Source organism: Streptomyces sp. NPDC090445 (assembly GCF_044769385.1).
Lineage (GTDB): Bacteria > Actinomycetota > Actinomycetes > Streptomycetales > Streptomycetaceae > Streptomyces.
Map to the genome: position 1 here is coordinate 1 of NZ_JBIVXV010000004.1, position 57,096 is coordinate 57,096.

Consider the following 57,096-nt stretch of genomic DNA (forward strand, 5'->3'; position numbering starts at 1 on the left):
TCGGTCTTCTGATCGTGCGAGGACACGCGAGCGTACAGACCCAGACCACCGATGACCTCGGGCGTGGTGTTCGCGTCGATGTTCACCAGGATCGTCGCGGCCCGACCCGCTGAGCCGGTACCGGCAACATCCCCTCACGGAACCAGCGATACGCGGTCTGCGGATGCACGCCCTGCATCTTCGCCCATTCCGTCAGATTCACGCTCTGACAACGACACTCACTCATACATGGTTACGCTCACTTACCCGACTTCAAGGGCCAACAGGTGGAGACCCCAGAGGGGCTCCGGGCCTGCGGGCGTGGCGCAGCCCGGCGACAGGTCCCGCGGCGGCCGGGATCACGACGTGTGCGGGAGCCAGCCGCTCTGCACCGCGCGGGCACCGAACTCGAAGCGGCTGACCGCTCCCAGGCGTTCCATGAGGCCGTTGGCCACGCGGCGGGCCGTGCGCGGGGAGACCGCGAGGCGCTTGGCGATCGCCTCGTCCGTCAGGCCCTGGGCCAGCAGCCGGATCACCGTGCTCTCCTGCGCGGTGAGCGTGCTGCCGTCGCGCTCCGGCGCGGCCCCGAGCGGCTGCGCGGACGCCCAGACGTTCTCGAACAGCGCGCACAGTGCCGTCAGGGTGCCGTGGCCCGTGAGGATCACCGCGCCGGCCGCGCTGTCGTCGCTGCTGACCGGGATGACCGCCGTGGTCCGGTCGAAGACCATCAGGCGGGTCGGCAGGTCCGGCGCGGTCCGCACCTCACCGCCCAGCTCGGTCAGCCACGTCGCGTAGGCCACCGTGCCCTGGCTGTTGCGCACGCTGTCCTGGAAGAGGGACCGCATCCGCACGCCCCGGCTCAGCAGCGCCAGGTCGTTCGGCTTCGAGGCCTCCAGGGTCTGCGGCTGGTGGCCCCCGCCCGGGGCGAAGGTCATCAGCTCCGTCCGGAGCCCGTGGGCCAGGCCCGTGATCCTGGTCCGGATCTCGTCGAGGCCCACCAGTTGCTCGACCCCCGGGCTGGCGGCGGCCGGGGTCAGGTCCGCGAACTCGGCGATGAGCTGCGCGGCGGCCGCACGGGAGGCCTCGATGCGCAGCTGCTGGGCCGCCAGTTCGGCCTGCTGGCGGGCCATGAGGATTTCCATGCCGACCTCGGGCGAGACCGGGCGCAGCTCCCCGGACTGCTCGTAGGACGGGCGGATCAGGGCCAGTTCGCTGAGCGTGTCGAGGCTGCGTCTGACGTCGGTTTCGGGCGCGCCCAGGCGCGCGGCGAGGTCTTTCGCCCCGTCGCGCGGGTTGGCGAGCATGGTGCGGTAGACGGCCTCTGCGGTCGAGTCGAGGCCAAGGGCGGCCAGCACAGCGGTTCCCCCCGGTGTGAGCCTTGTTGATCAAGGTTTAGGCATCATCCCACGTCGCGGCAGGTGGGGACCAGCGTGTGGACGCTTCCGGCCAAGGCCCGAAGTGTCCTGAATGGTTCATCTCGCTGCGGGGCTTTCAGGCGCCAGAGTTGACCCCATGTATCTCGTCCACGTCGGCCTCAAGGGCCCCTTTCGTGCTGCCCAATTGCCCATGCTCACGGCGGGGTCGATGCTCGCCCTCGCCGCATCCGATGAGCACTGCCCTGTGGACCACGTCTCGGCACACGCGCACGCGATGCCCGACCCGGTGGTGGGCGTCTACGTCCTCGCGGAAAGCCTGGAGGCGGCCGAGCGGGCCGCGGAGGCCCTGTGCCGGCGTGCGGTCGAGGAGCTGGAGTCCCTGCGCGGCTGGACGGTCACCCGGGTCGGCGCCCCGCTCGTCGCGCCGTACTACGAGCAGCTCCTGCGGTCCCCTTCCGGCCTCGCTGGACGGATTGGGACAGGGCCGATTCCGTCCAGCTGAAAGCCCTTCCACCCCACTTGAGCTGCGACGAAGCTAGTAATCGCCAGCAGGGAGCAACACCGGAACCCGGCAGGCAACACCGGACGAAGCGTCACCGCGGGACGCGAGACCGGACACCGATCCAGCCGTCACACCTCAAGCAAAGGACCACTCCCATGCTGCGCAACCGTCTCGCCAAGGCCGCCGCGGTCACCTCCCTCGCCTTCGCCGCCCTCACCCCCGCCCTCGTGGGTCAGGCCACCGCCGACGAGACCCGCGTCACCGCCACCACCGCATGGGAGACCGCCCCGGCCGGCAAGTTCACCACCGCCTGGGAGTAGGAGCCGGCCCCGGGCCGCCAAGGCCCCGCCGTCGCCGCACCGCCCCGAACTTCCCGCACCGCCCCGAACTTCCCGCACCGCCCCGAACTTCCCGCACCGCCCCGAACTTCCCGCGCCACCCCGAACTTCCCGCACCGCCCCGGGCCCACCGTCCGCCGGCCTGACAGCTGCTCCTGCAGGGCAGCCGTCCCCCGCCGCCACGGCGCGCCCGACCTCTTCCGGCCTGCGTCAGGCCCACCTGCGGTAGTCCGCAGCACTCATCAGACTTCCCGAAACGCCCACAGGAGCTTCGCCATGTCCCGCTTCAAGGCCACCGCCATCCGCATCGCCTCTTCCTCGGCCCTGGCCGCGACCGCATTCACGATGGTCACCGCCGCCCCGGCGTCCGCCGCGACCCTCGGTGACAGCATCGCGGCGACGGCCCGCGCCGAGAACGGCAACGGGGCCTGCGCCCACGGCGGTTACGTCGGCGGCCCCAACCAGAACAGCAGCTGCAGCAACGGCCAGCGGACGCACGCCTGGTGCGCCGACTTCGCCGGCTGGGTCTGGGCCCGCAACGGGGTGAAGAACCTGGGCACCCTGAACGACATGGCGCTCTCCTTCTACACCTACGGAGAGAAGAACGGCACCCTCTCCAACACCCCGCACGTCGGAGACGCGGTGGTCTACAACTACGGCGGCGGCTACAGCGACGACCACGTGGCCATCGTGACCGGCATCTCCGGCGACAACGTGACCATCACGGGCGGAAACCAGGGCGGCTTCCCCGGCCACGTCAGCACCAACACCACCTCCAACTGGCGGGTGGGCCAGTCGCCGTGGGGTCAGCGGATCAGCGGCTACATCTCGCCCGCCGGCTCCAACGCCCCCTCCTACCCGAGCCCCTCCTCCCTGCCCGCCGGGACGCTCGTGAAGTCTCCGAACGGCCCTGAGGTGAAGGTGATGATCAGTGGTGCGGGCATCCCGGTCGCGGCCTCCGACGTCACGCCGGACAAGTACGACCTCAGCAAGATCGTGCTCGTGGACGACTCGGCCTTCCGTTCCCTGGCCAGCGCGCCCCCGGCCGGCACCGTGGTCCACGACCAGGCCGGCGGCAACGAGCGCTACGTGGTCGTCGACGGCGCCGCCCTGCAGATCGGCGCGGCGGACTGGACGGCCGCCGGCTACAACGGCCGGCCGGACATGGGCGTCCCGACCGCCTGGCTGCAGAACGCCAAGCAGCGCACGCTGACGACCGGCATCGTGGTCATGGACCAGACCGGCAAGGACTCGGGCCGCTACGCCATCGTGGAGGGCGCGGCCCTCCACATCTCGGCCGAGGAGTGGACCGCCAACGGCTACAACGAGCAGACCCTCATGGGTGTCCCCGGCGAATGGCTGAAGGGCGCCATCGCCAAGTCCCCGGCCAACGGCACCGTGGTGATGAACCAGTCGGGTGCCGACATCAACCGCTACGTGATGGTGAACGGTGCCGCGCTGCACATCTCGGCCTCCGAGTGGACGGCGAACGGCTACGACCAGCGCTCGCTGATGGGTGTTCCCGGGACCTGGCTCGCCTCGGCCGTCTCGAAGCAGATCGCGAACGGCACGGTCGTCAAGGACGCCTCCGGCAAGGACGCCACGGTGTTCGTGATGGCGGGCGGCAAGGCGGTGCCCCTGACGTACGCCGACTTCACCGGCCTGAGCTACGACAAGCGCCCCCTGAACGGTGTCCCGGCCGAGTGGCTGACCGGCGCCAAGGCGAAGGCCGCCCCGGCCGACCACACGATGCTGCTGTCCCCGGCCAACAACACCGTCTGGGAGGTCGTGGCCGGCAAGAAGCGGGCGATGACGGCCGACGAGTTCGGCGAGGGCAAGCGCAGCTTCCACGACGTGGTCTCCGTCCCGACCGTCTTCGCGGACTCGCTGCCGACCGCCTCCACGGACGCGCTGCCGACGGTCTGATCCCCGGTCAGAAACATCCCGGCCAGAAGCATCCAGGCCAGGAGCATCCCGGCCGGTAGCACCACTGCTCCACCACCCGAAGCGCCACCCCTTGAGCCGCCCGGCCCCCACCGGCCGGGCGGCTCGGGCCCGCCTCGCCCCGTGCCCCGCGCACCCCACCGCCTTCCAGACCACGCCCCGAGGACGCCGTCATGAGTTCCGCAGCCCGCAAGAAGTCCGCCCTCGCGATCACCGCCACCGCTCTGATCGCCCTCGCCGCCCCGCTCGCCGCAGGCACCCCCGCCTCCGCCGCGTCCGTTTCGACCTGGGACAAGGTCGCCCAGTGCGAGGCCAGCGGGAACTGGCAGATCAACACGGGCAACGGCTACTACGGCGGCCTGCAGATATCGATGTCCACCTGGCGCGCCTTCGGCGGTACCCAGTACGCCGCCTACCCGCACCACGCCACCAAGCAGCAGCAGATCCTGACGGGCGAGAAGATCCTGGCCGGCCAGGGCCCGGGCGCCTGGCCGTCCTGCGGCCGCGCCTCGGGTCTCGGCTCCGACCACGCGGACCCGTACCCGGCCGCCCCCACCTACCCGAGCCCCTCCTCGCTGCCCGCCGGGACGCTCGTGAAGTCGCCGAACGGCCCCGAGGTCAAGGTGATGATCAGTGGTGCGGGCATCCCGGTCGCGGCCTCCGACGTCGCCCCCGACCACTACGACCTCAGCAAGATCGTTCTGATCGACAGCGCGGCCTTCAACGGCCTTCCGAGCGCGCCCCCGGCCGGCACCGTCGTCCACGACCAGGCCGGCGGCAACGCCCGCTACGTGGTCATCGACGGCGCGGCGATCCGGATCGGCGGGGAGGACTGGACCGCCGGCGGCTACAACGCCCGCCCGGACATGGGCGTTCCGACGGCCTGGCTGCAGGGCGCCGCCCAGCGCACCCTGTCGAACGGCCGCGTGGTGATGAACCAGTCGGGTGCCGACAACAACCGCTACGTGATGGTGAACGGTGCCGCGCTGCACATCTCGGCCTCCGAGTGGACGGCGAACGGCTACGACCAGCGCTCGCTGATGGGTGTTCCCGGGACCTGGCTCGCCTCGGCCGTCTCGAAGCAGATCGCGAACGGCACCGTCGTCAAGGACGTCTCGGGCCAGGACCCCACGGTGTTCGTGATGGCCGGCGGCAAGGCCGTGTCCCTGACGTACGCGGACTTCACCGGCCTGAGCTACGACAAGCGCCCCCTGGAGGGCGTCCCGAGTGAGTGGCTGACCGGCGCCAAGGCGAAGGCCGCCCCGGCCGACCACACGATGCTGCTGTCCCCGGCCAACAACACCGTCTGGGAGGTCGTGGCCGGCAAGAAGCGGGCGATGACGGCCGACGAGTTCGGCGAGGGCAAGCGCAGCTTCCACGACGTGGTCTCCGTCCCGACCGCCTTCGCGGACTCGCTGCCGACCGTCTGATCCGGCCCCGCCCGCCCGGAGCGACACGAAGGGCCGGCCTCCACTCTCCGAGGGAGTGGAGGCCGGCCCTTCGCGGCGTGCGGGTCAGCCCTTGCCGACCGCCGACAGGATCTCCTGGCGGCGTGGCCGTGGCTCAGCCGACGACCGTCCAGGTGTCGTTGCCGGCCAGCAGGGTGCCCAGGTCGCCCTTGCCCTTGTTCTCGACGGCCGTGTCCAGCTGCTCGGCCATGCGCGTGTCGTAGACCGGCCGCTCCACGCTGCGGAACACCCCGATGGGCGTCCGGTCCAGCGTGTCGGGGTCGGCCAGCCGGGACAGCGCGAACGCGGTGGTCGGGCCGGCGGCGTGCGCGTCGTGGACCAGGATCCGCGCCTCGTTCTCCGCGGTCACGTCGACGACCTCCAGGTCGCCGGTGGCCGGATCGCGTACGACGCCCTTGTGCCCGTCGGCGCCGAAGCGGATCGGCTGCCCGTGCTCCAGGCGGATCACCGCCTCCTCGGCCCGGTCCTTGTCCTTCAGGGCGTCGAAGGCGCCGTCGTTGAAGATGTTGCAGTTCTGGTAGATCTCCACGAGCGCCGTGCCCGGGTGGTCCGCGGCCGCCCGCAGCACCTCGGTCAGGTGCTTGCGGTCGGAGTCGATGGTGCGGGCCACGAAGGACGCCTCGGCGCCCAGGGCCAGGGACACCGGGTTGAAGGGTGCGTCCAGCGAGCCCATCGGCGTCGACTTGGTGATCTTGCCGAGCTCGGAGGTGGGGGAGTACTGCCCCTTGGTCAGCCCGTAGATCCGGTTGTTGAACAGCAGGATCTTCAGGTTGACGTTCCGCCGCAGGGCGTGGATCAGGTGGTTCCCGCCGATGGACAGGGCGTCGCCGTCACCGGTGATGACCCACACCGACAGGTCGCGGCGCGAGGTGGCCAGCCCGGTCGCGATGGCCGGGGCCCGGCCGTGGATGGAGTGCATCCCGTACGTGTTCATGTAGTACGGGAACCGGGACGAGCAGCCGATCCCGGAGACGAAGACGATGTTCTCCCGGGCCAGGCCCAGCTCCGGCATGAAGCCCTGCACCGCGGCCAGCACCGCGTAGTCGCCGCAGCCCGGGCACCAGCGGACCTCTTGGTCCGACTTGAAGTCCTTCATGGACTGCCCGGTCGCGGCCTTCGGCACCAGGGAGAGCAGGGTCGGCGCGTCGGTCACCCCGGTCGTTGACTCAGTCATTGACGGCCTCCTTCAGAACCTTCGCGAGCTGCTCGGCCTTGAACGGCATTCCGTTGACCTGGTGGTACGACTCCGCATCGACCAGGTACTTCGCGCGGAGCAGGGTCGCGAGCTGCCCGAGGTTCATCTCCGGCACCACCACCTTGTCGTAGCTCCTCAGGACCTCGCCGAGGTTGCCCGGGAAGGGGTTCAGATGGCGCAGGTGGGCCTGCGCGATGGGCAGCCCGGCCGCCCGCAGCCGCCGGACGGCGGCCGTGATCGGGCCGTACGTGGAGCCCCAGCCGATGACCAGGGTCCGGGCGCGGTCCGGGTCGTCGACCTCCACGTCGGGGACGTCGATGCCGTCGACCTTGGCCTGCCGGGTGCGGACCATCAGGTCGTGGTTGGCCGGGTCGTAGCTGATGTTGCCCGTGCCGTCCTGCTTCTCGATGCCGCCGATCCGGTGCTCCAGGCCCGGTGTGCCCGGGACCGCCCACGGGCGGGCCAGGGTCTGCGGGTCGCGCTTGTACGGCCAGAAGACCTCGGTGCCGTCCGCCAGCTCGTGGTTGGGTCCGGCCGCGAACCGCACCCGCAGGTCCGGCAGCTCCGACACCTCCGGGATCCGCCACGGCTCGGAGCCGTTGGCGAGGTACCCGTCGGAGAGCAGGAACACCGGCGTCCGGTACGTCAGCGCGATCCGGGCCGCGTCCAGGGCGGCGTCGAAGCAGTCCGCCGGGGTGCGCGGGGCGACGACCGGCACCGGGGCCTCGCCGTTGCGCCCGTACATGGCCTGGAGCAGGTCTGCCTGCTCCGTCTTGGTGGGCAGGCCCGTGGAGGGGCCGCCGCGCTGGATGTCCACGATCAGCAGCGGCAGCTCCAGGGAGACTGCGAGGCCGATGGTCTCGGACTTCAGCGCCACACCGGGCCCGGAGGTGGTGGTCACGCCGAGGCTGCCGCCGAAGGCCGCGCCCAGCGCCGCGCCGATGCCGGCGATCTCGTCCTCGGCCTGGAAGGTCCGTACGCCGAAGTTCTTGTGCCGGCTCAGCTCGTGCAGGATGTCCGAGGCCGGGGTGATCGGGTACGAGCCCAGGTAGAGCGGCAGGTCGGCCTGCCGGCTCGCGGCGATCAGGCCGTAGGCCAGGGCCAGGTTCCCGGAGATGTTGCGGTAGGTGCCGGTCGGGAAGGCGCGGGTGGCCGGGGCCACCTCGTAGGACACCGCGAAGTCCTCGGTCGTCTCGCCGAAGTTCCAGCCCGCGCGGAACGCGGCGACGTTCGCCTCGGCGATCACGGGCTTCTTCGCGAACTTCCGGCGCAGGAACGACTCGGTGCCCTCGGTCGGCCGGTGGTACATCCAGCTGAGCAGGCCCAGCGCGAACATGTTCTTGCTGCGCTCGGCCTCCTTGCGGGACAGCCCGAAGTCCTTCAGCGCCTCGATCGTCAGGGTCGTCAGCGGCACGGGGTGGATGTTGTAGGCGCCCAGCGAGCCGTCCTCCAGCGGGGAGGTCTCGTATCCGACCTTCGCCATCGGGCGTTTCGTGAATTCATCGGTATTGATGATGATCTCCGCGCCGCGCGGCACATCCCCGATGTTCGCTTTCAGCGCCGCCGGATTCATCGCGACCAGGACGTTCGGGGCGTCGCCCGGCGTCAGGATGTCGTGATCGGCGAAATGCAGCTGGAACGAGGACACGCCCGGCAGGGTTCCGGCAGGGGCGCGGATTTCGGCGGGGAAGTTCGGCAGAGTGGAGAGGTCGTTCCCGAAGGACGCCGTCTCCGAGGTGAACCGGTCGCCGGTGAGCTGCATACCGTCACCCGAGTCACCCGCGAACCGGATGATCACCCGATCGAGGCGGCGCACTTCCTTGCCGCCGCCGCCCGGGCCCGGGGGCGTCCGCTGCTCGCCGAGAAGGGCCGTCTCGGCCCCCTCGGCCCCGTCGGCCTGCTCCGCTGGGCTACTGACCTGGCTGGTCACTGAACTGGACCTCCTTCGAGGCTCGGCGTTCTCCGTTCCCACGGCCAACCCTACGTCGGTACGCCTGCCCTTATGGGGAACGTTCATACTCCGGGCCGTCTTCCGGGAGGCGGTCGGCCGACGGAATTCCTCGGGATTTCGGCGGATTCACCGGGATTCCCGGATTCCGTTTCCCGGTGCCGTGCGGGAAAGCACGGGAGCCCGATGGTGTGAGCCCCGTGCGGCCGGAAGTGGTACCCCGGTAGCTGACAGGGTGTCAGTCGATCAGGGGTCGGGACAAGGCCGGACCGGGGGCCGGACCGGGGGCCGGGGCCGGGTGCGGCCGGGAGCCGGAGGCGGACCCCCGGACCCCGGACCCGGCCCCGGCCGGCGGCCCCGGACCGGCGGCCGTCAGGACCGGAGGTAGGTCAGTACCGCGAGGACGCGGCGGTGGTCGCCCTCGCTCGGCGACAGCCCGAGCTTCATGAAGATGTTGCCGACGTGCTTCTCCACCGCCCCGTCGCTGACCACCAGCTGCTTGGCGACCGCCGAATTGGTCCGGCCCTCGGCCATCAGGCCCAGCACCTCCCGCTCGCGCGGGGTCAGCCCGGCCAGCACGTCCTGCTTGCGGCTGCGGCCCAGCAGCTGGGCGACCACCTCGGGGTCGAGGGCCGTGCCGCCGCCGGCCACGCGGACCACCGCGTCCACGAACTCGCGCACGTCCGCCACCCGGTCCTTGAGCAGGTACCCCACCCCGGTACTGGATCCGGCCAGCAGTTCGGTGGCGTACTGCTCCTCCACGTACTGCGACAGCACCAGCACCCCGATGCCCGGGTACGCGCGCCGCAGCCGTACGGCGGCCCGGACCCCCTCGTCGGTGTGCGTCGGCGGCATCCGCACGTCCGCGACCACCACATCCGGCAGGGCGTCCTCCGCCGCGAGCTCCGCCACCGTCTTGACCAGGGCCTCCGCGTCCCCGACGCCCGCGACGACGTCATGCCCCCGGTCGGTCAGCAGCCGGGTCAGACCCTCCCGCAGCAGCACCGAGTCCTCGGCTATGACCACCCGCACCCTGTCTTCCACGATTCAGCAGCTCCCGTGTCCACACGTTCCGGCGATGTACTCCGACCGGGCCAAGCATTCCAGCCCGGGCGGGCGGACGCGGTGTGTGCGGATCGGCGAGTGGAAGCGGAGGAGGGCCTTCCTGGGAGTGGGGTCAGGCCCCGGGAGCGGGGTCGGCGGGTGCGGGTCAGCGGGTGCGCCAGGGCAGCTCGGCGGTGACGGTGGTGCCGCCCCCGGCGGGGGAGTCCACGACCAGCACCCCGTCGACGGCGTCCAGCCGCTCGGACAGCCCGGCCAGCCCGGTGTCCCCGGTCCCGGTCCCGCCCCCGGCGCTCGCCCCGCCGCGCCCGTCGTCCGTGACCTGGATCAGCAGCCGGTCCCCCGACTTCCACACGTCGACGCCGGCGGTGCGGGCGCGGGAGTGCTTGCCGATGTTCTGGAGGAGTTCGGAGACGGTGAAGTAGGCGATGCCCTCGATGGCGGCCGCAGGCCGTTCCGGGAGGTCGACGGCGACCCTGACGGGGACGGGGCAGCGGGCGGCGACCGCGGAGAGGGCGGCGTCCAGGCCGCGGTCCGTGAGAACCGCCGGGTGGATCCCCCGCGCCAGGTCCCGCAGCTCCCTCAGGGCCAGCTTCACCTCGCCGTGCGCCTCGTCGACCATGCGGGCGGCGGCCTGCGGGTCCTCCTGCAGCTTCTCCTTCGCCAGGCCCAGGTCCATCGCCAGCGCCGCGAGCCGCGCCTGCGCCCCGTCGTGCAGGTCGCGCTCGATGCGCCGCAGGTCGGCGGCCGCGGTGTCCACGACCACCCCCCGGTCCGACTCCAGCTCGGTCACCCGGTGGTCCAGCCGCGAGGGGCCGAGCAGCCCGGCCACGAGCAGCCGGTCGACGGCGGTCAGCGCACGGAACACCCACGGCACGGCCAGCGTCAGGACCAGCCCGGCCAGGAAGGACAGGGTGATCTCGGCCGACGAGTCCAGGTGCAGGGTGTAGTCGCCGTTCTGGAACAGCTGCAGCCCCGGCTGGTCCGTGTACGCAGGGAAGACCCAGAACCACAGCGGGTACAGCAGGAGCGACCAGGCGCACGACCACAGCACCAGCGCCAGGCAGAACGCGAACACCGCCCACGGGAACCAGACCACCGCGTACAGCGCGTGCCGCCAGGCGCTCCCGCTGCCCAGCAGCGCGCCCATGGCGCCGAGCGCCCCGCCCTTGCGCGCCCGGACCGGCCCCGGAGCGGCGACGGAGGCCCCCAGCAGGCCGCGGACCCGGGCCCGCTCGACCCGGCCGAACCCGCGGCACATCAGGAGCACCCCGGCGAGCACCGGCACCCCGAGGAAGGTGACGAGCAGCCCGGCGCCCAGGGACAGGCCCGTGATCGCGAGCGAGAAGTACACCGTGCTCAGCGGCAGCGAGAGCAGCAGGTACCCGAACTCCCGCCAGGTCCGCCCCGAGACCGGGGCCCACAGGACCCGGCCGAGGCCCGTCCCGCGGAACCCCGCGGCACGCGCGGCCCCTGCCGCCCCTGCCGTTCCCGTTGTCCCCCGGGCTGCCGCCCCGTCCGTCGCACCGCCGCCGACCATCTCCCGCCCGCCCTTCCCTCGTCCGGTCACCCCTCAACCCTGGTGCCCGCGGCCCCGCCGGACCATGCGGCACGTAGGCCTGTCCGCAGGGGGGTTAACCCCACCCGCCGCAGGTTCAGCCGCGGGCGCGCCACGGCAGCTCCGCCGTGACCACCGTCCCCTGCCCCGGCGGCGAGTCCACGACGAACACCCCGTCCACGGCGCCCAGCCGCTCCGCGAGCCCGGCCATCCCCGTCCCCCCGGAAGGCACCGCCCCGCCGCGGCCGTCGTCGGACACCCGGATCAGCAGCCGGCTGCCGGACTTCCACACGTCGACGCCGGCGGTGCGGGCGCGGGAGTGCTTGCTGATGTTCTGGAGGAGTTCGGAGACGGTGAAGTAGGCGATGCCCTCGATGGCGGCGGCGGGCCGTTCCGGGAGGTCGACGGCGACCCTGACGGGGACGGTGCAGCGGGCGGCGACGGAGGACAGCGCGGCGTCCAGGCCGCGGTCGGTCAGCACCGCCGGGTGGATCCCGCGCGCCAGGTCCCGCAGCTCCTGCAGCGCCAGCTTCACCTCGCCGTGCGCCTCGTCCACCATCACCGCGGCCGCGTCCGGGTCCTCCTGCAGCTTCTCCTTCGCCAGGCCCAGCCCCATCGCCAGGGCCACCAGCCGGGCCTGCGCCCCGTCGTGCAGGTCGCGCTCGATGCGCCGCAGGTCGGCAGCCGCGGTGTCCACGACCACGCCCCGGTCCGACTCCAGCTGCGCGATCCGCCGCTCCAGCTCGTCCGAGGGCGACAGCAGGCCCCGTACCAGCGCCCGGTCCACGTTCGTCAGCGCCCGCGCCACGTACGGCAGCGCCGGCCACAGCACGAACAGCCCGACCAGCGTTACCGTGAAGGTGAGCACTCCCCACGGCAGCCGTACCAGCTCGTAGAGTGCGCTCCGCCAGGCCACCGGGTCCTTGACCGCGCTGAACAGCCAGGGGAAGAACCCGCCGGCCCGCCCCGGACCCGGCAGCGGCGTCGGCTCCTCCACCCGCACGCCGAGCAGCAGCCGGGCCCGCGCCCGCTCCAGCCGTCCCAGCTGCCGAGACCCGGCCAGACCGAGGACGAGCAGCGGAAGACCGACCACGGTCACGGACAAACCACCCGCAATCGACAGCGCGGCCACGGTGTAGACGAACCCGAGCAGGGCGGCCGGGAGGTTGACCAGCAGATGGGCAACCTCCTTCCAGGCAGCGGCTCCCAGGGGCGCGCGCACGGGAGGAGGGCAGTCGTCATCGGGGGCCCGGGTGTTCATGGTCATGCGGCACAGCCTGCCAATCCCGCCGGGCCGGTGCCATGGGGAGGCCGGGCCACGGTAAACGGGGGATAACCCCACCCCGTGTGAACCAGGCCCTAGACTCCCGTCCGTACCAGATCGTCGACAGTGGCCAAGGAGCGAGGAACGGACGTGCCCGACCCAACGGTATCGACCGTAACCGTGCTCGCGGCGGACTATTTCCGGAGTTATTCGGTCGTCGGCCTGCTGGCCGTGCTCGGTGTGCTCTTCGTGGCCGTCGCCTTCGGCGCGGGCCGCCTGCTGCGCCCGGTCGTCCCGACCCCCGAGAAGCTGCTGACGTACGAGTGCGGTGTCGACCCGGTGGGCGAGGGCTGGGCGCACACCCAGGTCCGCTACTACGTCTATGCGTTCCTCTACGTGATCTTCGCCGTTGACTCGATCTTCCTCTTCCCGTGGGCGACGGTCTTCGCCGCCGCCGGCTACGGCGCCGTCACGCTCGTGGAGATGTTCATCTTCCTGGGCTTCCTGGCTGTCGGCCTGCTCTACGCGTACAAGAAGGGCGTCCTGGAATGGACGTGACACCCGAGCCCCAGCTGCTCCCCGAGCCCCGCCGCCTGGGAGTGCTGTCCCGGCTGGCCCCCGAGCCGATGAAGGTCGTCCTGAACTGGGGCCGCCGCTACAGCCTGTGGGTCTTCAACTTCGGCCTCGCCTGCTGCGCGATCGAGTTCATCGCCGCCTCCATGGCCCGGCACGACTTCATCCGGCTCGGCGTCATCCCCTTCGCGCCCGGCCCCCGCCAGGCCGACCTGATGATCGTCTCCGGCACCGTCACCGACAAGATGGCCCCGGCCGTGAAGCGGCTGTACGAGCAGATGCCGGAGCCCAAGTACGTCATCTCCTTCGGTGCCTGCTCCAACTGCGGGGGCCCGTACTGGGACTCGTACTCCGTGACCAAGGGCGTCGACCAGATCATCCCCGTCGACGTCTACGTGCCCGGCTGCCCGCCCCGGCCGGAGGCGCTGCTCCAGGGCATCCTCAAGCTCCAGGAGAAGATCGCCCGCGAGTCGCTCGCCGAGCGCTACGCGCAGGGGCCGTCGGTCGCCCAGCTCACCAGCGGCCTGGTCACGCCCCCGCCCGCCCCGGGAGCCGGCGCATGAACCTCTACGACTCGCTCCCCGACGCCGCCGCGACCGTCTTCGGACCGGAGGCCGTGGCCGAGGTCGCGTACGACGTCCTCACGGTCGACGTGCCCGTCGGAAGCTGGATCCCCGCCCTGGAGATCGCCCGGGACAAGCTGGGCTGCACCTACTTCGACTGGCTGAGCGCCGTCGACGAGCCCGGCACCGGCTTCCGCGTGTGCGCGCACGTGGTCTCGCTGGAGAACCGCCGCGTACGGCGGCTGCTGCTGCGCACCACCGTCCCGCACACCGCGCCCTCCCTGCCGTCCGCCGTCGCGGTCTACGCCGGGGCGGCCTGGCACGAGCGCGAGACGTTCGAGATGTTCGGGGTCGTCTTCACCGACCACCCCCACCTGGTGCCGCTGCTGCTGCCCGAGAACTTCGAGGGACACCCGCTGCGCAAGGACTTCGTCCTCGCCGCGCGCGTCGCCAAGGCCTGGCCCGGCGCCAAGGAGCCCGGCGAGGGCGCCGACGCCGAAGGCGGCCCCAAGCGGCGGCAGATGCTGCCGCCGGGCGTCCCCGACCCCAACGACTGGGGCCCGCTCAAGGGCCAGCTCCCGCCCGCCCCCGCCCGCCCGGCGCGCACACCGCGCGCCGCGGGCGCGGGCGCGGCCGCCCGGACCCCGCGCGAGGGCGCCCCGGTCCGGCGGACCCGCTCGGTGGCACAGGGCTCGGCGAGCCAGGCCCCAGAAGGCGCCGGAACCGCCGCTCCGGACGCGGCCGCCGAGGCTCCGGCCGCCCGGCCCGTGCGGCGTACGCGGTCGGCTGCGGACGGCTCGGCGAGCCAGGCGGCGCCTGCCGCCGGTGCCGCGGATGCTGCCGCGGCCGAGGCTCCGGCTGCCCGGCCGGTGCGGCGTACGCGGTCGGCTGCGGACGGCTCGGCGAGCCAGGCGGCGCCTGCCGCCGGCGCCGCGGAGGCTGCGGGTGCGGCTGCCGAAGGGGCCGGGGCTCCGGTGCGGCCCGCGCGCCGGATGCGGTCCGCCGCCGACGGGTCCGCCAGTCAGCCTGCCGGGGCTACCGGGACTACCGGGGCCACCGAGGCCACCGAGGCCACCGGGGCCACCGGGGTCACCGGGGTCACCGGGGTCACCGAGGTCACCGGGGCCACCGGGGCCACCGGGGCCGCGGGCGGTGAGCGGAAACCGGCCGCCCGGCGGAGCTCGGACGCCCCGTGGCACGACCCGAAGCCCGCCTTCGGCGAGGACGAGCCGCCGGCCCGCCGCGACCGCACGGCAGCCGGACCCGGCCCGGACGCCACTCCCGAGACCACTCCCGAGACCACTCCCGAGACCACCCCCGACACCGGAGACACCGGAGGCGACGCGTGAACGACGTAATCGACGTCGCCCTGCGGCTGCTCGTCGTCTTCGCCGTCTTCCTCGTGTTCCCGCTCGTCGTCGGGCAGACCGAGCACAAGGTGATGGCGCACATGCAGGGCCGCCTCGGCCCCATGTACGCCGGCGGCTTCCACGGCTGGGCCCAGCTCATCGCCGACGGCGTGAAGTTCGCGCAGAAGGAGGACGTGGTCCCGGCCCGGGCCGACCGCCGCATCTTCCAGCTCGCCCCCGCCGTCGCCCTGCTCCCGTACCTCCTCGTCCTCATCGCCATCCCCATCGGCCCCGGCGAGGGCGCGGTCGGGCAGGTCATCGACGCCGGCCTGTTCTTCGTCCTCGCCGTCATGGGCGTCGGCGTCCTCGGCAGCCTGATGGCCGGCTGGGCCTCCGCCAACAAGTTCTCCCTGCTCGGCGGCCTGCGCACCGCCGCCCAGCTGCTCGCGTACGAGCTGCCCATGCTGCTCGCCGCCGCCTCCGTCGCGATGGCCGCCGGGACCGTGTCCCTGCCCGGCATCGTCGACGCCTTCGAGTGGTGGTGGCTGCCCTGGCAGATCACCGGCGCGCTCGTCTTCTTCACCGCAGGCCTCGCCGAACTCCAGCGGCCGCCCTTCGACATGCCCGTCGCCGACTCCGAGATCATCTTCGGCGCGTACACCGAGTACACGGGCCTCCGCTTCGCCCTGTTCCTGCTCGCCGAGTACGCCGGCATCGTCGTCCTGTGCGCCCTGACCACCGTCCTCTTCCTCGGCGGCTGGCACGGGCCCTTCGGCGGCGGCTGGGGCTGGACCCTGCTCAAGACCGCCGTCCTCGCCTTCGTCGTGATCTGGCTGCGCGTCAGCTACCCGCGGCTGCGCGAGGACCAGCTCCAGAAGCTCGCCTGGACCACACTCATCCCGCTCGCGCTCGCCCAGATCGCGCTCACCGGCATCGTGAAGGTGGCGATCAGCTGATGCCCATCCCCGGATCCGGCCTCGCCAAGGGCCTCGCCGTGACGCTGCGCACGATGACGAAGCGCTCGCACACCGCCCAGTACCCCGACGTGCAGCCCGAACTGCCGCCCCGCACCCGCGGGGTCATCGCCCTGTTCGAGGAGAACTGCACCGTCTGCATGCTGTGCGCCCGCGAGTGCCCCGACTGGTGCATCTACATCGACTCCCACAAGGAGACGGTCCCCGCCGCCGCCCCCGGCGGCCGCGAGCGCAGCCGCAACGTCCTCGACCGCTTCGCGATCGACTTCTCCCTCTGCATGTACTGCGGCATCTGCATTGAGGTGTGCCCCTTCGACGCCCTGTTCTGGTCGCCGGAGTTCGAGTACGCGGAGACCGACATCCTCGAACTGACCCACGAGCGCGACAAGCTGCGCCAGTGGATGTGGACCGTCCCGGCCCCGCCCGCCCTGGACCCGGCGGCCGAGGAGCCCAAGGAGCTCGCCGCCGCCCGCAAGGCCGCGGAGAAGGCCGAAGCCGCGGCCGCCGCGGCAGCCGCGGCCGAGGCCGCAGGCCCCGCCGCTCCTTCCGGCCCCGCCGCGCCCGAGACCGGTGCACCGACCCCTGGGGAGGCAGACGCGTGACCCCCGCAGCCACCACCCTGGCCGCCGCCGCGACGGACGCGGCCGACCGCGGGTTCCTGTCCCCGACCGGCGTCGAGATCGCCTTCCTCCTCGTCGGCCTCGCCACCCTCGGCGCGGCCGTCATCACGGTCACCACCCGCCAGCTCGTCCACGCCGCCCTGTGGCTGGTCGTCGCGCTCGGCGGGATCGCCGTGGAGTACCTGCTGCTCACCGCCGAGTTCATCGCCTGGGTCCAGGTCCTGATCTACCTCGGCTCCGTCGTCGTCCTGCTGCTGTTCGGGCTGATGCTCACCAAGGCGCCCATCGGCCGCTCCCCGGACGCCGACTCCGGCAACCGGTGGGTCGCGCTCGGCGTGGCCGGCGTCGCGGCCGCCGCCCTCGTCTGGGTCGTCGTCGACGCCTTCCGCACCACCTGGATCGACCTCGACGGACCCGTCCAGGGCTCCACCAAGGTCTCCGGCGAAATCCTCTTCCAGCACTGGGTGCTGCCCTTCGAGGCGCTCTCCGTCCTCCTCCTCGCCGCCCTCATCGGCGCCATCGTGCTGTCCCGCAAGGACGCCCCTGCGGCCCCCGCCGGCACCGCCACCCCGGCCCCTGCCGCCACCAGCGACAAGGGGACGAGCTGATGCACCTCGCCTACCCGGCCGTGCTCGCGGCGCTGCTGTTCTGCACCGGCCTGTACGGCGTCCTCGCACGCCGCAACGCCATCCTGGTCCTGATGTCCGTCGAGCTGATGCTCAACGCCGTCAACCTCAACCTGGTGGCCTTCGACGTCTGGCTCCGCGACACCCTGCACGCCGGCCAGGCCCTCACCCTCTTCACCATCGCCATCGCCGCCGCCGAGATCGGCATCGGCCTCGCGATCGTGCTGATGGTCTACCGCAACCGCGGCACCTCGGACGTCGACAGGCTGCGCGACACCGCCGAGGGCCACGAGCCCGTCCCCGCCGACACCCCGCACTCCCGGAGCGAGGCCACCGCGTGAGCACCACGACCCTCGCCGTCCTCGTCCCCCTCCTGCCCTTCCTGGGCGCCGTCGCGGGACTCCTCCTCGGCCGCACCGCCCCCGGCTTCGTCCGGCCGCTCGCCGTCCTCCCGGCCCTGGCCTCGACCGTCCTGGCCGTGCTCGTCGCCGTCCGGCAGGGCGGCGGACAGCCGATCGAGACCGCGACGCAGCTCACCCCGACCGGCTCCGTGCCGATCGACCTGTCGCTGTACCTGGACGGCTTCGCCGTGCTGACCGCCGTCCTGGTCGGCGTCGTCTCCACCTGTGTCCAGCTGTACTCGACGGCGTACCTGCGCGAGGACCCGCGCTACCCCTCGTACGCCGCCCTCGTCTCCCTGTTCACCGCCGCCATGCTGGTCGTCGTCTACACCGGCGACCTGATGGTGCTGCTGGTCGGCTGGGAGATCATGGGCATCTGCTCGTACTTCCTCGTCGGGCACTACTGGGAGACCGAAGCGGCCCGCTCCGCCTCCCTCAAGGCCTTCCTCGTCACCAAGCTCGGCGACGTCCCCTTCCTCATCGGCCTGTTCGCCCTCGCCACCGACGCCGGCTCCTTCCAGATCACCGAGGTCCTGGACGCCGTCGCCGCCGGCAGGCTCGACCACCCGACGCTGACCGCGCTGCTCCTGCTCGCCGGCGTCGCGGGCAAGTCCGCGCAGTTCCCGCTGCACACCTGGCTCCCCGACGCCATGGCCGGCCCCACCCCGGTCTCCGCGCTGATCCACGCCGCGACGATGGTCGCCGCCGGCGTGTACTTCGTCGCCCGGCTGCTGCCCGTCTTCACCGCCTCCGCGGCCGCGCTCGTCGTCATGGCCGCCATGGCCGCCGTCACGATGATCGGCTCGGGCCTCGCCGCCCTGGCCCAGGACGACATCAAACGCGTCCTCGCCTACTCCACCATCGGCCAGCTCGGCTACATGACCGGCGCCCTCGCCGTCGCAGACCGCGGCGCCGCCGTCTTCCACCTCCTGTCCCACGGCGCCTTCAAGGCGCTCCTCTTCCTCGGCGCCGGCGTGATCATCCACGCCGCCGGCACCAACTCCCTGGCCGCCATGGCCCGGATGGACGGCCTCGCCCAGCGCATCCCCGACGCCTTCTGGACCATGACGATCGGCCTGCTCGCGCTCGCCGCGATCCCGCCGTTCGCCGGCTTCTTCTCCAAGGAAGCCGTCCTCGTCGCCGCCGAGCGGGCCGCCGCCGGGCACACCGAGTCCGTACCCGGCGCCGTCGGCTGGCTCGTCCTCGTCGCCGGACTGCTCACCGCACTGCTCACCGCTGCCTACGCCACCCGGCTGTGGCTGATGGCCTTCCGCGGCAAGGGCGCCCCCGCCCCCGACCACGGCAGGGAGCCCCTCGCCATGACGGGCGTGCTGTGGCTGCTGGCGATCCCCTCGGTCGTCTTCGGCCTCGCCGCAGTCCCGCTCGCCGACTGGTTCGACGGCGGGCAGCTCACCCCGACCCCGGCCACCCTGCTGCTGAGCACCGGCGCCGCCGCAGTCGGCGCCGTGCTCACCTACGCCCTGTGGCAGCGCGCCGCCGCCCGGGCCGCCGCCGGCGCCTACCGGGAAGCCGCCGTGCCCGCGGCCGTCGCCGCCGCGGAGTCCGCCGCCGAGACCCCCGAGGTCGCCGAGGTCACCCACGACCACCCCGCCGTCCCGGCCGGCCCCGCCCCCGACCCCGGGCCCGCGCTGCTCGGACCGCTCCACCGGCACGCCGCCGTCGGCTTCCACCTCGACGCCGTGTACGACCGGCTCTTCGTCCGCCCCGTCCGCGCGGCCGCCGGCCTCGTCCGCTTCCTCGACCGCGAGGTCGTGGACACGTACGTCAGCGGCGCGGGCGCCGGCCCCCGGCTGCTCGGCAGCCTCGTCCGCCGCGCCCAGACGGGCAACGTGCAGAGCTACCTGAGCGCCCTGTTCGCCGGAGCCGTGGTGCTGGCGATCGCCACCGCCGTCCTCGCCAACGTCAACGCCGGATCGTGAGCCGTGAGTCAGCCGTGATCGATATCAGCCCGACCGTGATGCAGTTCCTCCTGGTGTTCGCCGTGGCCGCACCGCTCCTCGGCGCCGCCGCGGCCCTCCTCCCGGCCCCGCCCGGACTCAAGGGCCGCAGCCCCGAACAGGCCGTGCTCCGCCACGGCGTGACCGTGACCGGAGCGGTCCTCGCCGCCGCGCTCGCCCTCACCGCGGGCTTCGACCACGGCACCCCCGCCCGCTTCCAGGCGACCACGGACATCAGCTGGATCCCCGCCCTGCACGTCCGGATCCACCTCGGCATCGACGGCATCTCGCTCCCCCTCCTCGCGATGACCGCGCTGCTGTTCTTCCTCTGCGCGCTGTACAGCTACTTCAAGCTCCCCGCAGGCCCCTCCCCGAAGGCCTTCGTCGCGCTGCTCCTCGTCCTGGAGTCCGGCACCCTCGCGACCTTCGCCGTCCTCGACCTGCTGCTGTTCTTCCTCGCCTTCGAGATGGTCCTCATCCCGATGTACTTCCTCATCGCCCGCTGGGGCGGTGCTCAGCGGCAGGCCGCCGCCTGGAAGTTCATCCTGTACACCCTCCTCGGCTCCGTGGTCATGCTGCTCGGCCTGCTGCTGATCGGCCTGAACAGCGGCACCTTCGACATGGTGGCCCTCGCCGCCGACAACGGCCGCGGACTCTCGCACACCACCCAGCTGCTGGCCGCCCTCTCCATCGGCATCGGCCTCGCCGTGAAGACCCCGATGTGGCCGCTGCACAGCTGGCTGCCCGACGCCCACACCGCCGCCCCCACCGTCGGCTCCGTCCTGCTGGCCGGCGTCCTGCTGAAGATGGGCACGTACGGGTTCGTACGGATCCTGCTGCCCGCCACCCCCGACGGCATGGCCGCCCTCGCCCCGTACCTGGGCGCGTTCGCGGCCGTCGGCATCGTCTACGGATCCCTCGCCTGCCTGTGGCTCGCCCGCAAGGGCAACAAGGGCGACCTCAAGCGGCTCATCGCCTACTCCTCCGTCGGCCACATGGGCTTCGTCCTCCTCGGCATCGCCTCCATGACGCCCACCGGGGTCAACGGCGCCCTGTTCGCCAACATCGCGCACGGCCTGATCACCGGCCTGCTCTTCTTCCTCGTCGGCGCCCTCAAGGACCGCTACGGCACCGCCGACCTCGACACCCTCGCCGGAGCCACCGGTGCCGCCCTCTACGGCCGCGCCCCCCGCCTCGGCGGGCTGCTCGCCTTCGCCGCCGTCGCCTCCCTCGGCCTGCCCGGCCTGGCCGGGTTCTGGGGCGAGATGCTGGCCCTCTTCGGCGCCTTCGACCCGGCCGAGGGGCTGTCCCGGCCCGCCTTCCTCACCTGGATGGCCCTCGGCGCCTTCGGCACCCTGCTCACCGCCGCCTACCTGCTGATCGTCGTACGGCGCGTGTGCATGGGCGACCCCGCGCAGCAGCCGCGGACCGGGGCCGGCGCCGTGCCCGCCGTCGCGGACGTCCAGGGGTACGAGTTCGCCGCCTGGACCCCGCTCGTCGCCCTCACCGTCCTCGCCGGGCTGTGGCCCGCGGTCCTCCTCGGCCTCACCGATCCGGCCGTCCAGAAGCTCCTCGCGGGAGGCAACGCATGACGGCCCTGAACACAGCCGCGGCCATGGCCCCGGCCACGGTCCCGTCCACGGCCATGGCCCCGTCCACGGCCACCGCCGCCGATGCCGCGGTCGGCGCCGCCGACGCCTCGGCCACCGCCGCCGACGCCGTGGTCACCGCCGCCGACGGCTCCGCGGCGAGCCTGGTCCAGAGCGTCGACTGGCTCGCGATCATGCCGGTGGTCATCCCCGCCGCCGTCGCCCTGGTCGTGCTCGTCGCCGACCTCTTCCTCGCCGAGCGCCGCAAGCCGCTGCTCGGCTGGGCCTCCGTGGCCGGCCTCGCCGCCGCCACCGCCTCCCTGCTGCCGCTGCGCGCCGGCGACCGGGCCACGTTCTGCCTCACCGGCGACCCGGCAGCCTGCAGCTACACCGCCGACCACTTCACCCTGGTCATCCAGTTCCTGGTGCTGGCCGGCGCCCTCGTCACCGCCCTGCTCTCGGTCACCGCCGTCCGCGACGCGCGCATGCCGGCCGGCGAGTACTGGTTCCTGCTCCTGTCCTCCGCCGCCGGCGCGGCCCTGCTGCCCGCCTCCCGCGACCTCGCCACGCTGATCGTCGCCCTGGAGGTCGCCTCCCTGCCCGCCTTCGCCCTCGTCGGCATGCGCCGCGGCGACCGGCTCTCCTCCGAGGCCGCCCTCAAGTTCTTCCTGTCCTCGGTCACGGCCACCGCCGTCTCCCTCTTCGGCATCAGCCTCGTCTACGCCGCCACCGGCTCCCTGCACCTGGTCCAGGTCGCCGACCGGCTGGAGGACGTCCCCGGGCAGCTCGACACCCTCGCCATGGCCGGTGTCGCGCTCACCCTCGTCGGCTTCGCCTTCAAGACCGCGGCCGTGCCCTTCCACTTCTGGGTGCCGGACACCTACGTCGGCGCGCCGCTGCCCGTCGCCGGCTACCTGTCCGTGATCGGCAAAGCCGTCGGCTTCACCGGCCTCATCCTCGTCACCGTCATCGCCTTCCCGGCGTACTCCGACGTCTGGGGCCCCGCCCTCGCCGTCCTCGCCGCGCTCACCATGACCCTCGGCAACGCCGCCGCGCTGCGCCAGTCCGCCGACCGGCCCGGCGGCGCCGTACGGCTGCTCGCCTGGTCCTCCGTCGGCCAGGCCGGCTACCTGCTCGTCCCCATCGCCGCCGCCGCGTACTCCGGCCGCGACCAGATCGGCTCCACCGTCGCCTACGCCCTCATGTACGGCGCCGTGAACCTCGGCGCCTTCGCCGTCGCCGCCCTCGTCGGCCGCACGAAGCCGCTGCAGCGGATCAGGGACTACCGCGGCCTGTACGCCGAGCGGCCCGCCGCCGCCCTCGCCCTGGCCTTCTTCCTGCTCTGCCTGGCCGGCCTGCCACCCGGCATCATCGGCCTGTTCGCCAAGGTCGCCGTCTTCGGCTCCGCCGTGGACGCCGGCCTGGGCTGGCTGGCCGTGGTCATGGCCGTCAACGTCGTCATCGCCCTGTACTACTACCTGCGCTGGACCGCGGTGCTCTTCCGCGCCCCGGAGCCGCTCCCGGCCGCCGGGGCGACGGACGCGGGTGCCGCCGCCGGGGCGGGCGCCGGGCCGGCCGCCCCGGACGCCGCCGCGGGGGGCCCTGCCGGGACGCCGTGGCCCGTCGTCGTCGCGATCGCCGTCACGGCCGCCGTCTCGGTGGTGCTGTCGGGCGACCCGCAGCTGGTGCTGCGCTTCGCGGCGGGCGGCCTCTTCCCGCTGTAGCCGCGGCCCCGCTCACCCGCTCACCCGTTCACCCGGACGGAGCAGCGCCCGCCCGAGCCGTGCCGCCCCGCCCGCCGGGGCGGCCGCGGCACCGGCGCGGCGGCCCCGGCGGTCCCGGCGGCCCCGGCGGCCGGGAACCAGACGCCCTCACCTCGCGTTGACCAGGAAGGAAGGGTCCACTGGACCGTGGGCCCCCGCGAGGACCCCTGCCGCACGATTTGGAGGGCGTACCGTGCACCGCCGGCACAACGGGCTGAAGACCGCCGTACTCCTCGGCGGGCTGTCCGCACTCATCATCTTCATCGGGAGCCTCTTCGGGCGGGGCGGCCTGATCATTGCCGTCGTCGTCGCCCTCGCCACCAACGCGTACGCGTACTGGAACAGCGACAAGCTGGCTCTACGCGCGATGCGCGCCCGCCCCGTGAGCGAATTCGAGGCCCCCGCGCTCTACCGCATGGTGCGCGAGCTCTCCACGTCCGCGCGCCAGCCCATGCCCCGGCTCTACATCTCGCCCACCGACGCGCCGAACGCCTTCGCCACCGGCCGCAACCCGCGCAACGCCGCGGTCTGCTGCACCGAGGGGATCCTGCGCATCCTCGACGAGCGCGAGCTGCGCGGGGTCATCGGCCACGAACTGAGCCACGTCTACAACCGCGACATCCTGATCTCGTCCGTCGCCGGAGCACTTGCCTCCGTGATCATGTTCCTGGTGAACTTCGCCTGGCTCATACCGATCGGCCGCTCCGACGACGACGAGGGACCCGGCATCCTCGGCTTCCTGCTGGTCATGATCCTGGGCCCGCTGGCCGCGTCCGTGATCCAGCTGGCCATCAGCCGGTCCCGCGAGTACGAGGCCGACGCCTCCGGCGCCCAGCTCACCGGAGACCCGCTCGCCCTGGCCGACGCCCTGCGCAAGCTGGACGCCGGCGTCAAGCAGCGCCCCCTGCCCCCCGAGCCCAGACTGGAGACCGCGAGCCACATGATGATCGCCAATCCGTTCCGCCCCGGCGCAGGTCTTTCTAAGATGTTCTCCACCCACCCTCCGATGGCCGAGCGCATCGCCCGGCTCGAACAGATGGCAGGCCGCAGTCAGTGAAGACCATCCTCAACATCATTTGGCTCCTGCTCAGCGGCATCTGGCTGTTCCTCGGCTACTGCCTCGCAGGCGTGCTGCTGTGCATCACCATCATCGGCATCCCGTTCGGCATAGCGGCGTTCCGCATCGCGGTCTACGCCCTGTGGCCCTTCGGGTACACCACGGTCGAGCGCCACGACGCGGGCGCCGGATCCTGCATCGGCAACGTGCTGTGGCTCGTCCTGGCGGGCTGGTGGCTGGCCCTGGGCCACATCGCGACCGGCATCGCGCTGTGCATCACGATCATCGGCATCCCGTTCGGCATCGCCAACTTCAAGATGGTCCCGCTCTCCCTGCTCCCGCTGGGCCGCGAGATCGTCCCCACCGACGCCCCGTTCGCGTCCCGGTAAGCCGGTCGGCGGCACCACCCCAACCCACGGGCAGGAAGAACCAGTGTCGGCTGCGATCACGGGCACGACCCTGTCGGTCATCGTGCCGATGTACAACGAGGAAGAAGCCCTCCCCGCCCTGGTGGCCCGCCTCCGTCCGGTACTGGACGGCACGGGCGCCGCGTACGAGGTGGTGGCCGTCGACGACGGCAGCACCGACCGGACCGCCGAACTCCTGGAGAAGTTCCGCACCGACTGGCCGGAGCTGCGGATCGTCCGGCTGCGCGGCAACTCCGGCCACCAGGCCGCCCTGCGCGCCGGCCTGCACCGCTCCGTCGGCGCGTACGTCGCCAGCATCGACGCCGACCTCCAGGACCCGCCGGAGAAGATCCCGGAGATGCTGGACCTGGCCCGCTCCCGGCAGCTCGACATCGTCTACGGCGTCCGCTCCGACCGCAGCACCGACACCGGCTTCAAACGCCACACCGCCGGCGCCTACTACTGGCTGATGCGCCGCCTCGTCGGCAAACAGGTGCCCGCACAGGCCGGGGACTTCCGGCTGCTCAGCCGCGAGGCCGTGGAAGCCCTCAAGGCGCTGCCCGACCAGCAGCAGGTCTACCGCCTGCTCGTGCCCTGGCTCGGCTTCCCCAGCGGCCAGGTCACCTACCGGCGGGGCGAACGGGTCGCCGGCGAGACCAAGTACCCGCTGAGCAAGATGATCCGGCTCGCCGTCGACGGCATCACGAACTTCTCCGCGGCCCCGCTGCGGCTGGCGACCTGGCTCGGCGTGGTCAGCTTCCTCGCCTGCCTCGTGATGATCGCCGTCTCGGTCGGGGTCTTCCTGGCCGGGCAGACGGTGCCCGGCTGGACCTCGCTGTTCGTCGCCATGCTCTTCCTCGGCGGCATCCAGCTGATCTGCGTGGGCCTGCTCGGCGAGTACATCGGCCGCATCTACACCGCGGTCCAGCGCCGCCCCACGTACTTCGTCGGCTACGACTCGGCGCGCGACGACACCCCGAAGCCCCCGGGCCCGAACGGCCCCTGACGCGCGCCGCCGCCACCCTCACGACCGGTCAGCCGACGCCCTCACGGCCGGCCACCGCGGCCCGGCCGCGGCCGGCCTCCCACCCGTGCAGGGCCGTCAGACAGGCGTGGTCGAGGTGGCGCAGCCCGCTCAGGTCCAGCCGCACCGGCTGCCCGGCCGGCAGCGCGTCCAGTGCGTCGAGCAGCTTCGGCAGCCGCAGGAAGCTGGCGTTCCCCAGGACCCGTACGCACAGCTCACCGCCCTCCTCCGCGACCTGCTCGACCTGCACGTGGGAGGTCTCCCAGGCCGCCTTGGCGATGGCGATGCCCAGGCCGACCAGCACCCCCTCGAAGAGGTTCGTGGCCACGATCGCGGCCGCCGTCGCCACCAGCACCACCGCCTCGCCCCGGTGCGTCCGCCACAGCGCCGCCACCGCCCGGCCCGGCAGCAGCTTCCAGCCCGCGTGCAGCAGCACCCCGGCCAGCGCCGCCAGCGGCACCACCGCCAGCAGCTGCGGCAGCGCCACCGCGAACAGCAGCAGCCAGGCGCCGTGCATCACCCGGGCCGCCCGGGTACGCGCCCCCGCCTCCACATTGGCGGCACTGCGGACGATCACCGCGGTCATCGGCAGCGACCCCAGCAGCCCGCACACCGTGTTGCCGACACCCTGCGCGACGAGCTCCCGGTCGTAGTGGGTCCGCGGCCCGTCGTGCATCCGGTCCACGGCGGCCGCGCTGAACAGCGTCTCCGCGGACGCGATCAGCGCCAGGGCGATCACCGTCCCGCAGGCCCCCGCCGACGCCAGCACCCCGAACGCACCCCAGCCGGGCGGCGCCACGGCCTCCACGACCCCCTCCACCCGCACCTTCTCCACCGGCAGCCCCAGCCCCAGGCACACCGCGGTCGCCGCCACCACCCCGACGAGCGCGCCCGGCACCAGCCGCAGCCGCGCCGGCATCCGCCGCCAGCCCACGATCACCGCGATGGTCCCGGCCCCCAGCGCCACCGCCGTCCAGTCGGCCTGCCCGGCCAGCCCCGGCACCGCCCCCAGCTTCTCCAGCGTCCCCCCGGGCGCCCGCACCCCGCCCACCGCGTACAGCTGCCCGGCGATCAGCACGAGCCCGATCCCGGCCAGCATCCCCTGCACGACGGCGACGGAGATCGCCCGGAACCACCGCCCGAGCCGCAGCACCCCCATCCCGACCTGCAGCATCCCGGCGACCAGCACCAGCACCCCGAGCGCGGCCAGGCCGTGCGTGGTCACCGCCTCGTACACGAGCACGGTCAGGCCGGCGGCCGGCCCGCTCACCTGGAGCGCACTGCCGCGGAACCAGCCGGTGACCAGCCCGCCGACCACACCGGTGACGATCCCCCACTCGGCCGGCACCCCGGAGGCGACCGCCACCCCCACGCACAGCGGCAAGGCGACCAGCGCGACGACGACGGAAGCCCCGAAGTCCTCGCGGAACGTGCCGGCCCACGGCATACGAGCCCCCCCTGACGCGGTGTCGGACGAGTACCCCCAGCGTGCTGGGCGCACCCCCCGCAGCCCAAGCCCCCACCGGAAGCCCCCGAGGCGCACAAGCCGCACACGCGGGGCACACGTCCCCCACGCTCCCCACGCCGCGCAGCGCGCGCCGCCTGCGCCCCCGCCGCCGACGGCGAAGGTCACACGGTCTGGAGGAACGCGGACACGTCGTCGGCGAGAAGGCGCATGCCCTCGCCCGCCTCGTGCGCCGTCGTGGCCTCGAAATGCCAGTTCGCGTCGGGGGCCGCGGCGTGCAGGCTCCAGGTGAGCCGCACGTGGCCGCCCGAGACGCGCCGGGCAGAGAGGGTCAGATCGCCGTTCACCGATTGCCGGGTGTGAGCTCCCTCCCACCCCCGGAAGTCCTCGGCCAGTCCGACGGGGAAGGAGTCGAGCCCGTCCCCGTCGAAGGTGCGCACGCGCACCTCAACGTCCGCCCGCTTGCCACGGGCGCGCACGAGGAAGTCGAGCACCGGATCGTTCGCGAACTCCGGTTACGGCCGCACGGCTTCGGCGAACCTCAGCCGAACCTCCCCCTCGGTCGCGCCCCCCAGCTCCACCGCGGCACCGGCCGCCCCGCCCCCCTCGATCACCCGCCCAGCCTGATCGCCGCGCAAAGAGTGCCCCGCCACCGGGCGCCCCGCCAACGGGCCGCACCGGCAGCCCTGTTCACGGTGCCGGAAACGGGCCCGCGGGCCCACCCGTCAAGACGGATGGGCCCGCGTCGGGGTGCGGCGAGGCCGAGCCGGCCGGCCTCGTCCGCGCAGATCCTGAGCCGTGATCAGCGGTAGTTCACGAACTGGATCGCGAAGTCCAGGTCCTTGCCCTTCAGCAGCGCCTGGACGGCCTGGAGGTCGTCGCGGCTCTTGGAGCTGACGCGCAGCTCGTCACCCTGGACCTGCGCCTTGACGCCCTTCGGGCCCTCGTCGCGGATCATCTTCGCCACCTTCTTGGCGTTCTCCTGGGAGATGCCCTCCTCGATCGAGGCGAAGATCTTGTACTCCTTGCCGGACAGCTGCGGCTCGCCGGCGTCCAGCGCCTTGAGCGAGATCCCGCGCTTGACCAGCTTGGTCTCGAACACGTCCAGGACGGCCTTGACCCGGTCCTCCGAGTTCGCCTCCATCAGGATCTTCTCGCCGGACCAGGAGATGGAGGCGCCGGTGCCCTTGAAGTCGTAGCGCTGCGAGAGTTCCTTGGCGGCCTGGTTGAGGGCGTTGTCGACCTCCTGCCGCTCGACCTTCGAGACGATGTCGAAACTGGAGTCGGCCATGTGCTGTGGCTCCTTGATGTCGGCTGTGGATGCCCCGGTGGGGCCGCGGCCGGCCCTACCCGGCCCGCTCGGCAAAGCCTAGCCACCGCACCCGCCGTCAGCGCTGATCAATCCGGTGGCGAAGCACCCCCGAGCATCGGGTATTGTTTACGTCGTTGCCAGGGAGAACCGCCGCAAAGCGGTCTCGAAGGCGATATCCCATGGCGGTGTGCCCGAGTGGCCAATGGGAGCGGACTGTAAATCCGTCGGCTTAGCCTACCCAGGTTCGAATCCTGGCGCCGCCACATGGAAAGAACGGCCCCTGATCTGCGGAAACGCGATCAGGGGCCGTTCTGTGTGGCATGACGCCTGCGACCTGCGGCTGCGGCTGCGGCCGGAGCGGGCCCCCGCTGCCCCGCGAGCGTGCCCGCGCGCTGCGCGACGAGCTGCGCTCCACTCCCGGGCCGAGCCACGTCGAGACGGCCGCGTGGCGAAGATCATAAAGCTCCGGTTGCCGACCGTGAGGCGCTGTAGCAACGTGGGGAGCGAAGGACTCGGGGCTGCCTTTCGACCGGTTTCGCCGTTGGTGGGAAGGGTGAAGGCGCGGCAGGGATTCCCGCCTGTTCACGGTCGCCTCACCCCCATGTTTTGCGCTGTGTGAGCGGCGTCTGTCGCCCCAGGGTCCAGGCGGCCCCCTGAACTCGTCACACGTCAATGAGCAGGTGGTCACATGTCCACGAGCGTGTCCCGCATGTCCCGCATGTTCCGCAGGTCCAACTCCCTCGTGGCTGTGGCCGCGCTGGCAATCGGCAGCCTCATGGTCGCCGGTCCGGCCCGGTCAGCGCCCGCTGTCGAGATGGGGACCGTGAGCTACACCGGCAAAGTGAGTTGCGAGTTCCGGTACCCGACCCCCGCCAAGTCCGTCCCCGTCAAGGTGAAATTGTCCAGTGGCGGAGGCAGGACTGCGGAGGACGTTGTCGACAACGACGGCCTGCGCACCGCGGACTACGGCCCTGTCGACCTGAACGCTCCGTTGGACTCCAAGTTCCAGCTCAGGGTCACCGTCACGTGCAAGGCCCCCGGTAAGGCCGCCACCACGTTCAACAGGCAGTTCGGGCAGAACGACCTCACCGATGAGCAGCCGGTCACCCTCGACATCAAGTAGGCGACAGCGCACAACGCGGCCCCTGATCTGCGGAAACGTAGATCAGGGGCTGTTCTGCGCGGTGTTCGGTCTGCGAGGAGCTGTACGGGCAGGAGTCCGGCGGGCGGTCCGGCGGCCGGGTTGGCGCCGGGTTCCGGCCGGCCGTTACCGGTCGGCCGGCTCAGTTGCCCGCCACGTCCTTGACGGCCACCGTCACCGGGACCGGGCCCGCGACCAGTTCCAGGGTCAGGCCCGCCGTCGCCGGCGTTTCGAGGAGCTCCGCCAGCACCGCCGCCACGTCGTCGCGGGGCACCGCGCCGCCGCCCGCGTGCGCCTCCAGGCGCACCAGCCCCGTCCCGGGGTCGTCGACCAGCGACCCCGGGCGCAGGACGGTCCACTCCAGGCCGAGGCGGGTGCGGACGTGGTCGTCCGCCTCGCCCTTCGCCCGCAGGTAGGCGTCGAACACGTCGTCGCCCTCGTGCTGGGCGTTCGCGCCCATCGAAGACACGATCAGGAAGCGCCGCACCCCCGCCCGTTCGGCCGCATCGGCGAACAGCACCGCCGCGCCCCGGTCCACCGTGTCCTTGCGGGCGATGCCGCTGCCCGGGCCCGCGCCCGCCGCGAACACCGCGGCTTCCGCGCCCTGCAGGATGCCGGCCACGTGCTCGACCGTCGCCGACTCCAGGTCGCAGAGCACCGGTTCGGCGCCCGCCTCCCGGAGGTCGTCGCCCTGCGTCCGGTCGCGGACGATGCCCGCGACCTCGTACCCGCGCACTGCGAGCAACCGCTCCAGCCGCAGTGCGATCTGACCGTGTCCACCCGCGATGACGATGCGCATGAGCCGACCGTACGACGACCCGGGCCCGCCCGCCCGCGCATACCGCCGGACGCTCAGGGGCCCGGCTCCATACGGCCCTGCCGGGGCAGGTCCAGGGCCACCGCGACCGCCGAGTCGCAGTACTCCCGCACGGCGCTCGTCCGGGCGACCACCCGCCCCCGGTGGATGACGATCCGGCTGTACGCGAGGGACAGCACCCCCGCGATCCGGTCCCCGCGCACCGCGAGCAGCTCCGCCGGGAACCCGGCCTCCACCCGCACCTCCGGCAGGCCCATCGTCTCCCGGGCGGCGGCGCTCACCGCGTCGTACGCCTCCGCCGGCCGCAGCCCGCCCTGGGAGGCCAGCAGGTACGCGGCCTCCAGCGGGTCGCCCCGCCCGACCGGGTTCCCGGCGTCGCGCAGGGCCCCGCTGCCGGCCGCGACCCGGACCCCGGCGGCCCGCAGCAGCCGTACGGGCGCGGTGCGCAGGCCCCGCCGCTCCAGGGCCGCACAGTCGCCCTGGGGCAGGCAGGTCACCCGTACGCCGGCCGCGGCCAGCCGGTCGGCGGCCCGGTGGGCCACCTCCAGCGGGAGCCGGGACAGGCCGCCGCAGGGGCCGATCGTCACGCCCGGCCGCATCCCGTCGGCCAGCTCGGCGAGCCGGGCCAGCCGGCCGGGGTCGTCACCGTCCGTGTGCAGGTCCACGGGGCAGCCGTGCTCGGCGGCGAGCTCCAGCACGGCTTCCACGAAGCCGGCCGGGTCCGGGTCGAGGTCCGGGCAGCCGCCGATGACCGAGGCGCCCATCCGGACCGCGTCCCGCAGCATGGCGAGCCCGTCCGCGCCCGCGGTCCCGGTCAGCAGCCGGGGCGCGGCCACCGCGGTCAGGTCGGCGAGCCCGCGCAGCGAGCGGCGGGCCGCGAGGACGGCCTCCAGCGCCCCGAGGCCGTACTCGCCGCCGATCCGGACGTGCGAGCGCAGGGCCGTCGCGCCGTGGCCCAGCTGGAGCAGGGCGGCTTCGGTGGCCCGGCGCTGCACCTGGTCCGGCACGTACGAGAGCGGCTCCTCGGCATCGGCGGTCAGGGCGGTGTCCCCGTGGGCGTGCGGCTCGGCGGGGGCGGGCAGCAGCAGGAAGCCGGACAGGTCCACCCGGGCCGACGCCGCGGAGGGCAGGCTGCCGGCGGCGCCGACGGCCTGGATCCGGCCGCCGCCGAGGCGGACGTCGACCGTGCGGCCGTCCGTGAGGCGGGCCCCGGCGAGCAGCAGCGCCGCGGACTCGGCGGCGGCCGCGTGGGCGCCCGGGCCCGGGCCCTCGCCGCGGCCGCTGCGGGAGGACCCCGGGCCGCCCTCGCCGCGGCCGCTGCGCGGGGACGGGGGCGGCTGCTGCGGCTGGCTGTCGGACATCGCGCTCCTGCGGTGGTGCGGTGGTGCGGTGGCTCGGGCGGGGGTCTCGGGCCGGAGCGGCCGGGAGCCGGGGGCGGGGCCCCGCGTGGCGCGGCCTGCGGCGCCTGCGGCCCAAGATCACGCAGCGTGCACCGAGCGTAGGGCGCGAGGCCCCCGCCTTCACGCAGGCACGCAGGCCGCATTGGTCGTACCGCCGGGCCGTCCCGCCGCTGCCGCGCTGCCGTCCCGCCACCGCCGCGCCACCGCCGGGCCCCCGCCGCCGCGCTACCGCCGCGACGCCGTCCCGCCATCGCGGGGCCGGCTGCCGTACACCGAGCCCGGGGGCCGCGTACGGGCCCGCACACCGGGCTCCCCGCCCGCCCGTCCAGCCCTCCGGATGGGGGTCCCGGGGCGGCCCCGGCAATGGATTTGGGCGTTCGGCTGGCAACCGTGTAATGTCTTCCTCGCTCGCCCCAATAGCTCAGTCGGTAGAGCGTCTCCATGGTAAGGAGAAGGTCTGCGGTTCGATTCCGCATTGGGGCTCTGGTGAGAGAGGCCCCCCACCCTCGGGTGGGGAGCCGATCACATCAAAGCGGCGTAGCTCAGTCGGTAGAGCAAGCGGCTCATAATCGCTGTGTCACCGGTTCAAGTCCGGTCGCCGCTACCCACAGTAGCCGATTGCGGGGTCGGTCTCCCGATCGGCTACTCTTTTATGCGTTCGATCCGTCCATTAGTCCGTCAAGGAGCACTCACGTGGCTGCCACCGACGTCCGCCCGAAGATCACGCTGGCCTGCGTGGAGTGCAAGGAGCGGAACTACATCACCAAGAAGAACCGGCGTAACAACCCGGACCGTCTTGAGATGAAGAAGCACTGCCCGCGCTGCAACTCGCACACCGCGCACCGCGAGACCCGCTGACACCGGCGCAGTCTCGAATCCAGGCAACGCCATGAGGTCGTCCCCTTAAATGGGGGCGGCCTCGTGTCGTTTCCGCGACATCGAGTCCCTGTCCGTGTCCGTCACTTTCCACAGGAGGTAGGGAGCCATGGCGCTCGACCAGTCCTTCGTCGGGCGGAGCTACCCGCCCACCGATCCGTACGAGGTCGGCCGCGAGAAGATCCGCGAGTTCGCGGTCGCGGTCGGGGACGAGAACCCCGTCTACACCGATGCCGAAGCCGCCAAGGCCGCCGGCTACCAGGACGTGATCGCCCCGCCGACCTTCGTCTTCGCCATCACCTTCGCGGCCGCGGGCCAGGTCGTCGCCGACCCGCAGCTCGGACTGGACTACAGCCGCGTCGTCCACGGCGATCAGAAGTTCGCCTACCACCGCCCCGTGCGGGCCGGTGACCGGCTCTCGGTGACCTCCACCATCGAGGCCGTGAAGACCATGGCGGGCAACGACATCATCGACATCCGCGGCGAGGTCCACGACGAGGCCGGCGAGCACGTGGTGACCGCGTGGACGAAGCTCGTCTCCCGCGCCCCCGAGGAGGCCTGAGATGACCGCGAAGATCAAGTACGACGAGGTCGAGGTCGGCACCGAACTCCCGGCGGCGTCCTTCCCCGTGACCCGCGCCACGCTCGTCCGGTACGCGGGCGCCTCCGGCGACTTCAACCCGATCCACTGGAACGAGAAGTTCGCCAGGGAGGTCGGCCTCCCGGACGTGATCGCCCACGGCATGTTCACCATGGCCGAGGCCATCCGCGTCGTCACCGACTGGACCGGCGATCCGGGCGCGGTCGTCGAGTACGGTGTCCGCTTCACCAAGCCGGTCGTGGTCCCGAACGACGACACCGGCGCCCTGATCGAGGTCAGCGGCAAGGTCGCCGCCAAGCTCGACGACAACAAGGTCCGGGTGGACCTGACCGCGATGAGCGCCGGCCAGAAGGTGCTGGGCATGTCGCGGGCCGTGGTCCGGCTGGCCTGACGCAGCCGACAGGCCCGACGCGGCCGGCCGGCCTCACGCAGCCGACAGGCCCGACAGGCCCGACGCGGCCGGCCGGCCTCACGCAGCCGACAGGCCCGACAGGCCCGACAGGCCCGACCTGTCCGGCCGGTCGGCCGGCGCAGACCGGGGAGGGGCGTCCGCAGCACCGTCGCGGGCGCCCCTTTCCCACCCCTTGCCAAGTTAGTGATCGGACACTAACTTTGTTTTCATGGTGAGGATGAGCGCAGAGGAGCGGCGCGAGAGCGTCATCCGCGCGGCGATGCACGAATTCGCCCGCGGCGGATACCACGGCACCTCCACCGAGGCGATAGCCAAGCGCGTCGGTGTCTCGCAGCCGTACCTCTTCCGGCTCTTCCCCAACAAGCAGGCGATCTTCGTCGCCGCGGCCACCCGCTGCCTGGAGGACACCCGCCAGGTCTTCGACCGGGCCACCGAAGGGCTCCACGGAGCCGAGGCGCTGGCCGCCATGGCCGGGGCCTACACCCGGCTGATCGCCGAGGACCCCGACAAGCTCCAGCTCCAGATGCAGATGTACGTCGCCGTGGCCGCCGCCGAGCGGGCCGGGGACCGGGAGTTCGGCGAACTGGTCCGGGCCGGCTGGCTCCGGCTCTGGGACACCGTCCACCTGCCGCTCGGCGGGGACGTCGACGAGACCACCGGCTTCATGGCGTACGGGATGCTGATCAACGCCCTGGCCGCCATGGGGTTCCCGCCGGAGCACCGGGTCTGGGCGGGGCTGGACCCCAAAAACAAGAAGGCCAAAGCCGAGGCCGAAGCCGAGACCAAAGCCGAGACCAAAGCCGAAGCCGAGGCCGAAGTCGAAACCGGGGCCGGGGAGAGCGCCTGAGGGCCTGCCCGCCCGGGCCGGCCCGCCCGCCTCGTCCCGTGCCTCCGTCTGGCTTCGGAAGTTAGTCATCAATCACTAGCTTGATCGCCCGCTCCACTCCTGTCCGTGCACGACCCGTACGAAGGAGCCCGCCATGCCCGACATGCCCTGGACCACCCCCACCGCCCCCGCCCCCGCCCCCGCCCCCGACGCCGAGGTCTACGTCATGGCCTCCCGCTTCGAGACGAAGACCCTGCTCGGGGCCCTCCGCTTCGCCCTCAAGTCGCCCGCGATCGTCTTCCAGATCCGCAAGGCCCCGGGCGCCCACGGCGCCGCCCTGCGGGGCCGGGTCGGCTCCCGGACCTTCCTCACCCTCTCCGCCTGGGAGAGCCGCGACGCCCTCTACCGGTTCGCCCGCAGCGAGCCGCACCGCTCCAATTCCCGTGCCGCCGCCGCGTTCATGAAGGAATCGGCCTTCACCTTCTGGACCGCCCCGGCCTCCGACCTCCCCATCACCTGGGAGGAAGCCGAGCGCCGGCTCGCCGCCGAGCAGGCCCGGTACTGACCGCCGGGACGTACGGTCCGTGGCCCCGCAGGGAACCCGCGGCCGCGGACCGTACTCTTGTCCACGTGCAGGAACTCCACGATGCCCCCCTCGCCCCGCTGACCACGTTCCGCCTCGGCGGGCCCGCCACCCGGCTGGTCACCGCGACCACCGACGCCGAGGTGGTCGAGGCCGTCCGCGCCGCGGACGGGAGCGGCACTCCGCTGCTCGTCATCGGCGGCGGCAGCAACCTGGTCATCGGCGACCGCGGCTTCGACGGCACCGCCCTGCGCATCGCCACCACCGGCTTCCACCTCGACGGCACCACCCTGGAGCTCGCCGCCGGCGAGAACTGGTCCGACGCCGTCGCCCGCACCGTCGAGGCGGGTCTCGCCGGCATCGAATGCCTCGCCGGAATCCCCGGCTCCGCCGGCGCGACCCCGATCCAGAACGTCGGCGCGTACGGCCAGGAGGTCTGCGACACCATCACGGAGGTCGTCGCCTACGACCGCACCCTCCGCGAAACCGTCACCCTGACCGCCGCCGAGTGCGCCTTCTCGTACCGCGACAGCCTCTTCAAGCACCAGCCCGAGCGGTACGTCGTCCTGCGCGTCCGCTTCGCCCTGGAGGACGCCGGCGGCCTCTCCGCGCCGATCAAGTACCCGGAGACCGCCCGCGCCCTCGGCGTCGAGGCCGGCGACCGCGTCCCGGCCGCCCGCGCCCGCGAGACCGTCCTGCGCCTGCGCGCCGGCAAGGGCATGGTCCTCGACCCCGCCGACCACGACACCTGGTCCGCCGGCTCCTTCTTCCACAACCCGATCCTGACCGCCGAGGCGTACGCCGCCTTCCTCGCCCGCGTCCAGGACCGCCTCGGCCCCGACACCGCCCCGCCCGCCTACCCGGCCGGCGAGGGCCGTACGAAGACCAGCGCCGCCTGGCTCATCGACAAGGCCGGCTTCACCAAGGGCTACGGCACCGGCCCCGCCCGGATCTCCACCAAGCACACCCTCGCCCTCACCAACCGCGGCGAGGCCACCACCGAGGACCTGCTCGTCCTGGCCCGCGAGGTCGTCGCCGGAGTCCACGCGGCCTTCGGCGTCACCCTGGTCAACGAGCCGGTGACGGTCGGCGTCAGCCTCTGAGGAGCCCCGGCCGGCATGCTCTGTCCACTGCACGGGGCCGGTACGGACCCCACCCGCCTGGTGGGGCGCACGATCAGCCGCATCGTCGCGTCCTGGCACGTCTGCGAGGGCGAACGCTCCGAGGCGCCCCTCGACGTGTGGCTCATCGACAGCGAGGGCGACTCCACCAGGATCAGCACCGGGTCCGACGGCTGCCTGATCGTCGAGTCCGCCGCCCCGCACGAGCCGTACGACATGGGGGAGTGGGGCCGGATCGAGGTCGGCGAGGACCTCGGCGACCACCCCTTCCTGCGCCACCTCGGCGACACCGTGGCACGGGTGTCCGAGTTCGCGGTGCCCGAGACCGGCCGCACCCAGCTGGAGATCGGCTTCGGCGACGGCGACGGCGAGCAGGTCCGGGCCGACTGCTGGCAGGGCGACCTGCGGCTCACCCGCAGACCGGCCGGCTGACCGACGGCTAACCGGCCAGCCAGTGGTCGATCCCCGTCAGCAGCTTGTCCTGTACGTCGGGCGGCGCCGCCGACCCCCGCACCGACTGGCGGGCCAGCTCCGCGAGCTCCGCGTCCGTGAACCCGTGGTGCCGGCGGGCGATCCCGTACTGCGCCGCCAGCCGCGAACCGAACAGCAGCGGGTCGTCCGCGCCCAGCGCCATCGGCACCCCCGCCTCGAACAGCGTCCGCAGCGGCACGTCCTCCGGCCGCTCGTACACCCCGAGCGCCACGTTCGACGCGGGACACACCTCGCAGGTGACCCCCGCCTCGGCGAGCCGCCGCAGCAGCCGCGGGTCCTCGGCCGCCCGCACCCCGTGCCCGATCCGCGCCGCGTGCAGATCGTCCAGGCAGTCCCGGACCGAGGACGGGCCGGTGAGCTCCCCGCCGTGCGGGGCCGCCAGCAGGCCCCCCTCCCGGGCGATGGCGAAGGCCCGGTCGAAGTCCCGGGCCATACCGCGGCGCTCGTCGTTCGACAGGCCGAAGCCGACGATGCCCCGGTCGGCGTAGCGGACGGCCAGGCGGGCGAGCGTGCGCGCATCGAGCGGGTGCTTCATGCGGTTGGCCGCGATCAGCACGCGGATGCCGAGCCCGGTGTGGCGGGACGCCGACTCGACCGCGTCCAGGATGACCTCGACCGCCGGGATCAGACCGCCCAGGTGCGGGGCGTACGAGGTGGGGTCGACCTGGATCTCCAGCCAGCCGCAGCCGTCGCGGACGTCCTCCTCCGCGGCCTCGCGGACCAGGCGCTGGATGTCCTCGGGCTGCCGCAGGCACGAGCGGGCGGTGTCGTACAGCCGCTGGAAGCGGAACCAGCCGCGCTCGTCGGTGGCGCGGAGCTTCGGCGGCTCCCCGCCGGTCAGCGCCTCGGGCAGGCGCACACCGTACTTGTCGGCGAGCTCCAGCAGGGTCGACGGCCGCATGGACCCGGTGAAGTGCAGGTGCAGATGGGCTTTCGGCAGAAGCGTCAGATCGCGTACGTGCTCCATCCGGTGATCCTGCCGTACCGCTGCGCTCAGCGGGAGGGTTTTCCCGATCGGCGTCTCGCCCGAACGCGTATCGGTGGCGGCGGGTATGCCGCTGCGCGGAGCGATGCCCCACCCCGCCCCTTCCCGAAACCGGGGCCTGTGGCCCCGGCCCCCGCCTGGGGCTCCGCCCCAGACCCCGCGCCTCAAACGCCGGCGGGGCTGGATTTTCCAGCGGGGTCCGGGGCGGAGCCCCCGGTTTCGGGAAGGGGCGGGGTGGGGAACGGGCCCCGCGCAGCGGCAGCCCCCCGCCCCGCCCGCGGAAAACGGCGGAGCGGCGCCGCCCCCCAGTAGGGACGGCGCCGCTCCGGAGCGGTGGTCAGGCCTTCGCCTCGGCCAGCAGCTTCTGGATCCGGGACACGCCCTCGACCAGGTCCTCGTCGCCCAGGGCGTACGAGAGGCGCAGGTAGCCGGGGGTGCCGAAGGCCTCGCCCGGGACGACCGCGACCTCGGCCTCGTCCAGGATCAGCGAGGCGAGCTCCGCGGAGGTCTGCGGGCGCTTGCCGCGGATCTCCTTGCCGAGCAGCTCCTTGACCGACGGGTACGCGTAGAAGGCGCCCTCGGGGGTCGGGCAGAAGACGCCGTCGATCTCGTTGAGCATCTTCACCATGGTCTGGCGGCGGCGGTCGAAGGCCTTGCGCATCTCGGCCACGGCGTCCAGGTTGCCGGAGACGGCGGCGATCGCGGCGACCTGGGCCACGTTCGAGACGTTCGAGGTGGCGTGCGACTGCAGGTTGGTCGCGGCCTTGACGACGTCCTGCGGGCCGATGACCCAGCCCACGCGCCAGCCGGTCATGGCGTACGTCTTGGCGACGCCGTTGACGACGATGCACTTGTCGCGCAGGGCCGGAACCAGCACCGGCAGCGAGGTGAACTTCGCCTCGCCGTAGACCAGGTGCTCGTAGATCTCGTCGGTCAGCACCCACAGGCCGTGCTCGGCGGCCCACTCGCCGATCGCCTTCGCGTCCTCCTCGCTGTAGACCGCGCCGGTCGGGTTCGAGGGGGACACGAACAGGACGACCTTGGTGCGCTCGGTGCGCGCGGCCTCCAGCTGCTCGACGGAGACCCGGTAGCCGGTGGTCTCGTCGGCGACGACCTCGACCGGGACACCGCCGGCCAGCCGGATCGACTCCGGGTAGGTGGTCCAGTACGGAGCCGGGACGATGACCTCGTCACCCGGGTCCAGGATCGCGGCGAAGGCGTTGTAGATCGCCTGCTTGCCGCCGTTGGTCACCAGCACCTGCGACGCGTCGACCTCGTAACCGGAGTCGCGCAGCGTCTTCTCGGCGATGGCCTTCTTCAGCTCGGGCAGGCCGCCCGCCGGCGTGTACCGGTGGAACTTCGGGTCGCGGCAGGCCTCGACCGCGGCCTCGACGATGTAGCCGGGGGTGGGGAAATCGGGCTCACCCGCGCCGAAGCCGATGACGGGGCGCCCGGCGGCCTTGAGGGCCTTGGCCTTGGCATCGACGGCGAGGGTGGCGGACTCGGAGATGGCGCCGATACGGGCGGACACCCGGCGCTCGGAGGAAGGCGTAGCAGACGTCATACCGCCAATCGTCCCAGAAGCCCCGGAGGCCCTGCACACCGTTCCGAACATCGGACGGACCACCCGGATCTGCGCTCTGTTCGACGTCAGGGCGTGAAACACGTACACTCACCTGTCGTTGGACCTCGCCGGCCACAGCAGAGCGTGAGCACTCCGTGCACTCGCCCGTATGCGGTAGGTTGGGGAACGCAAAGGGTCGTAGCTCAATTGGTAGAGCACTGGTCTCCAAAACCAGCGGTTGGGGGTTCGAGTCCCTCCGGCCCTGCTCCACACTCCTCCTCGGATGTGTGCGCAGGTACGTACTTAGATGCAACGCCGTGCGGCGCAACCGGGCGCGGCCACGGCCCCGACCCGGATTCAGGTGAGAGACGTGACGGACGCCCTGGGCTCCATCGACATGCCTGACGCCGAGGACGGCACCGCCGAGAAGAAGACCCGCAAGGGCGGCAAGCGCGGCAAGAAGGGCCCTCTGGGCCGCCTCGCGCTGTTCTACCGCCAGATCGTCGCGGAGCTCCGCAAGGTCGTCTGGCCCAGCCGCAACCAGCTCACCACGTACACCACCGTGGTGATTGTCTTCGTCGTCATCATGATCGGTCTGGTGACCGTGATTGACTATGGGTTCCAGGAAGCCATCAAGTTCGTCTTCGGCTGATCCTCGCGGAGGGCGGCGCCTTGATGGGTGCCGCCCGTTTTCGCATGTTCCACCACCTTTTGTATCCAGGAAGAAGCAGCCACCGTGTCTGACCCGAACCTGAACGCGAGCCACGACTCCGTCGAGTCCGTCGAGGACGAGCTCGACATCGTCGAGGCGGCAGACGCTGTGGACCCCGACGAGGCGGAGCTCGCCGACGCCGAGGCCGGTGCCGCTGCCGAGGAGGCCGCGCTGCACGTCGAGGACGACGTCGACGAGGACGTCGCCGACGCCGATGAGGACGAGGCCGCCGAGGCCGCGGCCGAGACCGAGACCGAGCCCGCGGAGGAGGCCGAGGAGGCCGCCGAGGCGGAGGACGTCGACCCGATCCAGGCCCTGCGCGACGAGCTGCGCACGCTGCCCGGCGAGTGGTACGTGATCCACACCTACGCGGGCTACGAGAAGCGCGTGAAGGCCAACCTGGAGCAGCGCGCCGTCTCGCTGAACGTCGAGGAGTTCATCTACCAGGCCGAGGTGCCCGAGGAAGAGATCGTCCAGATCAAGAACGGCGAGCGCAAGAACGTCCGGCAGAACAAGCTGCCCGGCTACGTGCTCGTCCGCATGGACCTGACGAACGAGTCCTGGGGCGTCGTCCGCAACACCCCGGGCGTCACCGGCTTCGTCGGCAACGCCTACGACCCGTACCCGCTGACCCTGGACGAGATCGTCAAGATGCTCGCCCCGGAGGCGCAGGAGAAGGCCGCCAAGCAGGCCGCCGAGGAGGCCGGCCTCCCGGCGCCCGCGGTCAAGCGCACCATCGAGGTCCTGGACTTCGAGGTCGGCGACTCGGTCACCGTCACCGACGGCCCGTTCGCGACGCTGCAGGCGACCATCAACGAGATCAACCCGGACTCGAAGAAGGTCAAGGGCCTCGTCGAGATCTTCGGCCGCGAGACCCCGGTCGAGCTCAGCTTCGACCAGATCCAGAAGAACTGATCTTCTGATCCACAGCTTCCGGTCAGGTCAGACCGCCCCGCAACGGGCGGTCTGACCTGCTCGGTTTTAAGCCCCGCACCGATACCCGCTATCGTGGTGCGGTATGCCTCCATCCGGATGACCGGATCGGCGGCGGAAAACTCTCACTAGGACCCGGAGAGAGCAATGCCTCCCAAGAAGAAGAAGGTCACGGGGCTTATCAAGCTCCAGATCAACGCCGGTGCGGCCAACCCGGCCCCGCCGGTCGGCCCCGCGCTGGGTCAGCACGGCGTCAACATCATGGAGTTCTGCAAGGCCTACAACGCCGCGACCGAGTCGCAGCGCGGCATGGTCGTGCCGGTGGAGATCACGGTCTACGAGGACCGCTCCTTCACCTTCGTGACCAAGACCCCGCCGGCCGCCAAGCTGATCCTCAAGGCTGCGGGCGTGGACAAGGGCTCCGGCACCCCGCACAAGGACAAGGTCGCCAAGCTGACGGCCGCCCAGGTCCGCGAGATCGCCGAGCTGAAGATGCCCGACCTGAACGCCAACGACGTCGACGCCGCCATGAAGATCATCTCTGGTACCGCGCGTTCGATGGGCGTCACCGTCGAGGGCTGATTTCAGCCATCCCCTGCACCACCCGTGGTAGGGCCAAGCGCTGGTCCGCACCACAACTCCATGCCTGAAGCGAAAAAACAGGAGCAGAAGTGAAGCGCAGCAAGACTCTCCGCGCTGCGGACGCCAAGGTCGACCGGGAGAAGCTGTACGCCCCGCTCGAGGCCGTCCGTCTCGCCAAGGAGACCTCCTCGGTCAAGTTCGACGCCACCGTCGAGGTCGCCTTCCGCCTGGGTGTTGACCCGCGCAAGGCCGACCAGATGGTCCGTGGCACCGTGAACCTCCCGCACGGCACCGGTAAGACCGCCCGGGTCCTGGTCTTCGCGACCGGTGACCGTGCTGCGGCCGCGGAGGCCGCCGGCGCCGACATCGTCGGCAACGACGAGCTGATCGACGAGATCGCCAAGGGCAACCGCCTGAACGAGTTCGACGCGGTTGTCGCCACCCCGGACCTCATGGGCAAGGTCGGCCGCCTCGGCCGCGTGCTCGGTCCGCGTGGTCTGATGCCGAACCCGAAGACCGGCACCGTGACGATGGACGTGGCCAAGGCCGTCACCGAGATCAAGGGCGGCAAGATCGAGTTCCGCGTCGACAAGCACTCGAACCTGCACTTCATCATCGGCAAGGTCTCCTTCTCCGATGAGCAGCTGGTCGAGAACTACGGCGCGGCGCTGGAGGAGATCCTCCGTCTGAAGCCGTCCGCCGCCAAGGGCCGCTACCTGAAGAAGGCCGCCGTGAGCACCACCATGGGCCCCGGCATCCAGCTCGACCCGAACCGCACCCGGAACCTCCTCGTCGAGGAAGACCCGGCTGCTGTCTGATCGGGCGGGCCGTACGGCCCACCTGACCGGCTGAGCGCCTGAACGGGCCCCCGCACTCCCTCGGGAGGGCGGGGGCCCGTTCGCATGCCCGCGCCCGGACGGGGCCGGTGTGCACGGAAATGCGCACGATTTCCGCGGTCACCGCACGTACAGTCGACGGTGATCGACACCGTGCGCTTCAGGGGTGGGGAAGCCCGAGGACGAAGCGCACGCCGCGCGCACACCGCAGAACGCCGCCGCCTCCGCGCAGCCGGCGGCGGGGCCCGGGACGGGAGGCCGCCACGGCCTGCCGGTGCCGCGCACACGACGGAACCACGGCCGCACGGCCGCACCGGCACCACACAGGGGGAACGACATGACCACGACTGCCTCGACGCGAGCGGGCGCAGCCCTCGCCGGCGCCGTACTGCTCCTCGGCGGTCTCACGGCCTGCGACTCCGGCACGAAGGACGCGGCGCAGGACGCGGCGAAGGGCGCCAAGCCCGCCGCAGCGGCCCCCCAGTCGCCCCAGGAGGCCGTCAAGGCCGCCTACGCCAAGACGCTCCAGGCGAAGAACGCGGCGTTCCGGACGACGGCCGTGGGGGAGGACGGCAAGACCACCGTGATCGCCGGCACCGGGGCCTGGTACCCGACCGCCCGCGACATGAAGCAGGCGAGCGGCAAGCGGCAGATCATGCTGCCCGGCGTCATCTACACGGAGCTGGACAAGCCGCTGGAGGGCAAGCACTGGATGAAGATGACCCTGGGCAAGGACGGCAAGCCCACGGCCCGCTTCGAGGACACCCCGGTCGAGTACCTCGCGCTGATGATCGACCAGCCCGGGGTGCAGCACGTCGGCACCGAGCAGGCGGCGGGCGTGCAGGCCGAGCACTACCGCGGGACCTTCACCCCCGACCAGCTGATGGCCGGCGACGAGAAGAGCCGGCTCGTGCCGGACGCCGAGCGCGCGAGCCTGCGCGAGGCGCTGCAGCGCACCAAGCTCACCTCGTACGGCCTCGACGTGTGGGTCGACAAGGACGGCCACCCCGTCAAGGCCGAGGCCCGGCGCACCTACGACAAGGGCGCCGACCACGTCACCTCGGAGTTCTCCGCGTACGGCGCGGCGGCCGCCGTGCAGGCCCCGCCGGAGGACGACACGGCCGACTTCGACGCGGTGATGAAGGGGATCGGCGGGTAGCCGGCCGGTACGGAGGCTCCCGGGGGACGCCCGATTTGCTCGACGAGGGCGCGGTGTCGTAATCTTCCGTGGAAGCCAAAGACCGCTGGTCGTTGCCGCGCCCGCAAGGGGGCGGTGGCCGAAGGATCCGCTGAAAGCGGGCGACCCGCGCAGGTGAATGTGGAAAGGCTCCCGGGATCTTGATCCTGGTCGAGCGTTGCCCCGTGCGCCTGCGCCCGGGGCGCTTTGTTTTGTCCAGCCCCTTCTGCGCGGTCCTCATCACCCGGAAGGAGGCCGACGCTCTATGGCAAGGCCCGACAAGGCTGCCGCGGTAGCCGAGCTGGAGGACATGTTCCGCAGCTCGAACGCCGCTGTGCTGACCGAGTACACGGGGCTCACCGTTGCGCAGCTCAAGACGCTGCGTCGTTCGCTCGGTGAGAACGCCCAGTACGCCGTGGTGAAGAACACGCTGACCAAGATTGCGGCCAACTCGGTCGGGATCACCGCGCTGGACGAGCACCTTGCTGGTTCGACCGCGGTCGCCTTCGTCACCGGGGACCCGGTGGAGTCGGCGAAGGCTCTGCGTGACTTCGCCAAGGACAACCCGAAGCTCGTCATCAAGGGCGGTGTCCTTGACGGCAAGGCGCTGTCCGCCGACGAGATCAAGAAGCTTGCGGACCTCGAGTCCCGCGAGGTTCTGCTCGCCAAGCTGGCCGGTGCCATGAAGGGCAAGCAGTCCCAGGCTGCCGCGCTCTTCCAGGCGCTGCCGTCGAAGCTCGTCCGCACCGTGGACGCGCTGCGCGCCAAGCAGGCCGAGCAGGGCGGTGCCGAGTAATTCGGCTCGCGCATTGATCCGCGCCGCCTAGTGCGCGGGTCGTAGCGGGCCGTTACGCCCGCCTTTCGATACATCTCGGCACCAGCCGAATTAGTGGAAGGATCGCCCATCATGGCGAAGCTGTCTCAGGACGACCTGCTCGCTCAGTTCGAGGAGATGACCCTCATCGAGCTCGCCGAGTTCGTGAAGGCCTTCGAGGAGAAGTTCGACGTCACCGCCGCCGCCCCGGTCGCCGTTGCCGCCGCCGGCGTCCCGGGTGCCCCGGCCGAGGCCGAGGAGGAGAAGGACGAGTTCGACGTCATCCTCACCGGTGCGGGCGACAAGAAGATCCAGGTCATCAAGGTCGTGCGTGAGCTGACCTCCCTGGGTCTGAAGGAGGCCAAGGACCTCGTCGACGGCACCCCGAAGCCGGTCCTCGAGAAGGTCAACAAGGAGGCCGCTGAGAAGGCCGCCGAGTCCCTCAAGGGCGCCGGTGCCTCCGTCGAGGTCAAGTAACACCTCTGAGGCCGCCTGACGGCCTCTGCGAAGGGCGATCACCCGTAAGGGTGGTCGCCCTTCGGCGTATCCGGCGGCGCCTGACTTGCCCTGTCGTCGTTGGGGAGTAGGGTGATCATCGTTGCCCCGTGCCAGGGTCCCGCGACGGGGCCGAGATGATCCGCACGGAGCAGGGGGCCTTGACGAACGGCACGCGGCGCGCAATTCTCAGACCCGCATGGGGTCGGTCGGCTCGATCCGCGATCGGGAGACCGATCGAGGATCCGAGGCATGGATCGACTACGAAGAGGGCAGTACTGATACGCGCTCTGTGTACGAGAGCCGTGACGTTGGACGCAGCGGTTGGTTTTTGACGACGTGGGGAAGGCCTGTTGCCGGTTTCCGGAAACCTGGTCTGGACATCAGTGAGCCAAGTGGCTACACTGACCCTTTGCGCTGCCTGTTAGCTGTCCCCTGCCCGTCGCCAGGGGCATGCCCACGCTCGAGCACACTTGATTGATACGCCCTGACCTGGCATTTCAACCAGTTCGGGGGGTGCGTCTCCTGTGTCGGCTGGGACCGGTACGCGCGTAGTGAGTCCGAGCCCTCGGAAGGACCCCCTCTTGGCCGCCTCGCGCAACGCCTCGACCAATACGAACAACGGTGCCAGCACCGCCCCGCTGCGCATCTCCTTTGCAAAGATCAAGGAGCCGCTCGAGGTTCCGAACCTCCTGGCGCTGCAGACCGAGAGCTTTGACTGGCTGCTCGGCAACAACGCCTGGAAGTCTCGCGTCGAGTCGGCGCTCGAGAGTGGACTGGACGTTCCCACGAAGTCCGGTCTCGAGGAGATCTTCGAGGAGATCTCGCCGATCGAGGACTTCTCCGGGTCGATGTCGCTGACCTTCCGCGACCACCGGTTCGAGCCGGCGAAGAACTCGGTGGACGAGTGCAAGGAGCGCGACTTCACGTACGCGGCGCCGCTCTTCGTCACGGCCGAGTTCACGAACAACGAGACCGGTGAGATCAAGTCTCAGACGGTCTTCATGGGCGACTTCCCGCTCATGACCAACAAGGGCACCTTCGTGATCAACGGCACCGAGCGTGTCGTCGTGTCGCAGCTGGTGCGCTCCCCCGGTGTCTACTTCGACTCCTCCATCGACAAGACGTCCGACAAGGACATCTTCTCCGCCAAGATCATCCCGTCCCGCGGTGCCTGGCTGGAGATGGAGGTCGACAAGCGCGACATGGTCGGTGTCCGCATCGACCGCAAGCGCAAGCAGTCCGTCACCGTCCTCCTGAAGGCCCTCGGCTGGACCACCGAGCAGATCCTCGAGGAGTTCGGCGAGTACGAGTCCATGCGCGCCACCCTGGAGAAGGACCACACCCAGGGCCAGGACGACGCGCTGCTCGACATCTACCGCAAGCTGCGTCCGGGCGAGCCGCCGACCCGTGAGGCCGCGCAGACGCTGCTCGAGAACCTGTACTTCAACCCGAAGCGCTACGACCTGGCGAAGGTCGGCCGCTACAAGGTCAACAAGAAGCTCGGCGCCGACGAGCCGCTCGACGCCGGCGTGCTGACCGTCGACGACGTCATCGCGACGATCAAGTACCTCGTGAAGCTCCACGCGGGCGAGGCCGAGACCATCGGCGAGTCCGGCCGTTCGATCGTCGTCGAGACCGACGACATCGACCACTTCGGCAACCGCCGCCTGCGCAACGTCGGCGAGCTCATCCAGAACCAGGTCCGCACGGGTCTGGCGCGTATGGAGCGCGTCGTCCGCGAGCGCATGACCACCCAGGACGTCGAGGCGATCACGCCGCAGACCCTGATCAACATCCGGCCGGTCGTCGCCTCCATCAAGGAGTTCTTCGGCACCAGCCAGCTGTCGCAGTTCATGGACCAGAACAACCCGCTGTCTGGTCTGACCCACAAGCGCCGCCTCTCCGCGCTCGGCCCCGGTGGTCTGAGCCGCGAGCGGGCGGGCTTCGAGGTCCGTGACGTCCACCCGTCGCACTACGGCCGCATGTGCCCGATCGAGACCCCCGAAGGCCCGAACATCGGTCTGATCGGCTCGCTCGCCTCGTACGGCCGCGTCAACGCGTTCGGCTTCATCGAGACCCCGTACCGCAAGGTCGTCGACGGCCAGGTCACCGACGAGGTCGACTACGTCACCGCCGACGAGGAAGACCGCTTCGTCATCGCCCAGGCGAACGCCCGCCTGGACGAGAACCTGCGCTTCGCCGAGGGCCGCGTCCTCGTCCGCAAGCGTGGCGGCGAGGTCGACTACGTCGAGCCCGCCGACGTGGACTACATGGACGTCTCGCCGCGCCAGATGGTGTCCGTCGCCACCGCGATGATCCCCTTCCTGGAGCACGACGACGCCAACCGCGCCCTCATGGGCGCGAACATGATGCGCCAGGCCGTTCCGCTCATCAAGGCGGAGGCCCCGCTCGTCGGCACCGGCATGGAGTACCGCTGCGCCGTCGACGCCGGCGACTCCATCAAGGCGGAGAAGAACGGTGTCGTCCAGGAGGTCTCGGCCGACTACATCACCGTCACGAACGACGACGGCACGTACACCACGTACCGCGTCGCCAAGTTCTCCCGCTCGAACCAGGGCACCTCGGTCAACCAGAAGGTGATCGTCAACGAGGGCGACCGGGTCGTGGAGTCCCAGGTCCTCGCCGACGGTCCGGCGACCGAGAACGGCGAGATGGCGCTGGGCAAGAACCTGCTCGTCGCGTTCATGCCGTGGGAGGGCCACAACTACGAGGACGCGATCATCCTGTCGCAGCGCCTCGTCCAGGACGACGTCCTCTCCTCGATCCACATCGAGGAGCACGAGGTCGACGCCCGTGACACCAAGCTCGGCCCCGAGGAGATCACCCGGGACATCCCGAACGTCTCCGAGGAGGTCCTCGCCGACCTCGACGAGCGCGGCATCATCCGCATCGGTGCGGACGTCGTCGCCGGCGACATCCTGGTCGGCAAGGTCACCCCGAAGGGTGAGACCGAGCTGACCCCGGAGGAGCGCCTGCTCCGCGCGATCTTCGGTGAGAAGGCCCGCGAGGTCCGTGACACCTCCCTGAAGGTGCCGCACGGTGAGATCGGCAAGGTCATCGGCGTCCGCGTCTTCGACCGCGAGGAGGGGGACGAGCTTCCCCCGGGCGTGAACCAGCTGGTCCGCGTCTACGTCGCCCAGAAGCGCAAGATCACCGACGGTGACAAGCTCGCCGGCCGCCACGGCAACAAGGGTGTCATCTCCAAGATCCTCCCGATCGAGGACATGCCCTTCCTCGAGGACGGCACCCCGGTCGACATCATCCTCAACCCGCTCGGTGTCCCGTCCCGAATGAACCCGGGACAGGTCCTGGAGATCCACCTCGGCTGGCTCGCCAGCCGCGGCTGGGACGTCTCCGGCCTCGCGGACGAGTGGGCCGAGCGCCTGCAGGCCATCGGCGCGGACTCCGTCGCCCCCGGCACCAACGTCGCCACCCCGGTGTTCGACGGTGCCCGCGAGGACGAGCTGGCCGGCCTCCTGCAGCACACGATCCCGAACCGCGACGGCGAGCGCATGGTGCTCCCGACCGGCAAGGCGCGCCTGTTCGACGGCCGCTCCGGCGAGCCGTTCCCGGACCCGATCTCGGTCGGGTACATGTACATCCTCAAGCTCCACCACCTGGTCGACGACAAGCTCCACGCCCGTTCGACCGGTCCGTACTCGATGATCACGCAGCAGCCGCTGGGTGGTAAGGCGCAGTTCGGTGGCCAGCGCTTCGGTGAGATGGAGGTGTGGGCGCTCGAGGCTTACGGCGCCGCCTACGCCCTCCAGGAGCTCCTGACCATCAAGTCCGACGACGTCACCGGCCGCGTGAAGGTCTACGAGGCCATCGTCAAGGGCGAGAACATCCCCGAGCCGGGCATTCCCGAGTCCTTCAAGGTGCTCATCAAGGAAATGCAGTCGCTCTGCCTCAACGTGGAGGTGCTGTCCTCGGACGGCATGTCCATCGAGATGCGCGACACCGACGAGGACGTCTTCCGCGCTGCGGAGGAGCTGGGTATCGACCTGTCCCGGCGCGAGCCGAGCAGCGTCGAAGAGGTCTGACGGGCCTGGCCGGGGGCTCGCAACCGCAGCCCCCGGCCATCCCCGGGACCGTTCAGACCATGATTGAGACACGACCCCGAAAGAGGGATTGACGCACAGTGCTCGACGTCAACTTCTTCGACGAGCTGCGGATCGGCCTTGCCACCGCGGACGACATCCGTACCTGGTCCCACGGCGAGGTCAAGAAGCCGGAGACCATCAACTACCGCACCCTGAAGCCCGAGAAGGACGGACTCTTCTGCGAGAAGATCTTCGGTCCGACCCGGGACTGGGAGTGCTACTGCGGCAAGTACAAGCGTGTCCGCTTCAAGGGCATCATCTGTGAGCGCTGTGGCGTCGAGGTCACGCGCGCCAAGGTGCGCCGTGAGCGGATGGGCCACATCGAGCTTGCCGCTCCCGTCACCCACATCTGGTACTTCAAGGGCGTCCCGTCGCGCCTCGGCTACCTGCTGGACCTCGCGCCGAAGGACCTCGAGAAGGTCATCTACTTCGCCGCGTACATGATCACGTTCGTCGACGACGAGCGCCGTCAGCGCGACCTGCCGTCGCTGGAGGCCCACGTCTCCGTCGAGCGCCAGCAGATCGAGAACCGCCGCGACTCCGACCTGGAGGCCCGCGCCAAGAAGCTCGAGTCCGACCTGGCCGAGCTCGAGGCCGAGGGCGCCAAGGCCGACGTGCGCCGCAAGGTGCGCGAGGGCGCCGAGCGCGAGATGAAGCAGCTCCGCGACCGCTCCCAGCGCGAGATCGACCGCCTGGACGAGGTCTGGAGCCGCTTCAAGAACCTCAAGGTCCAGGACCTGGAGGGCGACGAGCTCCTCTACCGCGAGCTGCGTGACCGCTTCGGCACGTACTTCGACGGCTCGATGGGTGCCGCAGCGCTGCAGAAGCGCCTGGAGTCCTTCGACCTGGAGGAGGAGGCCGAGCGCCTCCGCGAGATCATCCGCACCGGCAAGGGCCAGAAGAAGACCCGTGCGCTGAAGCGCCTGAAGGTCGTCTCCGCGTTCCTGCAGACCAGCAACAGCCCCAAGGGCATGGTCCTGGACTGCGTCCCGGTCATCCCGCCGGACCTGCGTCCGATGGTGCAGCTGGACGGTGGCCGCTTCGCGACCTCCGACCTGAACGACCTGTACCGCCGTGTCATCAACCGCAACAACCGCCTGAAGCGCCTTCTCGACCTCGGTGCCCCCGAGATCATCGTGAACAACGAGAAGCGCATGCTCCAGGAGGCCGTCGACGCGCTGTTCGACAACGGCCGCCGCGGCCGCCCGGTCACGGGCCCCGGCAACCGTCCCCTGAAGTCCCTCAGCGACATGCTGAAGGGCAAGCAGGGTCGCTTCCGCCAGAACCTGCTCGGCAAGCGAGTCGACTACTCGGCGCGTTCCGTCATCGTCGTCGGCCCGCAGCTCAAGCTGCACCAGTGCGGTCTGCCCAAGGCCATGGCGCTGGAGCTCTTCAAGCCGTTCGTGATGAAGCGCCTGGTCGACCTGAACCACGCGCAGAACATCAAGTCGGCCAAGCGCATGGTCGAGCGCGGCCGCACCGTCGTGTACGACGTCCTCGAAGAGGTCATCGCCGAGCACCCGGTGCTGCTGAACCGTGCGCCCACGCTGCACCGCCTCGGCATCCAGGCCTTCGAGCCGCAGCTGGTCGAGGGCAAGGCCATCCAGATCCACCCGCTCGTCTGCACCGCGTTCAACGCGGACTTCGACGGTGACCAGATGGCCGTGCACCTGCCGCTGTCCGCGGAGGCGCAGGCCGAGGCCCGCATCCTGATGCTGTCCTCGAACAACATCCTCAAGCCGGCCGACGGCCGCCCGGTGACGATGCCGACCCAGGACATGGTCCTCGGTCTGTTCTTCCTCACCACGGACGGCGAGCTGCGCGACGTCAAGGGCGAGGGCCGTGCCTTCGGCTCCACCGCCGAGGCGATCATGGCCTTCGACGCCGGCGAGCTCTCGCTGCAGTCGCAGGTCGACATCCGCTTCCCGGTGGGCACCATCCCGCCGCGCGGCTGGGTCGCCCCGGTCGCCGAGGAGGGTGAGCCGGAGTTCCAGCCGGGCGACAGCTTCCGTCTGAAGACCACGCTGGGCCGTGCGCTCTTCAACGAGCTGCTGCCGGAGGACTACCCGTTCGTCGACTACTCGGTGGGCAAGAAGCAGCTCTCCGAGATCGTCAACGACCTGGCCGAGCGCTACCCCAAGGTCATCGTGGCGGCGACGCTCGACAACCTGAAGGCGGCCGGCTTCCACTGGGCGACCCGTTCCGGCGTCACCGTGGCCATCTCCGACGTCGTGGTCCCCGAGGCCAAGAAGGAGATCGTCGCGGGCTACGAGGCCCAGGACGAGAAGGTCCAGAAGCAGTACGAGCGCGGTCTGATCACCAAGGACGAGCGCACGCAGGAGCTCATCGCGATCTGGACCAAGGCGACCAACGAGGTTGCCGAGGCGATGAACGCGAACTTCCCCAAGACCAACCCCATCTTCATGATGGTTGACTCGGGTGCCCGAGGAAACATGATGCAGATGAGGCAGATCGCCGGTATGCGTGGTCTGGTGTCGAACGCGAAGAACGAGACCATCCCGCGTCCGATCAAGGCCTCGTTCCGTGAGGGCCTCTCCGTGCTGGAGTACTTCATCTCCACCCACGGTGCCCGTAAGGGTCTGGCCGACACCGCCCTGCGTACCGCCGACTCGGGTTACCTGACCCGTCGTCTGGTGGACGTCTCGCAGGACGTGATCATCCGCGAGGAGGACTGCGGCACCGAACGCGGCCTGAAGCTGAAGATCGCCTCCCGGGACGAGACCGGTGTCCTGCGCAAGGCCGAGGACGTCGAGACCTCGGTGTACGCGCGCATGCTCGCCGAGGACGTCGTCGTCGACGGCAAGGTCCTGGCCCCGGCCAACGTCGACCTGGGCGATGTCCTCATCGACCAGCTCGTCGCGGCCGGCGTGGAGGAGGTCAAGACCCGCTCGGTCCTGACCTGTGAGTCCGCCGTCGGTACCTGTGCCTTCTGCTACGGCCGCTCCCTGGCCACCGGCAAGCTGGTCGACATCGGTGAGGCGGTCGGCATCATCGCCGCCCAGTCCATCGGTGAGCCCGGTACCCAGCTGACGATGCGTACCTTCCACACCGGTGGTGTGGCCGGTGACGACATCACCCAGGGTCTGCCGCGTGTCGTCGAGCTCTTCGAGGCCCGTACCCCGAAGGGTGTCGCCCCGATCTCCGAGGCCGCCGGCCGCGTGCGGATCGAGGAGACCGAGAAGACCAAGAAGATCGTCATCACGCCGGACGACGGCAGCGACGAGACGGCCTTCCCGATCTCCAAGCGCGCCAAGGTCATCGTCCACGAGGGCGACCACGTCGAGGTGGGCCAGAAGCTCACCGCGGGTGCCACCAACCCGCACGACGTGCTGCGCATCCTCGGCCAGCGTGCGGTCCAGGTCCACCTGGTCGGCGAGGTCCAGAAGGTCTACAACTCGCAGGGCGTGTCGATCCACGACAAGCACATCGAGATCATCATCCGGCAGATGCTCCGCCGCGTGACGATCATCGAGTCGGGCGACGCCGAGCTGCTTCCGGGCGAGCTCGTCGAGCGGTCGCGCTTCGAGACCGAGAACCGTCGTGTGGTCACCGAGGGCGGTCACCCCGCCTCCGGCCGTCCGCAGCTGATGGGTATCACCAAGGCCTCGCTCGCCACCGAGTCCTGGCTGTCGGCGGCGTCCTTCCAGGAGACGACCCGGGTTCTGACCGACGCGGCGATCAACGCCAAGTCGGACTCCCTGATCGGCCTCAAGGAGAACGTCATCATCGGTAAGCTCATCCCGGCCGGTACGGGCCTCGCCCGCTACCGCAACATCCGGGTCGAGCCCACCGAGGAGGCGAAGGCCGCGATGTACTCGGCCGTCGGCTACGACGACATCGACTACTCGCCCTTCGGCACCGGCTCCGGCCAGGCCGTCCCGCTGGAGGACTACGACTACGGCCCGTACAACGGCTAAGAGTCGCCAAGAGGAAGCCCCCCGCTGCTCCGGAAGGAGCGGCGGGGGGCTTCCTCGTTCCTGTACGCATGCAGGGGCTGTACGTACGTACGGGCCGGGGCCGTACGGGCGGTGGCCCCGGCCCTCAGGCGCCCCGGCCCTCAGGCGCGGCGCCGGCGGCGGAGCCCGGCGAGGGCGGCCCCGGTCAGGGCCAGGAGGGCCACGCCGGCGCCGGCCAGGCCCGGGGCGAGCCCCTTCGGGGTGAAGGTGCAGTCGAGCCTGGTCGTGCCGGGGGAGACGGGGAGGGCGAGCAGGCCGTGGAAGGAGCCGGGGGCCACCGGCTTCGCGTCGGCGGTGCACTGCCAGCCGGGGACGGCGGTCATGGCGAAGACGGCCGTGCCGGTGGTGCCCGCGGGGAGGACGGCCCGGATGCCGTGCCCGCCCGTGGCGACGTCGGTGGCACCCGTCCGGGTGAGGCCGCGGACGGTGTCGTCCAGCCTGGCGCGGTCCAGGCAGCCGATCGGGTGGTCCCCGGCGCCGGCACCCTCGGTCCGGGTCCGCACCGTCACCGCCACCGTGCCGTCCGCGGGGACCGGGCCCAGCTTCACGACGCCCGTCACCTGGTCCTCCAGGGGCCGCTGTGCGCCGCCGTGGGCGAGGGTTCCGTACAGGTCGGGGGAGAACCAGTAGGCCTCCGAGCCGGGGGCGCACTGCGCGGCGTACGTCTGCTCCGCGGCCGTGCCGCCCCGGACCGTCCGCGGGACCTGGTAGACGGCCGCGCCGAGGACGTTCTCCTGGCGGGCGTACACGCTGCCGGCCGGGTTGGGGGAGGTGAAGGTGCCGCTGCGGACGGTGACGAGCGGGGGAGCCGGGAAGCGGGCCGCGGTCCAGGTGTCTTCCGCCGGGCCGGGGCTGACGCGGGCGCCGATCGAGAAGATCGCGTCGAGGACCGGGTTGTCGGCGCCGAAGAAGGTCCGGCCGTCGTTCTTGAAGCCGTAGCCGAGGGGCTCCAGCGCCTTGTACGTGGCCTCCGGCAGGTAGCTGCTGTAGTACTGCGGGCCCTCCGCGCCCAGCGCCAGGGCGTCGTTGTACGAGGTCTGCGGCGCGCCCGAGTCGGTCCGGTAGCGGGGCCAGCCGTTCACCTCGCGGACGGCGTCGTGGTGCGCGCTGATCGAGCGGTTCGAAGTGGCGACCGGCTTGGCCCAGCGCTCCCGGGAGCGGCGGGCGTCGGCACTGGCGGCGGCCGCCGTGGACTCGGCGAAGACCACGCCGGCCATGAGCAGGGCGGCCGCGGGGACCAGGAAGCGGCGCCGGTCGCCCTGCGCCGACAGGGCCAGGAGCAGGGCCAGGAGCGAGACGGCGCCGCCGCCGAGGACCGCCCGCCAGGTCCAGCCGCCGAAGTCGTCGGTGTGCCGGAGCAGGAAGGCCGCGGCGACCAGCAGGCCCGCCGCCGCGGCGAGGTGGAGGGGGCGCGGCCGGTGGGCCAGGGAGAGCCAGGCCAGGACCACGACCATCCCGCTGAAGACGAACGCCTCCCGGTACGGGTTGCCGTTCGGCACCGCGAGCCCGTGCCACAGGTACTGGGTGGGCGGGAACTGGAAGGAGGCGAGGACCAGCAGCGTCGCCGCCGCCCACACCAGGCGGGTCCTGCGGGCGATGGCCGCGTTGAACAGGAAGGACCCGGCCAGGATCAGGCCCAGCGAGGCCACGTACAGCCGGGGCCGGCCGCCCCAGAGGTGGGTGGCGGGCAGCATCCCGGACAGGAAGACCTCGATGCGCACCGGGTCGAAGGCCGCGGCCTGCGTCGGCTGCGCGGCGCTGCTGGACAGGAAGGACGGCAGGAGCAGCGGCAGGGTGAGCAGGATGCCCGTTCCCGCGGCGGTCGAGGCCCGCCAGAGGGCCTGCAGCCGCTGCCGGCCGGTCAGGTCCAGTGTGGCCGTGCGGACGGCGAGCAGCACGCAGGCGGCCATCGTGGCCATCATCGCGGTGTAGAAGTTGCCGAACCAGGCGAGCGCGACGAACAGGGCGGCGCCGGTCCAGCGGCGGCCCTGCAGGCACCACTCGACGGCGATGCCCAGCAGCGGGAACGCCACGAGGCCCCACAGCCACATGGGGATGTACGAGGCGTCGCTCAGGGCCCAGCCGCACAGCCCGTAGCAGGCGCCGAGGACCCCGCGCTGCCACCACGGCCCGGGGTGCAGCCGGCCGAGGTAGACGGCCATGACGGCGGCGGCGGTGCCCATGGTGACCGGGGTGACCAGGAAGACGGCGAGGTCGACGTGGGCCCGCGGGACGAGCACGGCCAGCCAGGAGAACGGATTGCCGAGGTACGTGTGGTAGTCGGACAGGAACTGCTGTCCGAAGCCGCCGCGCCAGCTGAACAGGACGTCGCCGGCGGCCTGCCCGTGGACCAGGTCCCACAGCCCCCGGTGGAAGGGCACGTACTGGTTGGCCTGGTCGTTGACGGCCCGGCCGGTGTTGCCGAAGGGGAAGGTGCCGCGGGCCGCCCAGGACGCGCAGAACGCGCCGGCGGTGAGGAGGAAGGCGAGCAGCGGCCCGTACAGGCGCTCGGGCCGCGGCAGCCGGCGGCGGGGACCGGGTGCGGTGAGGACGGGGCTGTCGGCGGCCGTCGGCTCCGGGGTGACCGTCCGCAATGTCCCGCTCCCTGCTGGTGGTGCCGTTCGGTCTGGATCGCTGACGCATCTTAGTTGCCGGGCGGGAGCGGCCCGGCGGGTGCGGACGGCGGCCGCCGGCGACTCATACCACATCCGGGGGCCGGGTGCCTGTCAGGCGGCCGGTGGCCAAGTGCCGCATGACCGGCGGGGATGTCGCGGGGGTCGCGGCGGTGCCTTTGTTTTGACCGGAGTGGATGCGGTGGGTACGCTCAGACCTTGTGCCTGGGGTGTGCCTGGGCTCCCGTGCGTGTCCATCAACCGCACGCGAGTCGCACCGGCCACCGAGGTCCACACGCCTTTTTCCGCTTGCGGGAGGGCCTGCCGGATCCGACACACCCGACCGCGTGGGTCGGCAGAAGTTCCAGGTTAGCTTCACTACACGGCACACAGAAACCGGAGAAGTAGTGCCTACGATCCAGCAGCTGGTCCGTAAGGGCCGGCAGGACAAGGTCGAGAAGACGAAGACGCCCGCGCTTGAGGCTTCGCCCCAGCGCCGTGGCGTCTGCACGCGTGTGTTCACGACCACCCCGAAGAAGCCGAACTCGGCGCTCCGCAAGGTCGCGCGTGTGCGTCTGACCTCCGGCATCGAGGTCACCGCTTACATTCCGGGTGAGGGACACAACCTGCAGGAGCACTCGATCGTGCTCGTGCGTGGTGGCCGTGTGAAGGACCTGCCGGGTGTTCGTTACAAGATCATCCGCGGTGCGCTTGACACCCAGGCTGTCAAGAACCGCAAGCAGGCCCGCAGCCGCTACGGCGCCAAGAAGGAGAAGTAAGAATGCCTCGTAAGGGCCCCGCCCCGAAGCGCCCGGTCATCATCGACCCGGTCTACCAGTCTCCTCTTGTCACCTCGCTGATCAACAAGATCCTGCTGAACGGCAAGCGCTCCACCGCCGAGCGCATCGTCTACGGCGCCATGGAAGGCCTCCGCGAGAAGACGGGCAACGACCCGGTCATCACGCTGAAGCGCGCGCTGGAGAACGTCAAGCCGTCGCTCGAGGTCAAGTCCCGCCGTGTCGGTGGCGCGACCTACCAGGTTCCCGTCGAGGTCAAGCCGGGTCGCCAGTCGACCCTCGCGCTGCGCTGGCTCGTGGGCTACTCCCGCGCCCGCCGCGAGAAGACCATGACCGAGCGCCTCATGAACGAGCTCCTCGACGCGTCGAACGGCCTTGGTGCGGCCGTGAAGAAGCGTGAGGACACGCACAAGATGGCCGAGTCCAACAAGGCCTTCGCGCACTACCGCTGGTAGTCGCAACCCACATCGAGACCGAGAGAAGACTGAAGCCTTATGGCTACCACTTCGCTTGACCTGGCCAAGGTGCGCAACATCGGCATCATGGCCCACATCGACGCGGGCAAGACGACCACCACCGAGCGCATCCTGTTCTACACCGGTGTGTCTTACAAGATCGGTGAAGTCCACGACGGCGCTGCCACGATGGACTGGATGGAGCAGGAGCAGGAGCGCGGCATCACGATCACGTCTGCCGCGACGACCTGCCACTGGCCGCTCGAGAACGTCGACCACACCATCAACATCATCGACACCCCGGGTCACGTGGACTTCACGGTCGAGGTGGAGCGTTCGCTCCGCGTCCTCGACGGTGCCGTCACCGTGTTCGACGGTGTCGCCGGTGTGGAGCCGCAGTCCGAGACGGTGTGGCGTCAGGCCGACCGTTACGGCGTGCCGCGCA

General features: G+C 71.4%; 50 protein-coding genes, 4 tRNA genes and 1 pseudogene (1 of these 55 only partly in view). 41 read left to right on the forward strand and 14 right to left on the reverse strand.

What is annotated here, in order from left to right; genetic code table 11:
* Positions 1-338 precede the first annotated feature (338 nt).
* Positions 339-1,334, reverse strand: a complete 996-nt coding sequence (locus ACIQUT_RS10785; protein WP_403561684.1) for a LuxR C-terminal-related transcriptional regulator — start codon at positions 1,332-1,334, stop codon at positions 339-341.
* 211 nt (positions 1,335-1,545) lie between these two features.
* On the opposite strand from ACIQUT_RS10785, the gene ACIQUT_RS10790 reads away from it, so the two are divergent.
* The 4 genes from ACIQUT_RS10790 to ACIQUT_RS10805 all read left to right on the forward strand — a co-directional run bounded on the left by ACIQUT_RS10790 (position 1,546) and on the right by ACIQUT_RS10805 (position 5,569).
* The gene (locus ACIQUT_RS10790; protein ID WP_403561686.1) at positions 1,546-1,857 is read left to right on the forward strand and encodes a hypothetical protein; all 312 of its coding nucleotides are present in this window, start codon (positions 1,546-1,548) and stop codon (positions 1,855-1,857) included.
* Positions 1,858-2,012: 155 nt separating this feature from the next.
* A complete protein-coding gene (locus tag ACIQUT_RS10795) occupies positions 2,013-2,177 on the forward strand; it encodes a hypothetical protein (protein ID WP_403561688.1) in 165 nt (54 codons plus the stop codon).
* A 294-nt stretch (positions 2,178-2,471) separates the two neighbouring features.
* Positions 2,472-4,121: a CHAP domain-containing protein gene (locus tag ACIQUT_RS10800; RefSeq protein ID WP_403561690.1), complete on the forward strand. Its 1,650-nt coding sequence runs from the start codon at positions 2,472-2,474 to the stop codon at positions 4,119-4,121.
* A 191-nt stretch (positions 4,122-4,312) separates the two neighbouring features.
* Positions 4,313-5,569: a transglycosylase family protein gene (locus ACIQUT_RS10805; RefSeq protein WP_403561692.1), complete on the forward strand. Its 1,257-nt coding sequence runs from the start codon at positions 4,313-4,315 to the stop codon at positions 5,567-5,569.
* Positions 5,570-5,702: 133 nt separating this feature from the next.
* Here the strand turns inward: ACIQUT_RS10805 and ACIQUT_RS10810 are convergent, their stop codons facing one another.
* The 5 genes from ACIQUT_RS10810 to ACIQUT_RS10830 form a co-directional block, all read right to left on the reverse strand.
* Complete coding sequence (locus ACIQUT_RS10810) at positions 5,703-6,782, reverse strand: 2-oxoacid:ferredoxin oxidoreductase subunit beta (protein WP_403561694.1); 1,080 nt, start codon at positions 6,780-6,782, stop codon at positions 5,703-5,705.
* Entirely contained in the window at positions 6,775-8,733 is a 1,959-nt protein-coding gene (locus ACIQUT_RS10815) for a 2-oxoacid:acceptor oxidoreductase subunit alpha (RefSeq protein ID WP_403561696.1), read from the reverse strand. The genes ACIQUT_RS10810 and ACIQUT_RS10815 overlap by 8 nt, the downstream gene beginning before the upstream one ends.
* A gap of 390 nt (positions 8,734-9,123) precedes the next feature.
* Entirely contained in the window at positions 9,124-9,783 is a 660-nt protein-coding gene (locus ACIQUT_RS10820) for a LuxR C-terminal-related transcriptional regulator (protein WP_403562468.1), read from the reverse strand.
* Positions 9,784-9,961: 178 nt separating this feature from the next.
* Complete coding sequence (locus ACIQUT_RS10825; RefSeq protein WP_403562470.1) at positions 9,962-11,353, reverse strand: sensor histidine kinase; 1,392 nt, start codon at positions 11,351-11,353, stop codon at positions 9,962-9,964.
* A gap of 115 nt (positions 11,354-11,468) precedes the next feature.
* Entirely contained in the window at positions 11,469-12,638 is a 1,170-nt protein-coding gene (locus tag ACIQUT_RS10830) for a sensor histidine kinase (protein ID WP_403561698.1), read from the reverse strand.
* Between the two features lie 147 nt (positions 12,639-12,785).
* Here ACIQUT_RS10830 and ACIQUT_RS10835 point away from each other — a divergent pair, with 147 nt between their 5' ends.
* The 13 genes from ACIQUT_RS10835 (at position 12,786) to ACIQUT_RS10895 (ending at position 25,521) form a co-directional block, all read left to right on the forward strand.
* Complete coding sequence (locus tag ACIQUT_RS10835; protein ID WP_403561700.1) at positions 12,786-13,193, forward strand: NADH-quinone oxidoreductase subunit A; 408 nt, start codon at positions 12,786-12,788, stop codon at positions 13,191-13,193.
* A complete protein-coding gene (locus ACIQUT_RS10840) occupies positions 13,184-13,771 on the forward strand; it encodes an NADH-quinone oxidoreductase subunit B (protein WP_403561702.1) in 588 nt (195 codons plus the stop codon). Before ACIQUT_RS10835 ends, ACIQUT_RS10840 begins: the two co-directional genes overlap by 10 nt.
* Positions 13,768-15,120, forward strand: a complete 1,353-nt coding sequence (locus tag ACIQUT_RS10845; RefSeq protein WP_403561704.1) for an NADH-quinone oxidoreductase subunit C — start codon at positions 13,768-13,770, stop codon at positions 15,118-15,120. Before ACIQUT_RS10840 ends, ACIQUT_RS10845 begins: the two co-directional genes overlap by 4 nt.
* Positions 15,117-16,076 carry an NADH-quinone oxidoreductase subunit H gene (locus tag ACIQUT_RS10850; RefSeq protein WP_403561706.1) on the forward strand — a complete coding sequence of 320 codons (960 nt, stop codon included), beginning with the start codon at positions 15,117-15,119 and terminating at the stop codon, positions 16,074-16,076. The genes ACIQUT_RS10845 and ACIQUT_RS10850 overlap by 4 nt, the downstream gene beginning before the upstream one ends.
* Positions 16,073-16,696, forward strand: a complete 624-nt coding sequence (locus ACIQUT_RS10855; protein ID WP_403562472.1) for a NuoI/complex I 23 kDa subunit family protein — start codon at positions 16,073-16,075, stop codon at positions 16,694-16,696. The genes ACIQUT_RS10850 and ACIQUT_RS10855 overlap by 4 nt, the downstream gene beginning before the upstream one ends.
* Positions 16,693-17,322, forward strand: coding sequence for an NADH-quinone oxidoreductase subunit J (locus tag ACIQUT_RS10860; protein ID WP_403561708.1), 630 nt, complete (start codon positions 16,693-16,695; stop codon positions 17,320-17,322). The genes ACIQUT_RS10855 and ACIQUT_RS10860 overlap by 4 nt, the downstream gene beginning before the upstream one ends.
* Positions 17,322-17,681: an NADH-quinone oxidoreductase subunit NuoK gene (gene nuoK, locus ACIQUT_RS10865; protein WP_403561709.1), complete on the forward strand. Its 360-nt coding sequence runs from the start codon at positions 17,322-17,324 to the stop codon at positions 17,679-17,681. Before ACIQUT_RS10860 ends, nuoK begins: the two co-directional genes overlap by 1 nt.
* Positions 17,678-19,681 carry an NADH-quinone oxidoreductase subunit L gene (locus tag ACIQUT_RS10870; protein WP_403561710.1) on the forward strand — a complete coding sequence of 668 codons (2,004 nt, stop codon included), beginning with the start codon at positions 17,678-17,680 and terminating at the stop codon, positions 19,679-19,681. Before nuoK ends, ACIQUT_RS10870 begins: the two co-directional genes overlap by 4 nt.
* Positions 19,682-19,719: 38 nt before the next feature.
* Entirely contained in the window at positions 19,720-21,291 is a 1,572-nt protein-coding gene (locus tag ACIQUT_RS10875) for a NuoM family protein (protein ID WP_403562474.1), read from the forward strand.
* A gap of 191 nt (positions 21,292-21,482) precedes the next feature.
* The gene (locus ACIQUT_RS10880; protein WP_403562476.1) at positions 21,483-23,012 is read left to right on the forward strand and encodes an NADH-quinone oxidoreductase subunit N; all 1,530 of its coding nucleotides are present in this window, start codon (positions 21,483-21,485) and stop codon (positions 23,010-23,012) included.
* A gap of 232 nt (positions 23,013-23,244) precedes the next feature.
* Positions 23,245-24,108 (forward strand): zinc metalloprotease HtpX, encoded by an 864-nt coding sequence (gene htpX / locus ACIQUT_RS10885; protein ID WP_403561712.1) that lies wholly within the window; start codon positions 23,245-23,247, stop codon positions 24,106-24,108.
* Positions 24,105-24,497 carry a YccF domain-containing protein gene (locus tag ACIQUT_RS10890; RefSeq protein ID WP_403561713.1) on the forward strand — a complete coding sequence of 131 codons (393 nt, stop codon included), beginning with the start codon at positions 24,105-24,107 and terminating at the stop codon, positions 24,495-24,497. The genes htpX and ACIQUT_RS10890 overlap by 4 nt, the downstream gene beginning before the upstream one ends.
* 43 nt (positions 24,498-24,540) lie before the next feature.
* The gene (locus tag ACIQUT_RS10895; RefSeq protein WP_403561715.1) at positions 24,541-25,521 is read left to right on the forward strand and encodes a glycosyltransferase family 2 protein; all 981 of its coding nucleotides are present in this window, start codon (positions 24,541-24,543) and stop codon (positions 25,519-25,521) included.
* A 28-nt stretch (positions 25,522-25,549) separates the two neighbouring features.
* Here ACIQUT_RS10895 and ACIQUT_RS10900 read toward each other — a convergent pair whose 3' ends face one another.
* The 3 genes and pseudogenes from ACIQUT_RS10900 to ACIQUT_RS10910 form a co-directional block, all read right to left on the reverse strand.
* Positions 25,550-26,986 carry a SulP family inorganic anion transporter gene (locus tag ACIQUT_RS10900; RefSeq protein WP_403561717.1) on the reverse strand — a complete coding sequence of 479 codons (1,437 nt, stop codon included), beginning with the start codon at positions 26,984-26,986 and terminating at the stop codon, positions 25,550-25,552.
* Positions 26,987-27,168: 182 nt separating this feature from the next.
* A pseudogene (locus tag ACIQUT_RS10905) lies at positions 27,169-27,501 on the reverse strand (DUF6228 family protein); the annotation flags it as partial.
* Positions 27,502-27,806: 305 nt separating this feature from the next.
* Positions 27,807-28,295: a YajQ family cyclic di-GMP-binding protein gene (locus ACIQUT_RS10910; protein WP_179173479.1), complete on the reverse strand. Its 489-nt coding sequence runs from the start codon at positions 28,293-28,295 to the stop codon at positions 27,807-27,809.
* Positions 28,296-28,497: 202 nt separating this feature from the next.
* Here ACIQUT_RS10910 and ACIQUT_RS10915 point away from each other — a divergent pair.
* Both ACIQUT_RS10915 and ACIQUT_RS10920 read left to right on the forward strand, forming a co-directional pair.
* A tRNA-Tyr gene (locus ACIQUT_RS10915) sits at positions 28,498-28,579 on the forward strand.
* 425 nt (positions 28,580-29,004) lie between these two features.
* Complete coding sequence (locus ACIQUT_RS10920; protein ID WP_403561719.1) at positions 29,005-29,439, forward strand: hypothetical protein; 435 nt, start codon at positions 29,005-29,007, stop codon at positions 29,437-29,439.
* A 160-nt stretch (positions 29,440-29,599) separates the two neighbouring features.
* Here ACIQUT_RS10920 and ACIQUT_RS10925 read toward each other — a convergent pair whose 3' ends face one another.
* Together ACIQUT_RS10925 and ACIQUT_RS10930 are read right to left on the reverse strand one after the other, a co-directional pair.
* Positions 29,600-30,256, reverse strand: a complete 657-nt coding sequence (locus ACIQUT_RS10925) for an SDR family oxidoreductase (RefSeq protein WP_403561721.1) — start codon at positions 30,254-30,256, stop codon at positions 29,600-29,602.
* Between the two features lie 53 nt (positions 30,257-30,309).
* On the reverse strand, positions 30,310-31,635 hold the full coding sequence (locus ACIQUT_RS10930; protein WP_403561723.1) for an amidohydrolase family protein: 1,326 nt from the start codon (positions 31,633-31,635) through the stop codon (positions 30,310-30,312).
* Positions 31,636-32,084: 449 nt separating this feature from the next.
* Between ACIQUT_RS10930 and ACIQUT_RS10935 the strand changes: the two genes are divergently transcribed.
* The 9 genes from ACIQUT_RS10935 to ACIQUT_RS10975 all read left to right on the forward strand — a co-directional run bounded on the left by ACIQUT_RS10935 (position 32,085) and on the right by ACIQUT_RS10975 (position 36,525).
* A tRNA-Thr gene (locus tag ACIQUT_RS10935) sits at positions 32,085-32,157 on the forward strand.
* Between the two features lie 48 nt (positions 32,158-32,205).
* A tRNA-Met gene (locus ACIQUT_RS10940) sits at positions 32,206-32,278 on the forward strand.
* 89 nt (positions 32,279-32,367) lie between these two features.
* Positions 32,368-32,532 (forward strand): 50S ribosomal protein L33, encoded by a 165-nt coding sequence (rpmG, locus tag ACIQUT_RS10945; RefSeq protein ID WP_003956487.1) that lies wholly within the window; start codon positions 32,368-32,370, stop codon positions 32,530-32,532.
* Positions 32,533-32,659: 127 nt separating this feature from the next.
* Positions 32,660-33,112: a MaoC family dehydratase N-terminal domain-containing protein gene (locus ACIQUT_RS10950; protein ID WP_403561724.1), complete on the forward strand. Its 453-nt coding sequence runs from the start codon at positions 32,660-32,662 to the stop codon at positions 33,110-33,112.
* Position 33,113: 1 nt separating this feature from the next.
* Positions 33,114-33,542, forward strand: coding sequence for a MaoC family dehydratase (locus ACIQUT_RS10955; RefSeq protein ID WP_403561726.1), 429 nt, complete (start codon positions 33,114-33,116; stop codon positions 33,540-33,542).
* 229 nt (positions 33,543-33,771) lie between these two features.
* The gene (locus ACIQUT_RS10960; RefSeq protein ID WP_403561728.1) at positions 33,772-34,410 is read left to right on the forward strand and encodes a TetR/AcrR family transcriptional regulator; all 639 of its coding nucleotides are present in this window, start codon (positions 33,772-33,774) and stop codon (positions 34,408-34,410) included.
* Positions 34,411-34,543: 133 nt separating this feature from the next.
* A complete protein-coding gene (locus ACIQUT_RS10965) occupies positions 34,544-34,954 on the forward strand; it encodes a DUF3291 domain-containing protein (RefSeq protein WP_403562478.1) in 411 nt (136 codons plus the stop codon).
* Complete coding sequence (locus tag ACIQUT_RS10970; protein ID WP_403562480.1) at positions 34,951-36,075, forward strand: UDP-N-acetylmuramate dehydrogenase; 1,125 nt, start codon at positions 34,951-34,953, stop codon at positions 36,073-36,075. The genes ACIQUT_RS10965 and ACIQUT_RS10970 overlap by 4 nt, the downstream gene beginning before the upstream one ends.
* A 15-nt stretch (positions 36,076-36,090) precedes the next feature.
* On the forward strand, positions 36,091-36,525 hold the full coding sequence (locus ACIQUT_RS10975; protein ID WP_403561730.1) for a hypothetical protein: 435 nt from the start codon (positions 36,091-36,093) through the stop codon (positions 36,523-36,525).
* Between the two features lie 7 nt (positions 36,526-36,532).
* Here ACIQUT_RS10975 and ACIQUT_RS10980 read toward each other — a convergent pair whose 3' ends face one another.
* Both ACIQUT_RS10980 and ACIQUT_RS10985 read right to left on the reverse strand, forming a co-directional pair.
* Complete coding sequence (locus ACIQUT_RS10980) at positions 36,533-37,552, reverse strand: adenosine deaminase (RefSeq protein WP_403561732.1); 1,020 nt, start codon at positions 37,550-37,552, stop codon at positions 36,533-36,535.
* A 355-nt stretch (positions 37,553-37,907) separates the two neighbouring features.
* The gene (locus tag ACIQUT_RS10985) at positions 37,908-39,134 is read right to left on the reverse strand and encodes a pyridoxal phosphate-dependent aminotransferase (protein ID WP_403561734.1); all 1,227 of its coding nucleotides are present in this window, start codon (positions 39,132-39,134) and stop codon (positions 37,908-37,910) included.
* A gap of 192 nt (positions 39,135-39,326) precedes the next feature.
* Between ACIQUT_RS10985 and ACIQUT_RS10990 the strand changes: the two genes are divergently transcribed.
* The 10 genes from ACIQUT_RS10990 to ACIQUT_RS11035 all read left to right on the forward strand — a co-directional run bounded on the left by ACIQUT_RS10990 (position 39,327) and on the right by ACIQUT_RS11035 (position 52,748).
* Positions 39,327-39,399, forward strand: a tRNA-Trp gene (locus tag ACIQUT_RS10990).
* 105 nt (positions 39,400-39,504) lie between these two features.
* The gene (gene secE, locus ACIQUT_RS10995; RefSeq protein ID WP_403561735.1) at positions 39,505-39,786 is read left to right on the forward strand and encodes a preprotein translocase subunit SecE; all 282 of its coding nucleotides are present in this window, start codon (positions 39,505-39,507) and stop codon (positions 39,784-39,786) included.
* A gap of 84 nt (positions 39,787-39,870) precedes the next feature.
* On the forward strand, positions 39,871-40,761 hold the full coding sequence (nusG, locus tag ACIQUT_RS11000) for a transcription termination/antitermination protein NusG (protein WP_403561737.1): 891 nt from the start codon (positions 39,871-39,873) through the stop codon (positions 40,759-40,761).
* 165 nt (positions 40,762-40,926) lie between these two features.
* Entirely contained in the window at positions 40,927-41,361 is a 435-nt protein-coding gene (rplK, locus tag ACIQUT_RS11005; RefSeq protein WP_179173465.1) for a 50S ribosomal protein L11, read from the forward strand.
* A gap of 89 nt (positions 41,362-41,450) precedes the next feature.
* The gene (gene rplA / locus ACIQUT_RS11010) at positions 41,451-42,179 is read left to right on the forward strand and encodes a 50S ribosomal protein L1 (RefSeq protein ID WP_385673233.1); all 729 of its coding nucleotides are present in this window, start codon (positions 41,451-41,453) and stop codon (positions 42,177-42,179) included.
* 355 nt (positions 42,180-42,534) lie between these two features.
* On the forward strand, positions 42,535-43,356 hold the full coding sequence (locus tag ACIQUT_RS11015; protein ID WP_403561740.1) for a hypothetical protein: 822 nt from the start codon (positions 42,535-42,537) through the stop codon (positions 43,354-43,356).
* 283 nt (positions 43,357-43,639) lie between these two features.
* The gene (gene rplJ / locus ACIQUT_RS11020; protein WP_403561743.1) at positions 43,640-44,170 is read left to right on the forward strand and encodes a 50S ribosomal protein L10; all 531 of its coding nucleotides are present in this window, start codon (positions 43,640-43,642) and stop codon (positions 44,168-44,170) included.
* A 111-nt stretch (positions 44,171-44,281) separates the two neighbouring features.
* Positions 44,282-44,665: a 50S ribosomal protein L7/L12 gene (gene rplL, locus ACIQUT_RS11025; RefSeq protein ID WP_403561745.1), complete on the forward strand. Its 384-nt coding sequence runs from the start codon at positions 44,282-44,284 to the stop codon at positions 44,663-44,665.
* 602 nt (positions 44,666-45,267) lie between these two features.
* A complete protein-coding gene (gene rpoB / locus ACIQUT_RS11030) occupies positions 45,268-48,750 on the forward strand; it encodes a DNA-directed RNA polymerase subunit beta (protein ID WP_403561746.1) in 3,483 nt (1,160 codons plus the stop codon).
* 98 nt (positions 48,751-48,848) lie between these two features.
* A complete protein-coding gene (locus ACIQUT_RS11035; protein WP_403561748.1) occupies positions 48,849-52,748 on the forward strand; it encodes a DNA-directed RNA polymerase subunit beta' in 3,900 nt (1,299 codons plus the stop codon).
* Positions 52,749-52,888: 140 nt separating this feature from the next.
* On the opposite strand, the gene ACIQUT_RS11040 is transcribed toward ACIQUT_RS11035, so the two are convergent.
* Positions 52,889-55,381, reverse strand: a complete 2,493-nt coding sequence (locus tag ACIQUT_RS11040) for a YfhO family protein (RefSeq protein ID WP_403561749.1) — start codon at positions 55,379-55,381, stop codon at positions 52,889-52,891.
* 425 nt (positions 55,382-55,806) lie between these two features.
* Between ACIQUT_RS11040 and rpsL the strand changes: the two genes are divergently transcribed.
* The 3 genes in view from rpsL to fusA are tightly spaced (at most 39 nt apart) and all read left to right on the forward strand, a layout consistent with a single transcriptional unit that may run on beyond the window.
* The gene (gene rpsL, locus ACIQUT_RS11045) at positions 55,807-56,178 is read left to right on the forward strand and encodes a 30S ribosomal protein S12 (RefSeq protein ID WP_007265893.1); all 372 of its coding nucleotides are present in this window, start codon (positions 55,807-55,809) and stop codon (positions 56,176-56,178) included.
* 2 nt (positions 56,179-56,180) lie between these two features.
* Positions 56,181-56,651, forward strand: a complete 471-nt coding sequence (rpsG, locus tag ACIQUT_RS11050; protein WP_114053724.1) for a 30S ribosomal protein S7 — start codon at positions 56,181-56,183, stop codon at positions 56,649-56,651.
* A 39-nt stretch (positions 56,652-56,690) separates the two neighbouring features.
* A protein-coding gene (gene fusA / locus ACIQUT_RS11055) for an elongation factor G (RefSeq protein WP_403561751.1) crosses the window boundary here: on the forward strand, positions 56,691-57,096 show its start. 1,724 nt of this gene lie beyond the right edge of the window; only the first 406 of its 2,130 coding nucleotides appear in the window; it begins with the start codon at positions 56,691-56,693; its stop codon lies off the right edge, out of view.

Excerpts from the sequence above, each read along its gene's own strand:
- ACIQUT_RS10980 (WP_403561732.1), bottom strand. The coding sequence starts at position 37,552 with ATGGAGCACGTACGCGATCTGACGCTTCTGCCGAAAGCCCATCTGCAC.
- ACIQUT_RS10975 (WP_403561730.1), top strand. The coding sequence starts at position 36,091 with ATGCTCTGTCCACTGCACGGGGCCGGTACGGACCCCACCCGCCTGGTG.
- ACIQUT_RS10805 (WP_403561692.1), top strand. The coding sequence starts at position 4,313 with ATGAGTTCCGCAGCCCGCAAGAAGTCCGCCCTCGCGATCACCGCCACC.
- rpsG (WP_114053724.1), top strand. The coding sequence starts at position 56,181 with ATGCCTCGTAAGGGCCCCGCCCCGAAGCGCCCGGTCATCATCGACCCG.
- ACIQUT_RS10920 (WP_403561719.1), top strand. The coding sequence starts at position 29,005 with ATGTCCACGAGCGTGTCCCGCATGTCCCGCATGTTCCGCAGGTCCAAC.
- rplJ (WP_403561743.1), top strand. The coding sequence starts at position 43,640 with ATGGCAAGGCCCGACAAGGCTGCCGCGGTAGCCGAGCTGGAGGACATG.
- ACIQUT_RS10880 (WP_403562476.1), top strand. The coding sequence starts at position 21,483 with ATGCCGGTGGTCATCCCCGCCGCCGTCGCCCTGGTCGTGCTCGTCGCC.
- ACIQUT_RS10930 (WP_403561723.1), bottom strand. The coding sequence starts at position 31,635 with ATGTCCGACAGCCAGCCGCAGCAGCCGCCCCCGTCCCCGCGCAGCGGC.
- nuoK (WP_403561709.1), top strand. The coding sequence starts at position 17,322 with ATGCACCTCGCCTACCCGGCCGTGCTCGCGGCGCTGCTGTTCTGCACC.
- ACIQUT_RS10910 (WP_179173479.1), bottom strand. The coding sequence starts at position 28,295 with ATGGCCGACTCCAGTTTCGACATCGTCTCGAAGGTCGAGCGGCAGGAG.
- ACIQUT_RS10985 (WP_403561734.1), bottom strand. The coding sequence starts at position 39,134 with ATGACGTCTGCTACGCCTTCCTCCGAGCGCCGGGTGTCCGCCCGTATC.
- ACIQUT_RS10790 (WP_403561686.1), top strand. The coding sequence starts at position 1,546 with ATGCTCACGGCGGGGTCGATGCTCGCCCTCGCCGCATCCGATGAGCAC.
- ACIQUT_RS10810 (WP_403561694.1), bottom strand. The coding sequence starts at position 6,782 with ATGACTGAGTCAACGACCGGGGTGACCGACGCGCCGACCCTGCTCTCC.
- ACIQUT_RS10825 (WP_403562470.1), bottom strand. The coding sequence starts at position 11,353 with ATGGTCGGCGGCGGTGCGACGGACGGGGCGGCAGCCCGGGGGACAACG.
- ACIQUT_RS10950 (WP_403561724.1), top strand. The coding sequence starts at position 32,660 with ATGGCGCTCGACCAGTCCTTCGTCGGGCGGAGCTACCCGCCCACCGAT.
- ACIQUT_RS10845 (WP_403561704.1), top strand. The coding sequence starts at position 13,768 with ATGAACCTCTACGACTCGCTCCCCGACGCCGCCGCGACCGTCTTCGGA.
- ACIQUT_RS10955 (WP_403561726.1), top strand. The coding sequence starts at position 33,114 with ATGACCGCGAAGATCAAGTACGACGAGGTCGAGGTCGGCACCGAACTC.
- rplL (WP_403561745.1), top strand. The coding sequence starts at position 44,282 with ATGGCGAAGCTGTCTCAGGACGACCTGCTCGCTCAGTTCGAGGAGATG.
- rplK (WP_179173465.1), top strand. The coding sequence starts at position 40,927 with ATGCCTCCCAAGAAGAAGAAGGTCACGGGGCTTATCAAGCTCCAGATC.
- ACIQUT_RS10795 (WP_403561688.1), top strand. The coding sequence starts at position 2,013 with ATGCTGCGCAACCGTCTCGCCAAGGCCGCCGCGGTCACCTCCCTCGCC.
- ACIQUT_RS10840 (WP_403561702.1), top strand. The coding sequence starts at position 13,184 with ATGGACGTGACACCCGAGCCCCAGCTGCTCCCCGAGCCCCGCCGCCTG.
- ACIQUT_RS10925 (WP_403561721.1), bottom strand. The coding sequence starts at position 30,256 with ATGCGCATCGTCATCGCGGGTGGACACGGTCAGATCGCACTGCGGCTG.
- ACIQUT_RS10800 (WP_403561690.1), top strand. The coding sequence starts at position 2,472 with ATGTCCCGCTTCAAGGCCACCGCCATCCGCATCGCCTCTTCCTCGGCC.
- ACIQUT_RS10830 (WP_403561698.1), bottom strand. The coding sequence starts at position 12,638 with ATGACCATGAACACCCGGGCCCCCGATGACGACTGCCCTCCTCCCGTG.
- ACIQUT_RS11015 (WP_403561740.1), top strand. The coding sequence starts at position 42,535 with ATGACCACGACTGCCTCGACGCGAGCGGGCGCAGCCCTCGCCGGCGCC.
- ACIQUT_RS10900 (WP_403561717.1), bottom strand. The coding sequence starts at position 26,986 with ATGCCGTGGGCCGGCACGTTCCGCGAGGACTTCGGGGCTTCCGTCGTC.
- ACIQUT_RS10875 (WP_403562474.1), top strand. The coding sequence starts at position 19,720 with ATGCAGTTCCTCCTGGTGTTCGCCGTGGCCGCACCGCTCCTCGGCGCC.
- ACIQUT_RS10965 (WP_403562478.1), top strand. The coding sequence starts at position 34,544 with ATGCCCGACATGCCCTGGACCACCCCCACCGCCCCCGCCCCCGCCCCC.
- ACIQUT_RS10960 (WP_403561728.1), top strand. The coding sequence starts at position 33,772 with ATGGTGAGGATGAGCGCAGAGGAGCGGCGCGAGAGCGTCATCCGCGCG.